This window comes from Paenibacillus sp. F4, from assembly GCF_002894905.1.
Classification (GTDB): Bacteria; Bacillota; Bacilli; order Paenibacillales; family Paenibacillaceae; genus Paenibacillus; species Paenibacillus polymyxa_B.
Genome location: NZ_POVS01000017.1, coordinates 1 through 57671, shown reverse-complemented (window position 1 = coordinate 57671; position 57671 = coordinate 1). Strand labels below are relative to the sequence as shown.

The following is a 57671-nucleotide window of genomic DNA, read 5'->3' as shown; positions in this document are numbered from 1 at the left end:
TTTTTCCAGTAGTATGTCCTGTAGTTGAAAAAGAAAACCCACTCAACTTTTAACGTTGAATGGGTTAACCACGGAGATCAGTGACAATCCTGATCCCCATGGTTTTGTTATATCTACACCGTAAACCGCGAAAGCTGTTCCTTCAAATTCACCGATACTCCTTCCAGCTTATCCGACAAACCTACCAGTTGATTTCCAATATTGGCCTGCTCAGTGCTGAGCGAAGCGACTTCCTGCGAAGTAGCCGAGGATTGCTCAGCCACCGCACTTACATTGGTCATTGCTTCGGACAAAGTGGTCTGCGATTCACTCAGATGATGAATGGAGGCGGTAACCGTTTCCAATCGTAGCGCGAACTCTCCCATTTGCTGCTGCACCGATTGGAAAATGTCCGTTGTTTCCTGCACGGCTCCCATCTGTTCCCGGAACAACGGGTACACCTCAGATAATGCCTGTACCGTTTCATTCATTTCATTGACGATGTTGTTAGTAATGCCTGTAGCCGTACGAATAGCTTGACGTGATTGTTCAGCCAACTGCCGAACCTCATTAGCTACCACCATAAAACCACGCCCCGCTGTCCCCGCTCTGGCCGCTTCAATCGTCGCATTCAGTGATAGAATATTCGTTTGTTTCGCAATATCCTGTAGTACGTCCAGCACCTTAAATACATCCGAAGTTGTCTGCTTCAGTTCATCGACTTTGCCCACCAGAGCATGCGTAGTTTCTTCCGTAACCCGAGTCTTTCCCAATAGATTTTTGAGCTGAATGGTCCCTTTTTCACTGGATTGTTCAACTTCTTGTGCGACCAGACTCATTTCATGATTGGAAGCCATAACCGTATCCATTTGCTGAGATATATTCCCGGTTAACCCGCTGCCACGTTCTGCCTCTGTTGCCAAACTGGAGGCGCCATGAGCAATCTCTTCCGTTGCCGCTGCAATTTCTTTGGCTGAAACGGCTGTCTTCTTCGAGGCATCACCTAGTTCTGTCGCTGTATTCAGAACCTCCTGAGCTGAGGCATTCGTCTGTTGTACCAGCAATGTAATTTGCTCCATCATCATATCAAAGCTTTCTGACAACTGCCCAATTTCATCCTGAGCCTTATAGTTCGTTCGAATTTGCAAGTTGCCTTTGGCGCCTTCGACCATTAAATCCTTCAGATGTGTCAATGGACGAGCCACGAGACGCACGATCCACAGGCCAATGAACAATGCAATGAGTGCAGCCACTGCAGCAAATATCCAGGTTGTGGTTAGAATCCCCTTAGCATCTCTCACCAGCTCAGATACAGGTACTACACCCACGAGAATCCACTTGGAAGTTCCCAGTGTATTATGAACCGTAAGCACATTTTGCTCTTTGCCGTCTGCTTCCTGCTCCATAATTTGATTTCCTTCGATCCCTTCAAGCTTGGAAACGTAATCCAGCTTTGTCTGTCCTCCTGCCAAGTTCTCCTTGTTAGAGCCTACAAACTCACCCTTGTCTGTCACAAGGCTAATCATACTGCCTGAGCCCAAATTAACACCTTTCAACTCGTCCTCCACCGCACTGGCCTTTAAATCCATAACCAGAACGTAAGTCCCTCCCAACCCGGACATACTGTTCATAGAGCGTGCCAAACGAAATGTCTTGCTGCCATTGTCACTCACCTGCGTAGGTAGCCAAACAATTCCCTTGTTTTTCAAAATATCCTTAAACCACGCTTCCTGCCGTACATCCTTTTGTGTTCCGGTGCCCATAGCAGCTAAATTGGTTTCTTCCGGGTACAAATATAATGAATCAATCGCTTTATTCGTAAAAGCAAGGTTCGTTAGCTTCTTATTCACTTCGCCCATAGCAACAAAAGAATCAAAGGAGTTTTTCTCCTTCTTTACAGCCTTTTGCAACTGATCACTTAATTCAGTATCGAAAAATACTTGTGTCGATGTGTCTTGAAAGCGCTCTAGAATAATATCAAGCTTTTCTGAAGTTTGCTGAACGGTCTGCTGATAAGCCGTAGCTGCATTTTGCTCAATCGTACTTTTAGCCTTGTAGTATGAGAGCATCCCCAAGCTGACCACAAATAACATAATTGCCGCAAAAAAGATCAGAAACAACTTCATTCCAACCGAACGTATCGGATTATAGTTTTTGACCAAATGCATGAAATCTTTACTGTACCTTTCCGGCTTAAGTAAACGCTTTAAATTGTGTGTACCTTTACGAGTCACCTTAGCTACCCAGGGGGCAACCTTTGAAGACACCGCAATCATTTGTTCCCCTTTTTCCGTGGTCACTTTACTGTCTTTCAAACCTTGCATTTGATCCGTTTTCTTGGGTTGCCTTTTTGCTGTATTCCCCTCTTTTTTCCGTAAACCCATTCCTCTCACCTACCACCATATAATTAGTTTCTAATTCCACGTCATCCATTATGTATCTATTATCTATATAACTTCTATCGGAACTATTCGACAAGGAATGTAGCTTTCCTTTGAGTACCAACTAAATTTCGTGAAACTTTTTTCCTAGAAAACTATTCAAAAAAAAGCCTCTCCAACCGATAGGAGAGGCTTTTGAATCTTTTCACCTGTGACTTAAGGCTTATTTACTTCTTTTTACGCATCATATCAAAATACGATACGGGTTGATCTACCTTCATTCTAATTCGTTGAAGCGGGTGACGAGCAGCATCCAATTCGTTGCCCTCCTCATCCCAGATCGTTCCGACCGTTTGTTTAAAGAATGTTCCGTTCGGACCGAAAAATTCAATTTCATGACCGGGTTTAAAATGGTTCCGTTGTTGAATGGTTGCGATGCCACTCGCGGCATCGTAGTCCATGACCAGTCCAGCAAAATCATAAGGGACAGCTTTTTCTTCCGGCTCATAAATATGATCCTCATGATCCGGTGTATCGTAGAAAAATCCTGTATTCAGCGGACGATTGGCTGCCTTGTTAATTTCTTCAATCCATTCAGGTTTGAGCACATAATTCTCAGGATCAGCCATATAGGAATCAATCGCTTGACGATAGACATTCACGACCGTAGCCACATAGTGGATGGACTTCATTCGTCCCTCCACTTTAAAGCTGTCTACACCTACATCAATCAGATCAGGGACATTTTCAATCATACACAGATCCTTGGAACCCATAGAAAAGGCATTATCGCTCTCTTCGAACAGTGGAAGCTGGTTAACACCGAGCTGGAACTGTTTCAGTGCATTGCTCTCCTGTGCCTCTTCCTCAGATATCCAAACCTCACCTGGGCGGGCATCCTCAAACAAATCGTATTTCCAGCGGCAAGACTGACAACATCCCCCACGATTGGAATCACGGTCTGTAAAGTGATTGGACAACACGCAGCGGCCGGAAAATGAAGAGCACATCGCACCATGGACGAATGCTTCGATTTCGATGTCCACATGCTTTTTAATTTCTTCGATTTCCTCCAGACTGGTCTCACGCCCCAGTACAACACGCGGTAGTCCTTCGTTTTTCCAAAACTTTACCGCTTGCCAGTTCAGCGTGGACTGCTGTGTACTCAAATGCACTTCCAATCCAGGAACAGCACGCAATGCCACGGATACAATAGCCGGATCAGCGACAATAACGGCATGAATTCCTGCCTCGTATAGATTGCGCAAGTATTCCTCGATTCCGGCAATATCTTCATTGTGGGCATAGATATTGGTGGCCACAAGCACCTTAGCACCGTACTTGTTGGCAAATTCTACACCTTCGCGCATTTCTTCAAAACTGAAATTATCGGCGTTAGAACGCAGACCATATTTTTGTCCACCAATATATACAGCATCCGCGCCATAGTGAACGGCAAACTTCAGCTTCTCCAGATTTCCGGCAGGAGCCAACAGCTCCGGCTTATCCAGACGATTCCGTTTACCTATATATTTTCTCGTTTTAGTTATCGTCCCCATGACGTTCCCCCCTCTGTGAATTCAATTCATTTTAAAATTAATAAACCTGCTCTTTATAGAAAAATCCGAAGGAGAGTTCCCGTTCTGGATCTTGAAGACGGCGAACTTCATCCAGCCAGCTTTCATCATAAGCATAAGCATCCGGGTCAGCTGTATAACTATCTATTGCTTTACGATAAGCACGAACAACCGCCTCGTTGTAAGCCGTAGGTTTCAATAAGCCCTCGATCTTAAAGCTATGCACGCCCGCCTCCATTAGAATATGCAGGTCCTCCATGATGCAAAAATCATCTGAACTCATAATATGTGTCCCATTCATATCCTCGTAGATGGGGAACTTCTCTTCCTTCCGCTCTGCTTCAATCAGAAACAAGCCGCGCCCTCTGCCCAAATCGCCTTCTACATTACGTCCCTGGTGCAGCATATAACTTTGAACAAGCTTACGCTTGGAGTGATAAATATTGGTCATACCATGTACCTGAACCTGTGCTTCTATGTTCAACTTTGGTATCATTTCGGTAATTTCATCCATACTGAGCTCACGAGCCAAAATGACCCGGGAAGCCCCTTTTTCACCCCAATAGTTGGCGGTTGCGAAGTTGGTGGAGATCATCTCACCGTTCCAGAACAGCTTAAGATGCGGAGCATACTCCTTCACGGCCATGAGCACTGCGGGATCATTAAACTCAATGGCATCAATGCCGCATCCAGCTAGGGCCTGCACATATTCGGGAAGGAGCGGCAATAGCTCGTTCGTCATCAAATTCGTCATGGATACATATACCTGTGCCGTATGCTTGCGTGCCTCTTCCACCACTTCACGGATTTGGTCAGGGGTAAAATGTCCCGGCAGCCGCATTCCAAAGCGGTCATCTCCAATAAGTAATGCAGTAGCTCCAGCCTCCAGCATATGGCGGGCATCCTCCGGAGAGCTGGCAGTTGCCAGTAGTTCGGGTTTGTAAGCCATAGGCTCACCTCCTAATTTGTCTTACGGTTACTTACCTGAATGTTATGCAAATGTTCTTTATACGTTTTGGCAAACAAATGTTCATGTGTGCCATCTTTTTTGGTCACATAAAATAAATAATCTGTAGCTTTTGGCTGTAAAGCCGCTATTACTGAGTTTAGACTGGGACTTGCAATCGGCCCTGGCGGAAGTCCCAGATGCAAATACGTATTATAAGGGCTTTCCACAGCCAAATCCTTGTAATACAGCCGTTCTTTTTGCTTGTCCAGCATATATTGAACCGTAGCATCAATTTCCAGCTTCTTACCCTGTTTGAGCCGGTTATAAATGACGCCAGCTACTACAGACCGCTCATCTTCCACAACCACTTCGCGCTCTACGAGAGAAGCAACTGTCAGCAGTTGATGCAGCGTTTCACCCCGCTGTTTCAGCTTCGCATCCAAATCGGAAACAGTTTCCAACCGCTTTTGTGTCTGTTCTAGCATCACCTGTATAATATCTTTGGCCGTACTACCCTTTTTCAGCTCATAGGTTTCCGGGAAAAGATAGCCCTCCAGCGCATAGCGAAGCCCCGCCTGCTTTGGAATGTCCCGCACTAGCGCGACGTCAAAAGCGGACGGATCGTTGGCCAGCTGCAAAAATTGCTGCCGATCTGCCAATCCTTCCTTTTGCAGCTTATCAGCCATCTGTCTAATCGTAAAACCTTCCGGGATTGTAAAACGAATCATTTCCTCTTTGACAACATCTCCGGCCGATAACTTAGTAATCAACTGATCAAAGGTTGCGCCAGGCTGCGCCTCATATTTTCCGGCCTGAAATGCGCTTCCTTGCTGTTTGAATTTCACATAAGCCTTAAACACGAGCGCATTACGTATAAGTCCCTTTTGCTCCAGCGTATCTGCAATAGCCGATGTTCCTGTTCCCTGCACTACCGTAAAAGCAACGGGTTGTGTTTGGGGCTGAACAGGCTGCATGGCATTCCAAATATAGAGGGTTGCCCCTCCTGCTATAATGATAAGCAGTAGAAACAACGTAAACATCCTCGTCCTTCGCTTCACATCCAACAACTCCTTCACAGCCAAAAAGGGCGGACTGGTCCGCCCTTTCAGGTTTGATCTCATCGCTATCCAGACTTACAGTTCTTCCGGCAACGTACATTCGTCGTACAGCTCGGAAATATCTTCCCACTCATCATCATCTTCAATGGTAGTGATGGAGATTTCGCCGTCTGTGGATGAGCTTACATGGTATAGTTCATATTCGCCAACAGCAGCCCCAGGTCTACGCAATACGGCGTACCGTTGCTCACCTACCTTGAACTCTGCTTCCAATTCCATGCGAATCGCATGGCCCTGTTCATCCTGCAGCTCTACATCGCCGTCGAACGTTTCCTTCAAATCAGAGGTCCAACTCAGGTCTTCACGTGAATAGCTCGTCATTTCCTGTCTTCCTCTTCCTCTTCTTCTACAAATGTATTAAAGGTCTCTTCGACGATTTCCCATTCGGCATCGTCTTGGATCACAAACAATTTAATATCATCGCCTTCTTCCTCGTAACGGAAGGCGTACACATCGGACTCATCAGCTTCAGGGTCCACTGGCGCAACCATCATGTACTTCGCTTCGGAACCATCTACCTCAAACTTCATAATGACCTCGAACTCTTCCTCGTTGCCCTCGTCATCGGCAATATAAATAATTTCCGGCTCTTCTTCCATACCCACTTGATTTTCAGCCATTACGAAATCCCCCTCACCTTGTACTGTGTGCGTCCAAATAGTTTTGCAAGATCAGGCTTGCGGCCAGTTTATCTACCACCTGCTTGCGTTTTTTTCGGCTGACGTCGGCCTCCAGAAGCGTACGCTCCGCCGAACGCGTCGTCAGCCGTTCATCCCAAAGGTGAACGGGTAAACCCAGTAACTCCTTGAGTCGGTTCGCAAACTCGATGCAAATCTCACCGCGTGGACCCACGGTTCCGTTCATGTTTTTCGGCAAGCCTACAACAACCTCACCGACCTCATTGTCACGAACCAAATTTGCAATTTTACCGAACTCGCTGTCGTCACCGCGTCGTTCTATGACTTCCAATCCTTGGGCGGTCCAGCCGAAGGCATCACTTACGGCGACCCCAATTCGGCGATCCCCGTAATCCAATCCCATTACTTTCATGCCTGTCTCCTAACGGTGCTTGGCGAGATAGAAACGAACCAACTCTTCAATCAACTCATCGCGCTCTTTTTTACGTACCAGGCTTCTGGCATTATTATGCCGTGGCACATAAGCCGGATCACCGGATAGCAAATAGCCGACGATTTGATTGATCGGATTGTATTCTTTTTCCACCAGCGCATCATATACGGTCAACAAAATCTCCTGAGCAGAAGCTTCCTTCTCATCTGCCTTGACATTAAATTTGACCGTTTTGTCCATGGAATCCATTGTTGACACCTCGCTTCCACAAAACATGTGTACATGTTTATGCCAGCTTATTCTTTTACATCATACCATAAGCAAAGCCCTACAAGGAAATATCTAAGCCCGTTTTTTCCCAAAAATCCGCAAAAATTATCGAACTTTATCCTTGTGAGGCTGCCGACACCAGTTCATACGCACGTTGAAGTGCTTCATCCAGCTTGCTGGCATCCTTACCACCGGCTTGCGCCATGTCAGGTCGTCCGCCACCACCGCCACCGCATACGGCAGCAATTTCTTTCACGAGCTTGCCTGCATGAAGTCCAGCTTTGGTATGCTCTGCCGGAACTGCTACGACAAAATTAACTTTGTCGTCCATTGCAGCGCCGAGCACCAATACAGCAGCCGGAAGCTTCCCTTTCAGTTCATCAGCAATCGCACGCAACGCGTCCATGCTGGAAGCCTGCACGCGTGCAGCCAACAGCTGCACCCCACCTGCTTGCACGACCTGATCGGTCAGCTGGCCCGCCTCAATAACACTCAGCTTGCTTTGCAGCGATTCATTTTCACGACTGAGGTCTTTAATGTGTTGCTGCAAAGATTCGATACGCTTTGGTACCTCAGACAGCTTGGATTTTACAAGCCCAGCCGACACCTTCAACAGCTCTAATTGACCTTCCATATATTCAAAGCCAAAACGTCCGGTCACCGCTTCAATACGACGTACACCTGATCCAATGCCGCTCTCGCTGACAAGCTTGAACAAGCCAATTTGCGAAGTATTGCTGACATGACAGCCACCGCATAGTTCAATGCTGTAATCGCCTACCTTAACGACCCGTACAATATCTCCATACTTTTCACCGAACAGTGCCATTGCTCCGAGAGCCTTGGCTTCATCAATCGGTTTCAGTTCAATATTAACGTCCAGTTGGCTCCAGATGGCACGGTTTACACGCAGTTCGATATCCGCCAGCTCTTCTGGTGTAATGCTTCCAAAATGGGAGAAGTCAAAACGCAGACGCCCAGGCTCTACCAAAGAACCCGCCTGATTGACATGGTCACCCAGCACTTCTTTAAGCGCTTTGTGAAGCAAATGTGTAGCCGTATGGTTTTTCTCAATTTCTCCACGTGAAGCTTGATCTACTTCTGCTTTCACCGTATCGCCAACGTTCAGCTCACCGGCTTCTACAACAACCTGATGCACATGCTGACCTTGTGGCGCCTTAAACAGTCCTTCGACCTTCGCGGTTACCGTACCTCCACGCAGCAAGCCTTGGTCACTGACTTGTCCTCCGCTTTCGGCATAGAAAGGAGTCACATCCAGCACGACCTGACAAGACTGCCCTTCACTAACACTGTCCACCAGTACATCTTCATATACAATCGCCACAATTTTAGACTCAGTTACGAGGTCATTATATCCAACAAATTCACTTTTAACCGCCAGATCGGACAAAGCTCCGCCCTGAATCTTCATGCTGGCGCTGTCCTGATGAGCATCACGGGCACGTTTGCGTTGCTCCTGCATCGCTTCATCAAAGCCTTCACGATCTACTTTTAAGCCCTGCTCGTCCGCATAATCCTCTGTGAGATCGAACGGGAACCCGTACGTATCATACAGTTTGAAAGCATCTGCTCCGCTAATGACATTGCGACCTTCGGCCTTCGCCTGAGCACTGATATCGGACAAAATGGCCAATCCATCTGTCAGTGTTTCATGGAAGCGTTCCTCTTCCGTTTTGATCACTTTGATGATGAAATCACGCTTGTCCACTACCTCAGGGTAATACACACCCATGACATCCCCAACGGTTTCCACCAGCTCAAACATAAATGGACGGTTCATGCCCAGCATTTTTCCATAGCGCACAGCCCGGCGCAGCAAACGGCGAATCACGTAACCCCGTCCTTCATTAGAAGGCAGCACACCGTCACCAATTGCAAAAGCTACGGTACGGACATGGTCAGCAATAACCTTAAGAGCCACGTCACTGTCCACATTTTCATTATATTTTACTCCTGCCATCGCCGCTGTTTTTTGGATTAGTGGCTGGAAGATATCCGTATCAAAGTTGGAATCCACATTTTGCAAAATGGATGCAAAACGCTCCAATCCAGCCCCTGTATCAATATTTTTGTTTGGAAGCGGCGTATAGCTGCCGTCTTTGTTATGGTTGAATTGTGAGAATACGAGGTTCCACACTTCCAGATAACGCTCATTTTCTCCCCCCGGATACATTTCAGGGTCCGTCATGTCACTGCCGTAGGCTTCGCCACGATCATAAAAGATTTCCGTACAAGGTCCACAAGGGCCTTCACCGATATCCCAGAAGTTATCTTCCAATTTGATGATACGTTCGGCAGGAAGTCCAACTTTTTCGTTCCACAGCTTGTACGCTTCCTCATCCTCAGGATACACAGTTACAGCCAGACGTTCCGGATCAAAACCAATCCATTTTGGATCCGTCAGAAACTCCCATGCCCATGTAATGACTTCTTCCTTAAAATAGTCACCAATGGAAAAGTTGCCGAGCATTTCGAAAAAGGTGTGATGGCGGCGCGTTTTACCGACATTCTCAATGTCGTTCGTCCGGATACATTTTTGCGAATTAGCAATACGTGGATTCTCCGGCTTCACACGTCCGTCAAAATAAGGCTTAAGCGGCGCCATACCCGCATTAATCCACAGCAGGGAAGGATCTTTATGTGGAACAAGCGGCGCGCTTGGTTCAATCACATGTCCCTTGCTTTCAAAAAACTCCAGCCATTTGGAGCGGATTTCACTAGCTTTCATATAAGTAGCCTCCTAATTATGGTGTCACTGGTTCCTGGCACTGGCCATAAAAAAACAGAAAAACGCCCCTGAACGGATCAGGGACGATTGTATCGCGGTACCACCCTGGTTAACGCCGTCCCCTCTGTACGAAATGCCCATGCGCAAGCTGCACACCAACATTTGCTTAACGGACGATCGATCGCCTTGTTTTCACTGGTAACGGGAGCATCCCGGCGGGTTCAGCCCGCACTTCGAAATGAGCTTTCCCTACTGGATAAACACATTTAAACATACTCAATTCAGTATATCCGTGTCATTTAGCCGTGTCAACGCGATTTCAGACAAGATACATACGGTGTATGGACAAAATCAGATCGTTTTCCGCTTCACGTAATAAGCAAAAAAATGCTGAAGCCCTACCTTTAATACCGCCATCACGGGAACCGCTAAAATCAAGCCGGTAATTCCCGCAATTTCACCACCCACTAGCAGAGCGAAAATAATGGCTATCGGATGCAGATGCAGCGTTCGTCCTACCACCTGGGGAGAAATGACATTGCTCTCCAACACTTGAATACAAGTGTTAACGACCACGACAAAAAGCACCATTTTGAAGGATATTGTAGAAGCCATGATTACTGCCGGAGCGGCTCCCAAAAAGGGCCCCAAATATGGAACGATGTTAAAAACCGCTACCACTCCTGCCAGCAACAGCGCATAAGGCATGCCAATCAGCATATATCCGAGATAAGCCAGCACTCCAATAATGACGCATACCAGTAACTGTCCCCTGACATAGTTGCCAAGCGCCTGATCAATTTCCTTAAGTACCGTTACAATCGCCTTACGACGAGATCGCGGGAGGTAAGACACAATCGTCCGCTCGAACACATCAAAATCTTTCAAAATATAAAAAATGAGGAACGGTACAATGAATACATTGAACAGCATGTTGATCATCCCGCCGATGTTATCCATAAAGGTAGAAATTCCGGTTGCCATCCGATTCTCTAGTTGGAAAAACCATTGATTCATACCCGTTCGCACCCCTTGGGGCAAAATGCCGCTATCCATATTCGTCATTAATCCCTGTGCATGCATGGTCAGCTCAGGCAGATGCTCATTCAGCTCATCCAGTTGTTCAATGAACATCGGAATCAGGTTCATCAGAATCACAACGAGACTGGCCAAAAATACAGCATAGATGAGCAGCACAGCTACGCTTCGAGGCACCTTGCGACCGCCCAGCATATTGACAACAGGATTAAGTACATAGGAGATGATCATCGCTACCGCAAACGGAGCAATGATTGTTTTCAAAAATTCATACAAATGAAAAAACAAAGGTCGCAGCAGCCAGATAAAATATAGAATGACAAGTCCCAGCAGCGTCCATATTCCGTATCGGAACAGTCTACTTTTCGTTAATTGCTCCATTTCGTGCCTCCTTACCGGACTAGCCTCCTTTAAGTATATGCCTGTACCTCTACTTTAATCCTTCCCGCGAGTTTGGAATGCCCTATAGATCACCATTGTAAAAAAATGATGAAAACGGATGAAAACAATTAACAAAGTCATTCCATCTGACGATATAAGTACAAAGCACTACTTTAAGCTTTCACATTTCTGAAACATCGGGGGTCGTTACATGAACTTAAAAATCAAGCTTATTCTCCTTTTTACTTGTATTGTTATCGTTGCAGCTGGGCCATTGTCGATCATTAGCATGACAAGCGTTAAAAATCAGGCCAACCATGATATCCAAGAGCTTATGAACAGCAAAACCTCCGAAACCGTCAATCAGCTCGACGGATGGATAGGTGGTAACGCCAAAATTATTGAAACATTGGCTGCAGGCCTGGAATCCAGCGATATTTCATCAGATGCCAAAGCCGTATCTCTGAAAGCAGCTTTTCAAAACTATAAAGATCAAAATATTTCCAATATTTACGCAGGCTTTGAAGATGGATCCTACTGGGATGGATCTGGCTGGTTTGAAGCAGGTTATGATCCTCGCGCTCGACCGTGGTACAAGGATGCCAAAACCAAGGGAGAAATGTATTACTCGTCCCCGTACATTGATGCAAATAGTACGAATTTCACCATTTCTATTGCGAAGCCTCTCAAAAATTCGAATGGCTCCGTCACTGGTGTGGTCAGCGAGGATATAATGCTCAACGATATGACAAAAATAATTAAAAGCATAGACCTGAACGGATTGGGCTACGCATTTTTGATTGACCAAAATGGAGCCGTGATCGCGCACCCAGACAACAAGCTGGCTGGTAAAAACCTCAAGGACAATCCCGAGTTGGGTTCATCAACCGCGGCCCTGCTGAGCGCAGCTTCGGGAGAAACAGACTATAGCTATAATGGTAGTGACCGTCAGCTTTATTTTAAAAAGATGCCTAGTACAGGCTGGATTGTAGGGTTGTCTATTTCCAAAGATATTGCTTTTCAAGAGTATTACTCCACTCGTAATACGTTGATTATTACGGTTGCTATCATCTTAGTCGTTGCTATGCTGCTGGCGATCTGGGCGGCAAACAACTTTATTAAGCCGATTCGCAGACTCCAAGTGAATGTCAAACGTATAGCTGAAGGCGATATGACCGCTCGTGTGGATGTTAAGGGTAAAGATGAAATTGCCAGCCTGGGGACAGATTTTAATATCATGTCTGATAATCTCTCTCACCTGTTGCGCAAGGTATCAGATACGGCGGGTGATGTCAGCTCAGCTTCCCATGATATGCATCAGCACGCTAAGGATACTGGAACCATCGCGTCACAAATCTCCAGTGCAGTTCAGGAGCTTGCCCAAGGAGCGAGCGATCAAGCTGAGGCTGTATATTCCGGCTCTGAGAAGCTGACTCACATGACAGGCTCCATCGACCAGATTGGCGAAAGTGTCAAACGGACCCAAACTGCCGTGTTCGAAACAGATTCTGCCGTGCTCGCAGGGTATGAAACAGCAGAACGTCAAGCGAAACTGGCCGCCGAGTCCAGACAAACGACGACTGCGGCAGGAGAAGCCGTAGATTCGCTCGCGCTGAAAACTCAGGATATTGAGCGGCTGGCCGGGGCCATTCACGATATCGCCGCACAAACAAACCTGCTGGCCCTCAATGCATCCATCGAAGCAGCACGGGCCGGGGAACACGGACGAGGTTTTGCCGTCGTCGCGGGAGAAGTGAGAAAGCTGGCTGAGCAAGCGGGCAGTTCCAGTGACAGTATCATGAGTAAGCTGGAAGAAATTAAAATTGCAGGAGTACAAAGCGCGGAGGAAATGAAGAAGGCTCTTGCTGTAACTGTAGAACAGGAGCACGCTGCCATTGCAACGAGACAGGCGTTTGAATCCATTCGTGGCGCTTCTCAGCATATGCTTGCCCAAATTGAGGACGTTACCGCCGCCGCAGATCATCTCCGTGTGAATGCCGGGCATATTTCCGACGTCATTTCCAGCGTTGTCGCTGTTTCTGAACAAAGTGCAGCATCTACAGAGGAAGTGGCTTCCTCTGTGCAAGAACAAGGTCATGCCATGAATAATATTGCCGACCTTTCTGCCAAACTCGATTCTCATGCAGATCTTCTATTGGAAGAGGTCAAACGCTTTAAATTGTAGACTAACTATCTTCACAAAAACGGTATACAAAAGAGAGTGCCCCCAGCCAATATGGCCGTTCGGGGCACCCTCTTCGTTGTTTTTTATCAAGCATTATCCAACCTACTAAGCCGTATGTAGATCACACCTCTTAGTAGCAGCCTGTCCACTTCCTGTGTCAAGCTTAGGAAGAAGCATGAATTTGTGGCAAGTCCTGTTGTGCCATCTCATCTCCAAAGAATAGGTCGTCCAGCGAACTGAGCGTTCCATCCTCTTCCACTTGGTAGACAGACATTTTTTCACCATTCACCTGAAGTTCGATAAAGCATCCCCAGCAATAAAATTGATGGGAGCCGATTTTGCCGATATCTTTGGAATTACAATTCGGACATCTCAATAAACTCACCCTATCCATTAACAGAATATATGGCTTTTTCCAGACGCTGCTCGCTTAACGGGGGAACCATAACGGCATTTTCCCCGATGGACATATCTTCGGTGCAGGGCAGCCATTTCCGCCCTTCTATAATATCCGATACAAAACCATCGCTGATTTCCAAGCCTATTATGTTATTGCCCATTTCCTGGTCAAAATAAACATCCGAGATGTGCCCGAGCATAAGCCCTTCCTCTGTTAGCACGGATAGATCCTTCAGTTTACCGGGTCCAAGCAAGTACGTATGTTGTATATCATGGGCCTCCGTTTTACGGACAGCCTGCTGATTGCGAATCATGATCGCATCCTCACCGTAAGCAACGATGTCATCCCAAGCAACCATTTTCACGTGAGAAGAAAAAAGCCCTTTTCCTTCCAACTCGATCCCTGTGATTCGCCAATCAGCTGTCACCATAAAGTCATGTATTTTGCCAATCTGCTTCCCGTCCTCCACATCGAAAACGGCAAGTCCGATCATATCTTGAAGCTTCATATATAGGGTACCTCCTCATTCTGCAATCCGAACGAAGGTGCGGTCATTTTCCTACATGCCTGTCAGACCTTGCTTCCGTTCATGCAATGAAATGGAAAACCGCCCCTCCCTTCTTATTAAAATGCGGAGAAATCCCTAGTACCTAGTACGCAGCCGCTTCCATATGGTTTCAATTTTCTTGGCCGTGTATTCCATTTCTTCCGTAGTATTACCCAAACCGAAGCTAAACCGAATCGCTGAATGTAAAACATCTTCAGGAAGATCCATCGCTTGCAATACATGCGATAGCTCTAGAGATCCGGAAGTGCAGGCTGATCCGCTTGCTGCTGCGATTCCTTCCATGTCAAGGTTCATCAGCATGGTCTCTGTACCAATGGCCGGAAAGCTAACATTGAGGACATTAGGTAAAGAATGATCAGGATCACCGTTAATTACAAAATTTTGGCTGCCCAGAGTATCTTCCAACCCTTTAAGCAACGTCTGACGAAGAACCGTATCGTGCGCACCACGCTCCTCAATGGAAGCATTAGCAAGAGTCGCAGCTTTAGCCAGACCCGCAATACCAGCGATGTTTTCTGTTCCGGCGCGGCGTTTCTTCTCCTGAAGTCCCCCATGCATTAGCGGCTGAATGCGTGTACCCTGACGGATATATAATGCACCCACCCCTTGCGGTCCGTTAATCTTATGACCCGACACACTCAGTAAGTCAATCGGGAGATTCCGGCAGTCGATGGATATATGACCGAAAGCTTGAACCGCGTCTACATGGAATACAATGCCATGTTCTCTCGCAATCTGCCCTACTTCTGAGATCGGCTGAATGACGCCCACCTCATTGTTGGCATACATCATGCTGATCAAAAAAGTGTCCGGTCGAATGGCAGCCTCGATATCCGCAGGGTTCACGCGTCCAAAACCGTTGACCGGGACATAAGTCACCTCATACCCCGCTTTTTCCAGCTCATCACAAGCATGAAGCACTGCGTGATGTTCAACCGCGGTTGTAATCATATGCCCGGAAGTACGGCCGTCTGCCGTAGCCGTCCCAAACAGGGCCAGATTATCGCTTTCTGTCCCTCCGCTCGTAAATATAATTTCTTCAGGCTTACAGCCCAAAGAGGCCGCAACGGCATCCCGAGCAGCGCTGACGGTGCGCTTGGCATCGCGACCAAAGGCATGAACGCTCGAAGCGTTGCCAAATTGGCCGGTCATGATGTCCATCATAGTCTGCGCAACCTCAGGATGCATAGGAGTCGATGCGGCATGATCCAGATAAATTCTGTTCATGTTAATCCACCTCAAATATAGAACATATAATTGTCCAATTCATCATGTTCTTGGTATGTGATCAAGTCCTTAAGTGTAGTAGAATCCAACACTTCAGCGATGCTGTCACGAATTCGCAGCCACAGCTGACGTTTTGCCGGATCGTCTTCTTCCGTGAAATCGACCGGAGAAATCGGACCTTCCAGTACACGAATGATGTCTCCCGCTGTTACTCCTGCCGGTTCATTCGCCAAAATGTAACCGCCGTAAGCACCACGGATACTTTTTACCAAACCTGCATTACGCAAAGGCGCGATGAGCTGTTCCAGATAATGCTCTGACAGCTGATTTTTTTCGGCAATACTTTTCAAAGAAGTTGGACCTTCGCCAAACCTGGCTGCAAGTTCCATCATAATGGTCAGGCCGTAACGGCCCTTCGTTGATATTTTCAATTGTGCCACCTCACTTATAGTAACAATTCCGTTAAACACGCGGAATAACTGGTGTTGTAAACCTCTCTATTCCGATCCTAACCCTCAGCTTATGTTAACATATTAGGGCAGGTAAAGGGAAACATTACGGTAACAATCTTAAAAAAAGTTGCTTTCGGGCGATTTAGAACAGCTTTAGCCCGTTTTATGTAGCTTTCTTCCATCGTTCGCCGTGTCGTTGGATCGTCCAAACATCGTATCTTATTATCGTTTATGTTACAATAGGTGGGTTCTACAACTATATTGAAAGAATTGGGTGATGACCATGGCTAAAGCCAATCATGAAACCCGTGTCGTCGTCGGGATGTCCGGTGGCGTCGACTCATCCGTTACTGCGCTGCTGCTGAAGGAGCAGGGCTATGACGTAATCGGCATCTTCATGAAAAACTGGGATGACACGGATGAATTTGGCCGTTGTACGGCTGAGGAGGATGCGGAGGATGTGCGCCGTGTCTGCGAACAGATCGACATTCCTTACTATACCGTCAATTTTGAAAAAGAATACTTCGATAAAGTATTCTCCTATTTTCTTGATGAATATAAAGCTGGACGCACACCCAATCCGGATGTCATGTGCAACCGTGAAATTAAATTCGGCGAGTTTCTAAATAAAGCGCTGGATTTGGGTGCAGATTATGTTGCTACTGGACATTATGCACGGGTTGTGGAAGAAGACGGCCACTTTACTTTGCTGCGAGGCGTGGATAACAACAAGGATCAGACTTATTTTCTGAACGCGTTAAGCCAAACACAGTTGTCCCGAGCCATGTTTCCCATCGGTCATCTGCCGAAGCCAGAAGTGCGTAAAATTGCGGAAGCTGCGGGACTGTATACGGCCAAGAAGAAAGACAGCACGGGCGTATGTTTTATCGGCGAACGCAATTTCAAGGAGTTTCTGAGTGGATATCTGCCTGCAAAAGGTGGAGATATGGTGGATATCGCTACTGGTGAAGTCAAAGGACGCCACGATGGTCTGATGTACTATACACTGGGTCAACGACAAGGCTTGGGCATTGGCGGCTCAGGTTCAGGCGAACCGTGGTTCGTAGCGGATAAGGATCTGGAGAAGAATATTCTGTATGTGGTACAAGGTGATCGTCACCACAGCCTGTATTCTACCAGCCTGATTGCAACAGATGTGAACTGGATTGAAGGCGCAGATACTCGTCCGTCCGGCGAATTCCGTTGTACAGCCAAGTTTCGTTATCGCCAACCTGATCAGCAAGTAACTTTACAATGGCTTGCGGATGGAACCGTGCATGTCATATTCGATGTACATCAGAAGGCCATTACGCCTGGACAAGCTGTTGTATTTTATGATGGGGAACGCTGTCTGGGTGGCGGAACCATTGATAAGGTTGAAAAACTTCAGCCTGAAACGGTTTAAATGAATGACCATTTTGCATTGATATAGCAGGAATTAAAAAAGTCGTCTCTCCAGATTTGGAAGGGGCGACTTTTTTATGAAAGATGTTTTTAGTTAATGGATTGTAAAGAATTGATAATTTCTCTTTATGATGTCTGTCATGCTGGACAAACATTTCTTGCAAAAAATTTCCATGGTCTATGCACGTCCCTTTTTTAATCCATTGGTATGTTTCCCATTTTAAAATAGGAACCGTCATATTTAAATAAGAGCGCTACAATGGACTTCTAGCATGAATATTAACTTATTCCCTCTGTAATCCTTTTCGAATTAACTTGAAAGCTCATTAATACATAAGGAACTTTTGATAACATCCTCATTTGGGTATATGATGTAGACAAGATCATACTTCAATTGAAAAGGAGCGTGCCTTTATGTCTGATTCATTAGGAATGCTGACACCGGGTAAAAAAGTTTCTTTGAAAGAATGGGACCCCAAGGATACGAAGAATATCAAAAATAAAGAAGAAATCCGACAGGAAACAGATCAATTGAAGGAACGCTTCACGGAATTACAAAGCAAATTATTTACAGAGAAAAAACAATCCGTTTTGTTTGTATTTCAGGGTATGGATTGCAGTGGCAAAGATGGCGTCATCAAACAGGTATTTTCCAACCTTAACCCTGCGGGGGTGACTGTCCACAGCTTTAAATCACCTACGGCTGAGGAATTAAGTCATGATTTCTTGTGGCGTGCTCATAGCGTTACCCCAGGACGTGGATATATTGCAGCATTTAACCGTTCTTATTATGAGGATGTGCTGATTACACGTGTTCACGGACAGATATCCGATAAGCAGGCCAAACGGAATATTAAGCATATCAAACATTTCGAACAGTTGTTGCTGGATAATGGTGTAAAGGTGGTTAAAATCTTTTTACATATTTCAAAGCAATTTCAGTTAGAAAAGCTGATCGACCGGATTGAAAAACCTCACAAAAACTGGAAACTCGATCCAAGTGATTTGCAGGAACGAAAATTTTGGAAGCAATATACCCAGTATTATGAGGATGTGTTAGAGCTAAGCGCAACCAAACAAGCTCCTTGGTATGTCGTTCCTTCAGACAACCGTTGGTATAGGGATTATACTGTGCTACGGATTGCCGTCCAAACGCTGGAGGAAATGAAGTTGTCTGATCCTGATCCAAGACCTGAACTTGAATCCCTTTTACCTGAATTGTACAAAGAACGAGATAAAAAATAGCTGTAGGTACAGCACTAAGCTTCCAAAACCGTATCACGGCTGAGAATGCCTAGAGTCGGGATTGGAAGCTTTTTATTGCATTTTTACGTGTTATTTCGAAAATGTATAAAGCTTAACTGACTCTGTACCCGATAGCCGCAGCTACAACTCCTACCACGACAGAGGACAGTACATACGTAGCCATACGTCGGTATTCTTTACGCTCCATCAGTTGAAGAGATTCATAGCCGAATGTGGAAAAGGTGGTGTAGCCGCCACAAAAACCTGTTCCTAGCAGCATCCAGAGTGCAGGAGACAAATGGTTTTGCGTAAACTCGCCATAGAGCCAGCCTAGCAGCAATGAACCGCTGATGTTAATGATCCACGTCCCCCACGGGAATACGGTACCGAACCTCTTTCCGGCCCACATGCCAAGCCCGTATCTCGCCAGTGTACCCATAATCCCGCCTGCCGCCGCCCACCAGATCATAAGCGTTCCTCCTTGGGAGTAGCCTGCGTCATTTTTGTACCTAGGCGGATACCTGTCCATGTCAAAAACAGCCCTCCGCCTACGCTAAGCAGCAGGTACAACACAGCCGTCAGCATACGATCATGAACCGTGAGGCGTACAGCATCTACTGCAAAAGTGGAAAAGGTGGTAAAGCCCCCTGTAAAGCCTGTTCCGATGGCAAGTCGCAATCGCGGCTTGATCCGCCATGATCGCAAGGTTACCGTAAAGAACCAACCAAGAAACAGGCAGCCGATCCAATTAATTAGCAGCACACCAAGTGGAAAATCCGCACCCGCCGCAGGCAACAGCGATTGCAGGCCATAACGGGTAGAGGTTCCAAGCGCTCCGCCCGCGGCAACGAATAGCACGTCTTTCATCTTCTTATCCCCTTCTTTGCTCTTGCACGATCATGGTGTAACGTGACGATTTCGTACACACTCTGTATATGAAGTCACACATATATCAAGACTGTGAATCCCGCCAGCGCTGGTTTTGCCTGATTTTGGACTCATTCCCCTGCTCAGTAGCCTGATAGAAGGTTTGGTCTGCTATCGAATCGGGCAAATATTGCTGCTTCACATAATGATTCGGATAATTATGTGGATATTGATAGCCAACATGACCGAGCTTTTCCGAGCCTTTGTAGTGTGCGTCACGCAAATGGAGTGGCACCTCAGCCGATTTAATATCGTCCATAGCCGACATGGCCCGTGAAATCGCCGTATATACGGCATTCGATTTGGGGCTTTCCACAGCGAACAAAATGGCCTGTGCAATGTTCAGTTTGGCCTCGGGCCAGCCGTTATTGCGATAGGCTTCAAGCGCACTCACCGCTTGCACCATTGCCTGTGGGTTCGCCAGGCCAATGTCCTCACTACTCGCCGCGATGAGGCGGCGGATAAAGGTCATCGGGTCCATGCCGAGCTTTTCTACGGCGTACAGGAACCAGAACAGCGCGGCGTCGCTGGAGCCGCGAATGCTTTTGTGAAAGGCCGACAGCACGTCATACTGCGTGGACTCATCTGCCTTGACAATCGGGCGACGGATGGATTCCTCTGCGACTTCCAGTGTCACGTGAATCGTGCCATCTGCCAGCGGAGGTGTCGTGAGCGCCGCCAGTTCCAGCGCGTTCAAAGCGCGGCGGATATCACCGTTCGCCATGGACGCGATGTGAGCCAGTGCAGCTTCATCTACCTGAAGCTGCATGTAGCCGAGCCCTTTGTCCGCATCGCTCAAGGCGCGGCGCATAGCAGCCAGCGAATGCTCCTGCGTTAGCGCTTCAAGCTGGAACAACGTAGAACGGCTCATTAAAGCGCCGTTGACGTAGTGAAAGGGATTTTCAGTCGTGGCGCCAATAAACACGATCGTACCCTTTTCCACCGCAGGCAGCAACGCATCCTGACGTGAACTGTTAAAACGATGTACCTCGTCGAGAAACAAAATGGTTTTTTTTCCATACATCGATTTGTTCGTCTGTGCACGGTCAATGACTTCTCTTACGTCTTTCACAGATGCTTCTACAGCATTCAGACGTACAAAATCGCCTTGCGTGTGTTGCGAGATAATATGTGCCAACGTCGTTTTGCCGCACCCCGGCGGTCCGTACAACAAAATAGAAGAAACCTGATCTGCCTCTATAGCTCTTCGCAACAGCTTACCCGGACCCACAACATGCTCCTGTCCAATATATTCATCCAGCGAAGTCGGACGCAAGCGATCCGCAAGCAACCGATTGCTTGGCGTTGACTCTTGGGAATATGAAAATAAGTCCATTTCATTCACTTCCTTATGGTTTATGAACGAACACTTTCTCTTTTTCTTTGAAAACATACTATATTATGTTCGCTCATACGGTTGAAAATCATGAAAATTCAAGTCACCTTTGATTCTGATACGGTATAAACCGCCTCTTATTCTACCATATCCGTTAACAAGTTGCAGATAGCATGGTCACGGCACGGCTGTAGATCTACAAGTCAGTCGCCTACAAAAAAGAAAGAACAGCCTTAGACGAAAGATAAATTTCGTGGCTGTTCTTCGACTGGCATAACTTCATAATTTCCATCACTAAGATAAACAGTAAACAAAAAGGAATACAACAACTCAGGCGATGCTTTACAACGCTTTTTCTGCTTACTCCGTCTGTGCCTGTACGTAACTAGGAAGTGAGCCATCATGCAATAGCCACAGCTCATGCAGCGCACGGGTACATCCTACATACAGTAGCTTGGCATCCCATGCCCGTTCTCCATAATGCTCATGGTCGGCATCCGCCACAATAACTGCATCGAACTCCAGACCTTTGGATAGGTACACAGGCAGTACCGACAAACCGCCTTCATATTGCTTTTTACCACCGTCAATCAAATTCACATCCAACCCCGCGCTTGTGAAAACCTCATGCAGTTCCACAGCCTCTTTTAAGGTACGAGTCAGCACAGAAACAGTACGATACTCCTTGGAGGACAGCTCTTTTAGAGCGGTGAGCAAACTCTGCTCACGCACGGATGAGTCGTAAGACATCGTGCGCACCGGATCGCCACTACGAAATACCGGAACTGCCGTAATACCGCCGCGAACTCCCTGCTCCAAAATCGTGTTTGCAAATTCTATTATTTCCAAGGTTGATCTATAGCTCCGCGTAAGCGCAAAATACCCTGTATGTTCCGGCGCAAAAAGAGAACTCATTTCCTCCCACGCATGTACACCACGGTATTCATGAATGCCCTGCGATAAATCGCCCAATATCGTAAAGGAATGCCCTTTCACGAACAAATCCAGCAATGCGATATGAAAAGGTGAAAAATCCTGTGCTTCATCAATGACCACATGGTCAAAACGTTGGGATGATTCTACCTCATGAATCAGCACATGAAGATACACTAACGCAGTCAGATCTTCTTCACGGATAATCTGTTTTCGCAGATCCGACTGTGTGGCCTTAAAAATAGCAGGCGGCAGAGAAGCCTTCATCTCCGCAGCCGTATCTGCGGGTAACCCTTTAGCTGCCTGAAAAAGCTGCTTGTAGAGCGTCAGTGCGTCATATTGTGGCCATTTTTTAGCATATGCCTTTTCACGTGCCCCTGCCTTTTTCTTGCGTTCCTTGAGCGCTGCCGCCGAAGGCGACTTTTTCAGCTCCATTTCAATCCAGCGGTGCACTCTTGCCAGCACACGCTCCTTCCGCTTCGCGAGCGGATAAGGCTTATATTCCTCATTGAACCAATTCAAAATCTCAGCTTGCGGTAGCACCGCCCCATCCCATGGTGAAAAATCATCCTCTGGCACGGAAATGGGCTCCAGTCGTTCAACAAAAGCTTGAAGCAGCTCCATAAAATGAACCGAACCCTTGAATCTTCCCGGCGCCTCATCCATGGATTCCTTTCTCAGACTGCCACTCTCAAACCAATAAGATAATGTTTCGGCAGGATCAGCCAAAGGTAAATCCAAACCCAACAAATCCAGCGCCCAGTCTGCAAATGTACTTTGCTGAATATTCCCGACCCCCAGCTCTGGAAGTACATCTGAAATATAGTCAAGGAACATATGGTTTGGTGCGAAAATTACCATTTTGTCGGCCGATACCTGATCCTTGTATTGATACAGCAAAAATGCGAGCCGATGCAGCGCTACCGTCGTCTTGCCACTACCCGCCACCCCCTGAATAACGAGGGCTGTATTTTTGGCCGCACGGATGATCTGATCCTGCTCCGCCTGAATTGTAGATACGATATCCCGTAAACGGTTATCCTTGTTTTCTCCCAAACGATAAACGAGAAACTCATCGGAAACGGCCGGCTCGTCGCTTTCACGATTATACGTATCGGCTACCCGTTCCAGAATTCTTTTACGGATGACCACGTTGCGCTTCAGATACACCAAGCCCTCAATCGTTCCCTCGGGAGCCTCATAGGACGCAGTTTCTTCACCACCTGTAAATGAATAAAACAAGCTGGCAATCGGTGCGCGCCAATCAATCACCAGCGGATACGTTGACGTTTCTTCACGCTCCACTCCAATTTTACCGATATAAAGTGGCTTCCGCTGCCCTCTGCCACGTTCGTCAAAATCCATACGACCAAAATAAGGCTCCTGCGAGCTTTTGGCCAAAGCCTGACGTTTTTCCTCCCGTGCCGATTCTAGCACTTGCTCCGTAAAATCATGCCCGGTGTACACCGGCGTATTGCGAAGCCGTTCCAATCTCCGATCAATTTCCTCCATAGCAAGCGACAGCCTATGCTGTTCTTCTTGATAGGCACTTTGAAACTCATTCTCCATTTCAGTTACCTCCTAAGAATATCAAGTCTCGATTTCTGCATCGCATTCACTTGCTCCGACACAAAAAAAGGAAAGTAAGCGTAACACATTTAACCATAAAAATCCAACCTTATTTCCTAATATGCCTATTTCCCTATCCTTTCACAAAAGTATGCAGCTTTGCGGCACCAGCGAAGCGGGTGATTTGAATCCGAAGAAGCGGAGCGATCGGAAGATCAAATCATACGCGAAGCGACCTCAATGCTCCATACTCCTCTCCCCCATCTCCACAAATTGCTTTTGAGCCAGCTCACGGTACACCTGATGGGACTCTAATAACTCAGTATGAGTTCCTGCACCGGTCACCTTGCCCTTGTCCAACACGATAATTTGGTCGGAGTGAACCACTGTAGACAAACGATGAGCAATGACAATCGTCGTGCGTCCTTCCATCAAGTTCGCTAGGGCTTTCTGTACCTCATGCTCAGATGAGCTGTCCAGACTAGATGTAGCCTCATCGAGCATGAGAATGTCAGGGCTACGAAGAAGCGCACGCGCAATAGCGATCCGTTGACGCTGCCCTCCGGACAGCTTCATTCCCCGTTCTCCCACCTCAGTATTGTAGCCTTGAGGTAGATCCATAATAAATGTATCCGCATACGCCATCGTGGCTGCTCGTCTCACTTCTTCCAAGTCAGCTTCGCGCCCCAAGCCATATGTAATGTTATCTCTGACCGTTCCGGTCATCATTGAGCTTTCCTGCGATACATAACCAATTTTGGAGCGCCAGGAGGAAAGTGTATATGACGATATCGGTTCGTCTCCATAACGAATTTCCCCTGTATCCGGCACATAAAAGCGTTCCAACAATGAAAACAAGGTGGACTTCCCACTTCCACTCGGTCCCACGAATGCTGTCGTCCGGTTAGCCGGGATGACCAAGTTCGCATTATGAAGGACCTCTTCACCTTCGGTATAAGAAAAGGCAACATCACGAAGTATAATATCTCTGCTCTCTTTTGCCGCTTCCTGCTTCAACTCGAGCGGTTCCTCTTCATGATCTAAAATCGTCTGAATCCGTTCAGTAGCCCCAACCACCTTTTGTAGACGTGAATACAGGGTCGTGAATTGTGCCATCGGTGTGACCACCTGAAACAACAGCAAAATAAAAGCCACCAAATCCCCAGCGGTCAGCACACCCGATGCGACACGAACACCACCAACACCCAATATAATGACCAGCACTGCAGTCAGCAAGAAGGTAGAAATGGGACCTACAAGGGCCAGGATACGTGACTCTTGCAAACCGAAGCGGAACATCCGGTAAATACGATCCTCACCGGCCTGGGCCTCTCTGCTTTCGGTTCCGTAGGCCTTCACCAGTCTAATTTCGCCGATAACCTGACTCAACACTGAGGTCAGATCTGCCATCTCATCCTGCTGTTTTTTGGAGATGCGGTACATTTTTCTGCCTACCGGAAATAAAATCAAGGCTGTTAGCGGAACAATGGCCATAATAATGAGCGTCATCACCCAATCCAGATAAAATAACAATGCAATACCACCAATAATTGCGATCACATTAGAAATCAGATTGACTAGATACTCCGTAATTAAGTTCATAATCAGGCTTGTGTCATTGGTGACGCGACTCATCGTATCTCCTGACCGATTCCGATCAAAGTAAGGGATAGGTAGAGATAAGATTTTATGCCATAAGCGTTTGCGCAAATTAGCCACAATCTTATGCCCGGCATAGTTCAACATATAAATAGAAACCGCCGAAGCCACCGCTTGAAGTACAAAAGCGCCAAGCAGACCAACAATGACCATACGGTTTAGTGAAGAAAAGGTCAAGCCATCAATCAACCCTTTGGTCATCATGGGTACGATTAAACCAGCAATGGTCTGAATCAGCGTCAGGATCAGAGCGATGATCAGAATAGCCTTGGGCGGATGCGCACTCGCAATCAATTTGATAAACCGCCCCATGCCAGCCTTATCCGGTCTTTTACCCGGCTTTTCCTTCATCTGGTCCTCCTGCTCATCTTGGTGTGTATGACGTTCTTTTTCCATATGCCATCAACCTCGCTTCCTGTCTGACCATTCTTGTTCAAACAACAACACCCGCGCTCTGCGCGGGTATGAACAGTACAATCTATCTTCGAGTTTACTACACCAGAGAATGAAGCACAAAGTTAGCCACAAACAGTACTGAAATGATATATAATGCGACAGGCACTTCCTTGCCCCGTCCTGCTGCCAGCTTGGCTACAGGGTATGCAATAAAACCAAATGCCATCCCGTCTACAATACTGTAAGTAAAGGGCATCATCACCATGATCAGAAATGCAGGAAACGCTTCAGTAAAATCACTGAAATCCATCTCTCGCACATTTTGCACCATTAGACCCCCAATGATGATCAACACGGGCGCAATGGCACTGTCAGGAATATAAGCCAACAGGGGAATAAAGAAAAACGTCGCTCCGAATAAAATAGCAGTTACCAGCGGTGTCATTCCCGAGCGTCCCCCTGCTGCAATACCAGCCGTCGATTCCGCAGCGGCTACCGCCGGACTGCTACCCAAAATACCGGCAAAGATATTGGTTACAGCCAACACACGCAAGCTGTTTTTAAATAAATCTGGTCTTCCAATCATGTTGGTTTGTGCAGTAATCATACCAATATTCTCGAATAGTACAATGAGTAGGAGCAAAAAGACAGCGATCCAGAAAGCTACCGAGACAATACCTGTAAAGGAAAGCTCTCCAAACAATTGCCCATACTGTCGCACCGTTTCAGAGGTTCGTACCGTGCTTGTAGGCTCTACAGCTCCCAGTATATAAGCAAGCCCAGTTCCTGCCAAAATGCTAATTAGTAAACCTCCCTGAACGTTACGCACAAACAATACAATAGCGAGCAGCAACGTTACACAAGCCGTAATTACCTTGGGATCATTAAAATGGCCAATAGCCACAAAAGTCGTCTGATGAGCAATTACGATGCCGCTTTTTTGCAAGCCGATAAAGGTTAAAAACAAACCAATGCCCACCGTAATTCCGTGCTGTAAATTATGAGGAATCGCTTGGCTAATCAGCTTGTACAATGATGTAAAAGCCACAATGGCGAACAAAATCCCTGTGACGGCAACCACCATCAGCGCTTCCTGCCAGCTCAGCTTCATAGAATGTACAAGCGTATAAGTGAAAAAGGCATTAATCCCCATCCCTGGTACAACGACCATTGGCGATTTCCCACCAAAAGCCATAAGCAGGCAGCCGATCATCGATGTCAGAAGCGTCCCGAGCATCGCCCCTTGGAGGGGAATCCCGGCATCTGCCAAAATAGTTGCATTAACCATAACAATGTATACAACGGAAAAATAAGAAATGGCCCCAGCGGCTAATTCTTTTTTCCAATGATGCTCGGGCTTGAAACCGAGACTTCTGGACCACAGTCCATCCTTCATACCAAAACCCTCCAGCAAGTTGTTCAATCTGTTGCAGTAAGCTGCGCTTTTTCAAAACAAAAAAGAGCTGTAGCAACTGTGACACAAAGGATGTGATGCACAGAACTACAGGTCTTAAAGTGAATACATACTGATTTAAATCTACGAATGCACTGCCATGCTATTTCTGCAACTTACACACCAGCGTGTTCTAACAAATCCTTCACGGCTACACTAACCATGATCAGTCCTGCTACCGGAGGTACAAATGCATTGCTTGCAGGCGGTTGCTTCGCCTTCCGGATTTCAGGTGCGTTTGCAGGTACAATTTTTTTTGTAATTTCTTCACGTGGCTTCATGGGTTCCTCATCGGAGAACACAACTTTGACTCCTTTGGTAATACCTTCCTTGCGCAACTTAGTGCGGATGACACGGGCAATCGGGTCCATTCTCGTCTGGGAAATATCCGCTACTTGAAAACGACTTGGATCCATTTTATTCGCAGCGCCCATACTGGAGATCATCGGAATCCCCCGTTTTAGGCATTCCTTAATCAAATGAATTTTGTAAATAATCGTATCCGAAGCATCCAGCACATAATCCAGTTCGTACTTGAACAGCTCCTCATATGTTTCTTCCGTATAAAACATGTTCAGTGCAATCGCTTCACATTCAGGATTAATCAGCTTCACACGCTCTACCATTAGATCAGCCTTTTTTTGACCTACCGTCGTCGTCAACGCATGAATCTGGCGGTTAATATTGGTGATATCTACAACATCTTTATCAATCAAAATGATACGTCCAACACCCGTGCGCGCCAGCGCTTCCACTGCAATCGAACCGACACCGCCGATACCCAGCACGGCCACCGTGCTATTTTTCATAACCTCTAGACCTTCAGTTCCGATAGCCAGTTCCGTTCGTGAAAATTGATGCAACAATATGGTATATCCTCCCTCACTGATTTGAACTCTATACTTGAACTCCAGCATACAAATCATGAACCCATTATCCATAAAAGGGTAACGGGTTCACGGCATTCTATAATCTATCCACAAGCCATTGGGTGCACTTGCAAAGTCAAACGTTCATCTTAAGCTTTAGGAGTAACAGGTTTCGGGGCAAGACGGATGTGAAGCTGTTCCAATTGAGCTTGATCCACTTCGCTTGGTGCATCCATAAGCAGGTCTGTCGCACTGGCTGTTTTCGGGAATGCAATGGTTTCACGCAGGTTTGTACGACCTGCAAGCAACATCACAAGACGGTCAAAGCCGAAGGCAATGCCACCATGTGGAGGCGTACCATATTCGAACGCATCTAACAGATAGCCGAATTTATCAGTAACTTCTTCCGGCGCCAGGTTGAGAGCTTTGAACATTTTCTCCTGAACATCACGTTTGTAAATCCGCATCGATCCGCCACCCACTTCGTAGCCGTTCAGCACGATATCATAGGCTTGAGCGCGAACTTGACCTGGATCGGTATCCAAGAGGCCAAGATCTTCGTCCTTCGGACGGGTGAACGGATGGTGTTCCGCTACATAACGTTTTTGTTCTTCGTCATAGCCCAGAAGCGGGAAGTCTACGACCCAGGCAAATTTGAATTTGTTATCGTCGATCAGCCCCAAATGACGGCCAATTTTCAGACGAAGCGCGCCCAATACATCAGCAACTACCTTTTTATTATCCGCAGAGAACAGCAACAGATCGCCTTCTTCGGCTCCTGTGCGCTCCTTCAAGGCTTCGATTTCTTCCGGTGTGAAGAATTTAACGATAGGCCCCTTGAATTCGCCTTCTTTCACCTGAATCCAAGCCAAGCCTTTTGCTCCATAACGTGCAGCATAAGGGCCCAGGTCATCAATGTCCTTACGACTCCAAGTACCACATCCTTTGGCATTGAGGACTTTTACCTCGCCACCCTTTTCAATTACGGAAGCAAATACTTTCACACCACTGGTTGCCACGATATCATTAACATTTATCAGCTCAAGACCAAAACGCAGGTCAGGCTTGTCAGAACCATACTTGTCCATTGCCTCTGCATGTGTAATCCGTTGGAACGGTGTTTCCAGTTCTACCCCAACTGTTTCTTTGAACAATTTCACCATAAGACGCTCCATCATTGGCAGCAAGTCATCCTGTTGCATAAAGGAGGTCTCAATATCGACCTGCGTAAATTCAGGCTGGCGGTCAGCACGCAAGTCTTCATCACGGAAACAACGTGCAATTTGGTAGTAGCGCTCCAGGCCACCCACCATCAGCAATTGCTTGTACAGTTGTGGCGATTGCGGCAAGGCGAAAAACTCACCCTCATGCACCCGGCTAGGTACCAGATAATCACGTGCGCCCTCTGGGGAGCTTTTCGTCAAAATTGGTGTTTCCACCTCGACGAACTCTTCTCCGTCCAGGAAGTCACGGAATATTTTTGCTGCTTTGGAGCGCAGTTTCAACGTCTGGTACATTTCCGGACGACGCAGGTCCAAATAACGGTATTTCAAACGCAGAGACTCGTCCACTTCTACACCATTTTCAATGAAGAACGGAGGTGTTTTAGATGCATTCAATACTTCGATTTCAGTGACGCGTACCTCAATTTCACCTGTAGGCAGGTTCGGATTAATGGTTTCTGCATCACGCTTAACAATAGTACCAGTAACCTCAAGCACATATTCACTACGAACACGATCCGCAATTTGCAGTGCGTCACCGGAATATGCCGGATTAAACACGATTTGTACAATTCCGCTACGATCACGAAGGTCTATAAAAAGTACGCCCCCCAAATCACGACGGGTTTGTACCCAACCGTTCAATGTAACTGTTTCTCCGATATGCGCATGAGTCAATGCGCCGCATTGATGACTCCTTTTCATAATACACACTCCTGTTTATGTTTAGTAGTTAAGCTATATGACAACCAGAGGAAGCTCCACCGATTGATGTTACATTATTTTGTTTATCCTAATTCTTCCACCAGCTGATCCAGCTTAACGGTACGCTGCTCGCCGGTTTCCATGTTTTTCAGTGCAATTTCACCTTGAACCAGCTCATCCTCACCCAGAATCGCAGTATACCTTGCTTTAAAGCGATCGGCTGATTTCATCTGCGCCTTCATTTTACGCCCCAAATAATCTCGTTCTGCGGAAAATCCGGCTTGACGCAACTTGAATAGTTGTTTAGTTACTTCCGTTTCTGCTGCTTCTCCCAACGCTACCATATAGATATCTAACGGCTTGGCTTCGTTCAGTTTGACACCTTGATGCTCCAAGATCAGCTGAATTCGCTCCAGTCCAATGCCAAAACCAATGCCCGGCTGATCCGGTCCGCCCAGATCTCCAACCAATCCGTTGTAGCGGCCGCCTCCACCGATCGTGTCTATGGCACCAATTCCTTCGGCTTTGAATTCGAACGCTGTCAACGTATAATAATCCAGCCCCCGTACCAAACGCGGGTTAACTGTATATTCCACGCCCATGGCATCCAAATTTTGCTTCACTTTCTCAAAGTGTGTGCGAGATTCCTCGTCCAAGCTATCCAAAATCGAAGGTGCACCTCCAAATTTGTCCTGGTCATCTTTGCTATCCAGCACTCGTAGCGGATTACGCTCAATGCGTGCTTGGCTCTCCTTGGTCAACGTATCCTTAATTGGCATCAAGAAGTCTACCAGATGCTGCCGATAAGCTGCCCGGCTGGCTGCATTACCGACGGAGTTAATCTCCACCTGTACTCCTTTCAAGCCCAGTTCACGGCAGAATTGATACCCGAAAGCAATAACTTCTGCATCCAACGCAGGATCGACCGCACCAAATGCTTCAATTCCAAATTGGTGAAACTGGCGCTGACGCCCAGCCTGTGGACGCTCATACCGGAACATCGGGCCGATATAATACAGCTTAGTTACATCCGGCTCTCCGTATAGTTTGTTCTCCACATAGGAGCGGACAACCCCTGCTGTTCCTTCCGGACGCAAAGTCATGCTGCGCTTCCCTTTATCCTCAAAAGTATACATTTCTTTTTCCACCACATCCGTCGTTTCACCCACACCTCGAACGAACAAATTCGTTTGTTCGAACATGGGCGTACGAATCTCTCGGTAATTAAAGCGGCGGCTAATCTCACGGGCTTTTTCCTCGACCACTTGCCATTTTTCTACACTGCCCGGCAGCAAATCCTGTGTTCCCGTCGGTTTTTGAAAGGCCATTAACGTATCCCCCCATCGTTGTATTTCGTATTGTGCACTTTCTTCTTGCTCCACTTTCAATATAAAACAAAAAATCCCTCGTCCTGTTAACATTAACAGGGACGAGGGATTGTCGTTTACAAATCACCCGTGGTACCACCCACATTCCGGAGTTTGCCCAGACAACCAGCATAAGAATCACTCATTGCCCGTCAGCATTATACTGACTCCGCTCATACGTATAACGCCCGTAACGCGCAGTACGGCTATTATGCAGGACCATCCACTGTCAGTACAGTTGCAATGCACTTTCAGTAGGGTTTCCTCAATTGTTCGCCGCCTGTTCTCGGGGAGGTCATTCATCCGCTCATCAAGGGAATTTTTACAGCCTGGAAATTCCTCTCTGCGCTTGTGGGTTCGGAGTACTTGGTCCCGTCATCAAATCATTTTTCATTATTTTATGATTTTAATGAACCGCTTCGACAAAGTCAAGACATTCTCCCTATAATCGGACAAATAAGGCTTATAAAAAGAAAATAACCTGCGGAAACGGTCCGCAGGTTCAAAAAGATATATCAAAAGGGGGTCATGCCGTTATTATAAACAACGAATATTAAGGAATGATGTTTCGAATATTACAATTGTATTACAGTCACTCTTTTGTAGCTAAATTTCTCAAGTATCGACAATCTCTTGTGTCGCGCTCTCAGCTTTAATCCAACTGCGACACATATCCACGATTGGAACGTAGCTTATAAATGACCTCATCATAATCGGCATCATTCACCTTTGCTGATAATACATACCGTAATTCATCTTGATCACCGTTAATATACACATCTGTCGCACGGAGCAACCCTCCGTCATGATTTGTTGTTCCACTCCGATCTTCATTCAGATCCCTTTGGGCTGAGCCAGAGTTAATCTGGTCATCCTTCGCATCTGGTAGAATATTCTCGCCATAAGCACCCGCCGCAGGGATTGCCGCACCTGCGGAGCCTCCTGTGCTCACAGAGCCTGTATTGTTATAGGGGACCAGCGGAATTAAAACTCTCGTCTCCCGACCGAGCGCATCATCCAAAGCACCTACTTCCAAATGTTCAGTTCTATAAGCTTGAAGCGAGGCTCTGGCACCCTCAGCTTCATCTTCTGTGCGAAAATAAGCCTGAATCTGTTTTGCCATATCAAATCCTCCTCGTTTGGGAATTGTACTGGCATTAATCTAAGGAAATATTCACGTTCAAATTACAACGCTTTTAATAACTCACGCACAAAGGCAGGCTCATCCTTAGGGGTCCGAGACGTAATAAAGTTACCATCCACAACCGCCTCTCGATCCTCAAAATGAGCACCCGCATTAATCAAGTCATCTTTCAACGGAGGATAAGCAGTAATCGTCCGGCCTTGTAACAAATCAGCACTCGCCAAAATTTGTGGCCCGTGACAGATAGCGCCAATCGTTTTTTTGGCCTCGTTAATTTCAGTCACAAATTTCAGAACATGTGCATCCAATCGCAGATTTTCCGGGGAGGATCCGCCGGGAATAACAACTGCATCATAGTCACTTGATTTCACATCTGCAATGGCTTTTTCAATAGTGTAGCTTGCTTTACCTTGCTTACCGCTCACTTTCTCACCTTGCTTCAGCCCAACAATATCTGCCTCATGTCCAGCCTTTTTTAATTCATCATAAGGTACCTTCATTTCAGAATCTTCAAATTGGTCAGCTAATAAAAATGCAATTTTACTCATTAATGTTCAGATCTCCTTTCCGGTTATCCTCGAAACAAGTTAAAATTAAGTTTGTTTGTCTACCACGATTTGTTATTACCCGCTTGATCTGTTTTTATAACAATCGCAGCGGCGGAAAAGAAAAAGGAGCCTTTCGGCTCCTGCACTAATTCAATGCTACATATTTTATTTTTGACCTCTTTGTGCTACTTTCGGGTAGCACCTCATTAACGCTACATTTAACCCGATGTTACCTGCGTGGCAAAGCCCCGCGTCCCGGCTTGTCGATGGCTGTTGCAACATGCTGTAATAACGTATCAGCATTACGAGTAAGGCTGATTGCCTCCTGCATGCTACCGGGAAAAAGCAGCACAGTGCTTCGAGGCCCGTCCATTTTTGGGGTTTGACGCATAGTTTCGTCTCTCCTGTCACCCTTAGGCTATCCGCCTGGCTAATCACCAATCGGGATGACATTATGGTCCCTCTGAACAGCTATTTTATTCTACACAGATCACGCCATGAACGCATAGTTACGAACGTTCGGTATCCAAAATCAGTGTCACTGGGCCCCAGTTCGTCAATGAGACATCCATCATAGCCCCAAAAATTCCCGTTTCTACCTCCAGACCCTTGGCTCGAAGCTGACTGTTGAAGAAATCATACAGCTTCTCTGCTTCCTCAGGTTTGGCCGCCCCCATAAAGTTGGGCCTTCTTCCTTTACGGCAGTCACCATACAACGTAAATTGAGAGACAGACAAAATGGCTCCACCGACATCCAGAACGCTGTCATTCATTTTACCTTCAGCATCCTCAAATATACGCAATCCCGCTGTTTTATCCGCCAAATAAACGGCATCAGCTGCTGTATCTCCCTGACCAATACCAACCAGCAGCATTAATCCGGTTCCAATCTTGCCGACCACCTTTTGATTCACCGTTACCTGAGCGTCTTTACAGCGCTGAATAATGATCTTCATCGCCTATCCGATATCTCCTTTAAACTTCCCTTTTAAAAGGTGATCACAGCCGTATTACAGTTCTTATAGCAACCATGGGTCTTTCTACCCACGATGTGTTACAAAGGCTATAAACCTATCTGTACGCTTAATAAGGTTATTGCATAATCCGATGCACAGTGTATACATCCTTCACCCGTTTAATCCGTTCGACAACAGAATGCAAATGATCCGTGTTGCGAATGAGAATCGTGATGTGAATCATCGCCATTTTATTTTTATCTGTACGACCTGTAACGGCCGAGAAGCTGGTTTTGTTCTCAGAAATGGCCTGAAGCACTTCATTCAGCAAACCGTTGCGGTCATGCCCGGTAATCTCAATATCGACACTGTAATTGACTTCCGCTGCTTCTTCCCACTCTACTTCAATCACACGCGCCTGGTCTTCGCCCGTACCCGAAGGAATATTCGGGCAATCCGTCCGGTGAACGGATACGCCGCGTCCACGTGTTACATAGCCAATGATGTCATCTCCCGGTACGGGATTACAACATCGTGCAAAACGAACGAGTAAATTATCGACGCCTCTGACGCTGACACCGTTGGTCGGTGTTTTTTTCCGTTCGCCCTGCGGCTTGTACTCCTTGACCTCGGTCGTCAATTCGATCAACCGTGCCTCTTCTTGTTCCTTACGCAGCTTCTCTGTCAAACGTGTACAGACCTGCGCTGCGGTTATACCACCAAAGCCAATCGCAGACAGCATATCTTCGGAATCGTTAAAAGAGAACTTCTGTGCCACTTCCTGAAGCTTGTCGTCGCTCATCCACACCGATGGCTCGATATCACGTTTTCTCAGTTCACGTTCCAGATTTTCGCGGCCTTTTTCAACATTCTCCTCACGCTTTTCTTTCTTGAACCATTGTTTGATTTTACTGCGCGCGTGAGAGGACTGAGCAATTTTGAGCCAATCCTGACTAGGTCCGTAAGAATGCTTGGACGTCATAATTTCGACAATATCACCGGTTTTAAGCCGATAATCCAAAGGTACGATTCTTCCATTTACCTTAGAGCCAATCGTTCGATTGCCAACTTCGGTATGAATACGGAAAGCAAAGTCCAGCGGAACGGATCCGGCTGGCAACTCAATGACCTCTCCCTTAGGAGTAAACACAAACACAAGGTCTGAGAAAAAGTCCATTTTGAGCGATTCCACAAATTCCGACGCATCCTTCGCTTCATTTTGCAGCTCCAGAATTTCTCGAAAAAAGGTGATTTTATCCTCAAAATTAGTGTTGTTTGCTCCGTTGCCTTCTTTATAGGCCCAATGGGCCGCAATCCCGAATTCAGCGGTACGGTGCATATCCACTGTGCGAATTTGCACCTCGGTAGGCTCCCCGTTGGGACCTACTACTGTCGTATGAAGGGATTGATACATATTGGCCTTAGGCATAGCGATATAATCCTTAAACCGCCCCGGCATTGGCTTCCACAACGTATGGATAATCCCCAGTGTGGCGTAACAGTCTTTAATGTTATCCACAATAATTCGAATCGCCAGCAAATCATATATTTCATTGAATTGCTTGTTCTTCGTCGTCATTTTTTTAAACACACTGTAAATATGTTTAGGGCGTCCGGACAGGTCAGCCTGAATACCCATCTCTTCCAGCTTTTCTCTGATACGCTGTATGACATTATCAATAAATTGCTCCCGCTCTGCCCGCTTTTTATGCATCAAATTGGCGATGCGATAATACTGCTGAGGGTTCAGATAGCGTAAAGCAATATCTTCCATTTCCCATTTAATGGCTGAAATACCCAATCGGTTTGCAACCGGACAGAAAATCTCTAGCGTTTCATAAGCGATCCGACGCTGGCTTTCCTCTGACTGATATTTCAAAGTACGCATGTTGTGCAGACGATCTGCTAACTTAATGACAATGACACGAATGTCCTGCGCCATAGCAATAAACATTTTTCGATAATTTTCGTTCTGTTGTTCTTCCTTGGAACGGAACTGGATACGCTCCAGCTTCGTCAGACCATCGACAAGCATCGCGCATGTATCGCCAAAATGCTCGCGAATCTGCGCCAAAGACACCGTCGTATCCTCCACAACGTCATGTAAAAGAGCGGCGATAATGGAGATGGTATCCATCTGCATATTAACGACGATATCAGCAACCGCAAGCGGATGCAGAATATAAGGTTCACCGGACTTACGAGTCTGGCCGGAATGGGCCTGCTCGGCAAAATCATAGGCGTCCCTGATGCGGATAAGATCTGCTTCTCTGGTATAGGCCCCGGCCTTTTTAAGTAATTGCTCTATCCCCATTCTGCTCTATTCCGTGTCCTTTCTATGCAAAATGGAACCCGCCGATCAATGTCGCGCAAAGGTTCCCTTTTAAAAGTGATTTCCTACAATTATGACGGTTAGCACGTCACACGTCAACTATTACAGGTTTGGCATTGTCGCATTATTCTGTCACACATGGTAAGTAAAATCAGGATTGTTGACGAAATGAAACGAATTATATTGAAAAAATTACGAAAAGTAATTAATGTATATAAGAATAATTGAAAGAACTAAGGAGTGAACTGCGTTGCAACGCGAAATACAAGTTAATGAAAAGCTACCTGCAGGACCTGGATTCCTGCTCAGCGTACAGCATTTGTTTGCCATGTTTGGCAGCACTGTGCTGGTGCCGAATATTTTCGGCGTCGATCCCGGCATGATTTTGCTAATGAACGGTATTGGCACATTGTTGTACATATGGATCTGCCGCGGTAAAATTCCCGCCTATCTCGGCTCCAGCTTCGCTTTTATCGCTCCCGTCAGTCTTGTGCTTAAAAACAATCCCGGCGGCAACGGCTATGCTATGGCCCTCGGTGCTTTCATCGTTACAGGTATTATTTTCTGCCTCGTCGCACTGGTAATCAAATATGCCGGAACTCGTTGGCTGGACGTCGTTTTCCCTCCAGCTGTTATGGGCTCCATCGTAGCCTTAATCGGTCTGGAACTGGTTCCGGTTGCAGCAGGCATGGCAGGCATTATCAATGCCGATCCTACTAAAGCCTGGACTCCAGATCCCAAAACGATTACTCTTTCGCTCGTTACACTCGGGGTCACGGTTCTGGGTGCGGTATTGTTTCGCGGGTTTGCCAAAATCATTCATATTCTGATTGGTATCGTAGTGGGCTATGTACTTGCTTATTTTATGGGCATGGTCAATACACAAGCCATTGCAGACGCTCCTTTTTTCGGACATCCTGCAATTACCACTCCAGTTTTTAATACCTCTGCTATGCTGACGATTCTTCCTGTTGCTCTGGTCGTCATCGTAGAGCATATTGGTCACTTGCTTGTGACTAGCAACATCGTCGGACGTGAGCTGTCTAAAGATCCTGGTCTCCATCGCTCTCTGCTAGGTAACGGTATTTCCACCGTCATTTCCGGTTTTGTTGGTTCTACACCTAATACGACTTATGGTGAAAATATTGGTGTCATGGCATTAACTAAAGTGTACTCTGTATGGGTCATTGGCGGAGCGGCTGTCATTGCCATCCTATTGTCCTTCTCAGGCACGTTCTCAGCGATTGTTTCTAATATTCCAGCTCCAGTTATGGGTGGCGTATCCTTACTATTATTCGGTGTCATCGCTGCCTCCGGTCTAAGAATCTTCGTTGAGCAAAAGGTTGATTTCGCCAAGCCAACCAACATGCTGCTTGCGACCATCGTGCTTGTTGTCGGAATCAGCGGTACTACGCTCACTTGGGGCGCTGTAACCTTGAAAGGTATGGCATTGGCTACAATCATCGGCATCATCCTCAGCTTGTTCTTCAAGCTGATTGACGTGCTCGGCTGGTCCAACGATAAATCGCAGGAACCTTTAACCGAGAAAACACCAGATTGATATCTGTTTTTTAACTTTACCGCCGCTCCATGAGGTCACGGATTAATACGCTTGAGCTGTTAAGATAAGCGTGTAAGGATCCGTCTCCCATGGTGTCGGCGTTTTTTATGCACAGCCTTTTTTAAAAAAATAGATACTCCTTCATCCTTCTCCAGAGCACCCATCCACGTTAGTTGCAATATCCGCTTTAACCCTCGATAAGCAACGAGTAGCATTTTTGACTTATTTCCGTATCTAGCTTCTGATTAGTAAAAATAAAAAACTGAAATGAATCCAATATGACCACCTTTGCTCCTTTTTTATTGTTCATAGACATTTCCGAAATTTTTTTATACCTATTTCCAACAAAGAAACAAAATAGTCCGATGGAGCAACTCTTTAGAAAAGAGATGTTCCATCGGACTATTTAGGCGATCCGCACATAATTATTTCCCGGGAAACCCGGGTTTTGAAATACTTAATACGTAATCAGGGTGAATACATCTACATCAGGCAGTTTCGCCCGACCGTTTAGATCAGACAGCTCGATAAGAAAAGCAGCCCCTGCCACATTGCCACCAAGCTGGCGTACCAAGTTCACGGATGTAGCAATGGTTCCACCTGTAGCAAGCAGGTCATCAGCAATCAGAACATTTTGTCCCGGCTCAATAGCATCCTTATGCATCGCCAGCGTATCTTTACCATACTCCAAACCGTATGCCTCCTCAATGGTTTCCCCAGGGAGCTTGCCACTTTTACGGATGGGAATAAAACCAACACCAAGCGCATAAGCCAAAGGAGCACCAACAACGAACCCACGTGCTTCTGGCCCTGCAATCAAATCAATTTTCAAATCCGATACCAGTTCCTTCATATCGTTGATAGCCTTGCGGTACAGTTCACCATTTTTCATCAGGGTCGTAATGTCCTTAAAACTAATCCCTGGTTGTGGAAAATCGGAAATCACCCGAATATATTCTTTGTAGTCCAACTTAGTTCCTCCTACTGTAAACTTCAAATTAGTATATACATTTTACAACATAAATAGCGAAATAGTATCTCAAGACGCACCCTTCATAAGCGACATAATCCAGCTCGTCATCTGGGTAGTGTCCGCATCCAGCAAATACTTCTCCATCTCAGCCATATTATACAATTCCTGATAGCGTGGAGAAGCTGTTAAATCCCGCTTAGGCGGATTAGATACAAATTGGAATTGACCATCTGTACGCGTCATAAACTCAAGCTCTTCGAAGATGTCCAATACTTTGGATAACATGCGTACTGAACAGGAACACTGTCGGCTAAGAGCAGGCAGCATTGCTTTTTCATCAATAGGCTGTGTCCCCATTCGGGAAAGCACAACGTAAATACGCTTGAACAGCTCTCTGTCGGGGCTTACGAGTCGACCGCCACGCTCACTGACCGAATGAAGGAGAAATACATTCTCTACATTCTCAAAGGTAGACCATAAAGCCTGAAACTGATCCGGTGTATCCGGCGGCTCAAGTACGAACAGCGACTTCACAGAGTGCTGTGCATCTCTTTGACCATCACTGGGAATAACGTTGCCGTCTTTATCGTATAACCATAAGGATTCAGCGTCCATGGAGCCCGATGAACGAAGCCTAGATGAAGGATGGATCAATACCGCAACGTCTTTCTTTCTTTCCTCTATGCGTGGATGAAAGATCTTCAGTCCCCGCTCTAATTCGGCAAAAGGGTCCGACACTCCACGATAATCAAAAATTTGCGGCGCTTGCACTCGAATGTCCTGCATCATGAGCTGGAGAGACCTTTTACCGTTCCATTCGTTAATTGACAATTCACCCAGGAGATCTATCTCCGTTTGTTGCTGTAAAAAATCAGCCAAATCGCCACGACGGAAGGCAATCGCGTCCAGCGATAAACCGTTCTGCTCCAGCAGGAGCTTCACATGGTTTTTCTCACGTCCCATTTTACGAGCCTCGCGCAATTGCAGACCCTGTAATACGAATCGTGGAGAAGGATTCCCCATACCAAAAGGCTGAAGCAACTCCAGTTCTTCAACCACTTGTAAAGATACCTCGTCCAGACGACAGACCATATCGGCCTCAGCTACAGGAATGAGATCTTCTGGTGTCAGAATGGAACCCGCATAGCGGTTCAGCTGCTCTTCAAACAATTTCAGATTGTCACGGGACAGCGTCATACCCGCAGCCGAAGGGTGACCACCAAAATGCTCCATAAGCTCATGGCTGTCCGTAAGAGCACTGTAAATATCCAATGCAGGAATAGACCGGGCAGAACCTTTGCACGTGCCTGTCTCAGCATCTATACCAAGAATAATGGTCGGTCGATAATAGCGATCCAATAGCTTGGATGCCACAATTCCGACAACGCCGACATTCCAGCCTTCACCAGCCAACACAATAACTGACGGTAGCTTGCCTCCATTAAGTTTGGATGCCAATTGTTGCTCGGCTTGCTCCACAATACGTTCGACCACCTGTTGACGCTCACGATTGAGCAGGTCCAGCGCATGCGCAAGTTGGTCTGCTTCTTCCTCTTTTTCTGTCGTCAGCAGAGAAACTGCTCGTCCCGCATGATCCAGGCGCCCGCTGGCATTAATCCGCGGAGCCAATGCAAATGCGATGTTGACTGAAGTCACTGTAGATATATCCACGCCCGCTACATGGAGCAACGCACGGATACCCGGAAATGCAGAGTTTCTCATGGATTGAATCCCTCTGCGTACCATCGTCCGATTTTCACCATGTAGTGGCATCAGATCGGCTACCGTGCCGATAGCGGCGATTTCAAACCATTCCTCCGGCACCTCACCCAACAGCGCCTGAGCGAGCTTCAGGGCAACACCAACACCTGCAAGACCTTTAAATGGATACGGGCAACCGGGTAGCTTCGGATTAATCAAAGTATATGCCTCGGGAAGTACAGCAGGCGGCTCATGATGATCCGTCACAATAACATCTATCCCCAAGGAAGTTGCATAAGTAATTTGCTCTACTGCACTAATTCCCGTATCTACCGTAATGACCAGTGTAACTCCCTGCTGATGAGCCCAATCAAGGGCATGGTTATGCAGACCATATCCCTCATTAGAACGATGGGGAATATAAATATCATAAGAAGCCTTCAGAAAACGCATGAGCTGAATCATCAATGATGTACTGGATACGCCGTCCGCATCATAATCGCCATAGATTAATATATGCTCGCCACGTTCCAGAGCCTGGCGAATTCTCGGCACGGCCTCTTTCATACCAAGAAGCAGAAAAGGGTCGTGTACATCGTCCACACTTCCGTACAAAAAGCGGTTTGCTTCCCCGGCGGTAGTGACGCCCCGGTTCACTAAAAGCCGGGACAACAATGGTGAAATCCCCAGTTCTTCTGTCAACAGCTGAGCCGCTTCCAGGTTAGCCTCTGGGGTCTTCCATCTGTACTGCGAATGAAGCAATCCTATTCACCTTTCTTTCATAGTCGTTCTGCCCTATTGAAGCAACGACGACACATCATTATCTGGCAGTTCATGATTGGATTTGTAAGGATACCCAGCTTGATAAGAAATGAACTGCATTTGTACATGGGTCACCTGTGGAAAACGGGCTAACAGTAAATTTTTGGCTCGATCGGCGATTTCCTGCGCTTCCTGTACCGTAATCCGCGGGTTCACACTTATCGTTACATCCACTGTTATGAAATGGCCTGTTTCCTGGGCATGTAAGTGTTCAACCGTTACAATACCATACACCCGTTGAATCGTCTCCATAAAGCGTCGGGAGTCTTCCTCCTGCAAGGGCTGTGCAGGAACCTGGTAAGCGGTATTCATTACCATCAAATATCCTTTGCGCAGCACCAGACAGGCTACCAGCAAAGCTGCGGTTGGATCAAGATATAATAATGCAGGCCATTCCATTGCTTCGCCAGTCATTGCACCGATCATGCCGATCAATGCAATCAACGATGCATACAGCGAGTAACGTTCATGGTTAGCGTACCGATCTGCTTCCGCTTTATGACCATGTTTAATCGAGTAGCGATATTGAAACTGAAATAGCGCTTCTCTCAACACCAACGCAATAAATACGGTAATTAATGCATACAGACCGGGAGCCTGCGGGTCCGAACTGCTTAATGAACGAACCGCCGAGATAGCTAACTGAAGACCGCTCATCAGCACTAAAATAGCCAGCACCACAGATATGACTGTCCGAACTTTTTCACCGTTCCGCAACCGTGCCAGCATTCCGTGCCCTGTAGCACCCTTGGAAAACAGAAGCTCCTGCAAACGGGAAGCACTATCCGCAGCCGTGTGCAGTGCATCCCCCAACAACGCCTTGCTGTTTGCCGCATAACCGACGGTTCCCTTTAGAACAGCCAGCGCGAGATTACCTACAATTCCGCTCAACGCCGCAGTTTCCAATGATCGGCTGCGTTCGCTATTCACAACGTCTCCCCCTCAATCCTGAACTAACCCTTTCCCAATAAAGCTTCATTCTAAAATAACCGAATTTCTTAAAACCAAAAACCATTCACATTTAAGTGTCCACTATTGTGCCTTACTCAAGGTAAATCTCAAAACCTTAGAAAACCGCGCCCAAGCAGACGCGGCTTTCTCTTTAATTTATACTACTGGTATTTGCGTAACTTAAGACTTTGCAGTTTTGACCGCGCCTCCGCCAGCTGTCGGAGATTTTTGTTTTCCTTTCAAAGCCACCCACAGCGGACTGGCAATGAAAATGGAGGAATAAGCACCAAATAACAAACCAATGACCATCGCAAGTGAGAACATACGGATCGATTCGCCGCCAAATATGAACAAACATAAGGAGGCAATAAACACCGTAAACACGGTTGCAAGTGAACGAGTCATTGTCTGCGCAATACTGTGATCAACTACCTGCTCTAAGTCGTCCCTAGACTTCTTCTTCGCAAATCGTAGATTTTCCCGAATACGGTCAAAAATAACGACGGTGTCATTAATGGAGAAACCAACAATCGTCAGAATTGCCGTAATAAAGGTCAAATCCACCTCAAGACGGAAAATCGAGAAAATACTGATAACGAGGAAGGCATCATGCAACAACGAAACGATTGCTGCAATGGCAAACCGCCATTCAAACCGGATCGAAATATAGACTGCGATGGCTACACATGCTAGCAATATCGCCCATATTGCATTCCTCTCCAGTTCTTGCGCCATTTCCGTATCCACTGTATTGACCTCAAAGGAAGCCTTCGGATCCAGCTGTTTGTTAAAAGAAATCTTAAAGTCATTCACTTGCTGATCCGTCAAAACCTGTGAGAAGCGAATGCCGAAACGCTCTTTCCCCGGTGTATAATCCACCTCTTTGCCGATCCCCTGCTTATCCAGCAAAGTTTGAATCTGTTCCTGTGTAACAACTTTAGTCAAATTGACATCCACATTGGAACCGGAACGAAAGTCTACCCCGTAATTCAAGCCAAATATCGACAAACTCAGAATACCAAGCAGTGTGATAATAATCGAGAACGTGTAAAACCACTTGCTCATCTTGATATATTTCAAGTTCCAATTAAAGCGCACTGATATCACTCTCCTTCACACCAAAATACTTTGGCTTCTTCACAGCATCCGCTTTAACCAGCAGATTCAGCAAGAAGCGGGAGAAGAAGATATTCGTCAAAATACTGGTGACAATATCAACGATGAGCACCAGAGCGAATCCTCGAACGGAGCCTGTTCCCAGACCAAACATAACCGCTGCTGCTATAATTGTCGTAACATTGGCATCCATAACGGTACGGAACGAGGCCTTACTACCTGCAATGACAGAAGAACGAATCGTTTTGCCTGACTTGATTTCTTCTTTAATCCGTTCATACGTAATGATATTGGCATCGACCGCCATCCCGATCCCGAGCACAAAGGCGGCGATACCTGGGAGTGTGAGTACGAATCCACCCAAGTAGAAAATCGCAAGCACTACCCAGGTATGAACAATGAGACAGAAACTGGCCACTAATCCCGGTACACGGAACATTGCAATCATAAATACCAGAATAATGATCGAGCCGATCAATCCAGCACGAATCGTCTGATCCAGTGACAATTGACCCAGCGTAGCACCTACACTCTGAGAATATTTTTCCGTCAGTTTGAGTGGAAGTGCACCCAGATTAATCGTATCCGCCAGTTTATTCGCTTCATCACGAGTGTAGCTACCTGTGATTGACGCGCTACCGTCCGTTAATTCCCCACGTACTGTAGGTGCAGACAGCAATTCCTGATCCAGGAAAATAGCTAATTCTTTATTCAGAAGTCGCTTTGTGATTTCTGCAAATTTAGCTTTGTCCTTCACTTTGATACTAATCTCAGGTTGATTCAGCTGGTCATAGCCTACAACAGCGCCATTCTCCACAAAATCATTACCGCGGAGCTCAATTTTGCTGTATTGGCCTGGCTTTTTAGCATCTGCTGCCGTTGCACTGCGGAATGTTAATTCTGCAGGTTTTTTCAGCATGGAGCGGACTTCTGCCTCATTAGTGACACCAGCAAGCCGCACGCGAATACGGTTGCTCCCCTCCGTTGTTACTTCCGGCTCAGTTGTACCAAGCGCGTTTATCCGTCTCTCCAGACTTTGAGCTGTTTGTATAAGAGACTGTCTGGTTACACTCTGCCCGGCTTCCAAAGGCTGGGCTTCATATAAAATTTCAAAGCCTCCCTTTAAATCGAGGCCTAATTTTAAACTGTTCAGCAGGCCCGGGCTTGTCCCGACCATAACACCAGTAGTTATGAGCACGACCACGATGAAACTTAAAATTCTTTTCATTCCGTCCCATGTTCCCCTTTCATTCTCAATATTCCTATTATAGCTACCCCTCAAAAAGCAGTCAATTTGAACGCAAAAAAAGACCCCCTTCTATTCGAAAGTGGAGCCCCGTAATGCGGACATAGTCAAATAGTTCATAAAGCTCGTCGCTTTAAGGGAAAGTATATCGTTAACGAGCTTGTGCAGCGGAGGGATACCCTCCTTTTCATATTTATGGCTGACGCAATTCCACACGTCCTTACTTGTGACATGCTCATAGCCTACGAGAATCAACTCGTCCGCCTTACTTTGACAGAGCATCTCAATTGCGTCATCCCAATCCTGCTCATCCAGCTCTTCCATACCCACGATGGCCGTTCCTCCTCCCAGCGACTACCGGTTCCGCAGATCAGCAATTAGCGGGGTTATTGACTGCTTTGTAGAACATTTCTGCCCTGATCTTGGAAAACCCTTCTTTTCGTCGAAAATAGCCTTAAATCAACAATATATGCATTCATTTCGCTCGTCAATAGCAGAATTCACCACTCTCCCTCTTGTTGTCTAAATCACTTTGTTTCTGAACGGAAAAGCTTGTCATGAACATGGACAGGTCCAGCATATCTTCTAAAGTAATGTATAGACTCAGAATTACATTTTGGGGAAGAGGGAGTTGCGATTGAAAAAGCAGACATTCATCCATGGAGCAATTATTTTATTGGCAGCAGGAATTATCAACCGGATACTAGGTTTTATTCCCCGAATCGCACTCCCGCGTATCATCGGCCCCGAAGGAGTTGGCTTGTACCAACAGGGGTATCCCTTTTTTATCGTTCTGGTGACGCTTATTACAGGGGGTATTCCTCTTGCAGTAGCCAAGCTTGTAGCCGAAGCTGAAACGGCGGGACAACCCGAAATGTCGCGGCGTATTTTACACACCAGCCTGCGCTTCACCATTACACTCAGTCTAATCGCCATGGTGCTCTGTCTTGTGTTCGCGCCTTGGATCACAAGCCATCTCCTGACCGACAGCCGCGTGTATTATACATTCGTGAGCATGAGCCCAATGATTGTCATTGTAGCTGTTTCCTCAGCTTATAGGGGCTATTTTCAGGGAAAGCAAAATATGATTCCTTCCGCCAGCTCCTCCATTGCGGAGACCGTTATGCGCATTTTTTGTGTCATTTGGTTTGCTTACTTGTTACTACCCCATGGGGTAGCCTACGCTGCTGCAGGTGCCATGCTCGGTGCTCTGGCGGGCGAAATCATTGGCATGATTGTGCTGCTATGGCAATACGTGTGTAACCAGCGAAAAGATCGCATTCTTCAGCCGAAGTCGCCTGCTCCCTCCTCTGAGATTCAACCCGAGCAATCATCCGTTTTGTCACGTCTTATGTCTATATCCGTTCCCGTTACTGCTGGAAGGCTTGTCGGTTCCTTATCCTATTTGCTCGAATCTATCTTGTGCATGCGCAGCCTCGCCGTAGCAGGCATTGCAACTGGCGTTGCGACCGCACAATATGGAGCCATGCAGGGCATGGTCATTCCTGTGTTATTATTACCTGGGGTTCTAACCAGTTCGTTAGCAGTTTCACTCGTTCCTTCGTTATCCGAAGCAGCAGCCAAGGGGCATATCACAGCCATTCACAAACGTTTACATCAATCGCTTCGGCTCGCTTTGGTTGCAGGAGCCCCATTTGCCGTTATCATGTATGTATTGGCAGAACCTCTGTGTCTGCTACTCTACAATAATGGCGATATTGCAGGCATGCTTAAGCTCATGGCACCTTTTGCACTTTTTATGTACATTCAGGCCCCGCTTCAGGCAGCACTTCAGGCGTTAGACCGTCCTGGAAGTGCCTTATTAAATACCTTTATCGGAGCCGTTATCAAAATTGTACTGATTGTCTGGCTTGCTTCCCAACCTCAGTATGGTATCTATGGAGCTGTCATCGCCATTTGTATTAACAGTGCTATTGTTACTCTCCTTCATGGCTTCAGTGTCAGCAGACTGCTTCGCTTCCGCGTACGTTTGCTCGATTTCTGGAAGACTGGGATAGGCATGATCATCATGGCAGCAGCAGTATTATATACCTACAGACATCTAACGATGTTCAACCAAATGTGGCTTCAGTTTATTTTTGCTGCAGGCTTGGGAATTATACTGTACCTTTTCCTGATGACCTTGATCAAAATGATTGATTGGGACAACCTTACTCGCATTCCAATCCTGAGAAGATGGTTTAAAGCATAAAAATCTAATCCAAAGATTTTCCATAGGCCGGTGGTGTAATGTACACATCACCTCTATGGTTAACCGAGCATAAAAAAACATCCTTAAAATCTTTGTGTCCCTTCGCTTGAATCTGATTTTTAAGCCAAAAACGGTTCATATCCATCCTTTCCAAATTTCGATCCAGCACCTTGCCATCCATGATTAATGGAATAGGCAGTCCCTCATATCTAAACTTTCCACCGATTTGTGGAGAAGGATGGACTTTATTTACCTGTTGCTCTTTGTTTGTCAAATCTGTTCCGTTTAATTCTTGCTTCATTTTTTCGTGTTCCACTTCATCGTTATCATTCTTACCTATAACCGTTAGCTTACCTGTCGTTTCCAAAATAACATATTCAACTTCGTCCAGACTTTCTATATTTTGTTCACGAAGTTGTAACAGCAAGTCATCTAAATTGTAACGTTGTTTTACCATTTCATCCTTGTTTAATTGTCCATTAGAGTACAATACACTGGGCCTACCATCAAATAGTAAGCGCAGTCGCCGACTTTTCAGACTGAAAAAGGAAATTCCTATTTGCAAAATTAACAGCACTCCTAAAGGAATCAACCCTTCATAAAGTGGACGTTTTATATCCTCCAGGCTGAATACAGCAATTTCTGCAATCATAATGGATATGACGAGATCGAAAACAGACAATTTGCCGATCTCCCTTTTACCCATCAAGCGCATCACCAGATATACAATAAAATACATGAGCAGCGTCCGAAAAATATGAGCAAAAATATCGTGACTCAATATGTTCGCCTCCTCCCCTGTACTTGCAATAAGACATTAGTCGTTCATTGTACACGTATTCTGACCGTTCCTCACTTGGCTCATACAAAAAACCAAAGGCTAAATTATTGAAATAAAGAGAAAGACTGCTTGCGACTTGGTACTAAGCCGGGAGGCTTGGCCATAGAATGATAATAGTTCAAACCTTGGTACAGGAGGAATTATCAATGGAGCTCATTCGCCGCTGGTGTTCGTTTCGTCTGGCCCATCCCATTTTATCCGGCTTATTTTATGCTTTTGCATGGATGCTGCTTGGCGCATTGATTCTTTCACTACTCTTGTGGCTGACACAGATGCAGGAACAGGACTTATCATTGTATACGTACATCGTCCATGCATTCGCCATGCTATCTGGCGGCTTCGTCGCCGGTAAAAGATCCACAAACAAAGGCTGGTATCAAGGCGGTATTACAGGCATCCTGTATGGACTAATCGTTCTTCTGGTCGGTTTTCTGGCATTGGATGCGGGTATGAACGGCAAGGACCTGTTACACTTAGGTTTCGCGTTTGTCATAGGCGCAGGTGGTGGGATGTTTGGCATTAATCTCAACAAGTAATCAAAATGTTTGTATCCATGTAATAAAACAACACAAAAAAACCGAGCCTCCTCAAAGGCTCGGTTTTTGCATAACGGTCACCAGCATTTTACGATTTGGAAACAACTTCCTCAGATGCCGTGTCTTTTGCAATCGCGTTGCTGATTGCACTGCGGTCAAAGGTCAGCTTCGTGACATCATTCACACGCAAAACTACTACATCATCCGTAATCTCCATAATTGTACCGTGAAGACCTCCGATTGTAATTACTTTATCTCCCTTTTTCAAAGCTTGAAGCATCGTTTGACGCTGCTTTTGTTTTTTCTGATTCGGGCGAATCAGCAAGAAATAGAAGATTACAAACATCAGAGCCAGTGGCCAGATCATTTGAAAAAGTCCGCCAGTTCCACCGGGTGCAGCAGCGGCTGTAGCAAAATGAAACATGTTAAATCCCCCTTTCGTATACTCTCCCTAAAACTTAAAAACCTTTATCATTATCATGAAGACCGTACTGCTCAAAAAATTCATCTCGGAAATCAAGCAGCCTGTCATCCATAATCGCTTGTCTGACATTACGCATCAATTGTATTAAGAAATGCAAGTTATGATACGTTGTCAGTCGGAGCCCGAAGGTTTCATCCGCTTTAATCAAATGTCGCAAGTAAGCACGTGAATAATTGCGACAGGTATAACAATCACAAGCAGGATCGAGCGGGCCAAAATCGCTTGCATATTGGGCATTGCGAACGACAAGACGACCTTGGCTGGTCATCGTTGTACCGTTGCGAGCAATTCGGGTTGGAAGTACACAATCGAACATATCCACACCACGGATAGAGCCTTCAATCAAAGCATCAGGCGAACCCACGCCCATCAAATAACGTGGCTTGTTGGTAGGAAGTAGAGGAACCGTATAATCGAGTACTTCATACATCAAATGTTTCGGTTCACCTACGCTCAATCCACCAATAGCATACCCCGGGAAATCCATGGAAGTCAAATCCGCAGCGCTTTGCTTGCGCAGATCTTCATGCATGCCTCCCTGAACAATGGCAAACAGACCTTGATCATGAGGACGCGCGTGTGCCTCTAGACAACGCTCAGCCCAACGGCTGGTGCGTTCCAGTGACTTTTTCACATACTCATATTCAGCCGGAAACGGCGGGCATTCATCGAAGGCCATCATAATATCTGAGCCAAGCGAGTTTTGAATTTCCATCGCCACTTCTGGTGAAAGAAACTTCTTATCTCCATTTAAATGAGAGCGAAAATGAACACCCTCCTCTGAGATCTTGCGCATTTCACTTAAGGAAAACACCTGGAATCCACCGCTGTCCGTTAAAATAGGGCGATCCCAATTCATAAACTTGTGCAGTCCACCCGCTTCACGAATAATATCGTGGCCGGGACGAAGAAACAAATGGTACGTGTTACTCAAAATAATTTGAGCATCCATCGCTTTCAGTTCCTCAGGACTCATCGTTTTAACAGTCGCTTGAGTTCCCACCGGCATAAAGGTTGGTGTCTCAATAACTCCGTGAGGTGTGTGTACACGCCCGAGACGAGCTCCCGATTGCTTGCAGGTTTTAATATGTTCGTATCTTATTGCTGGTGCCATATTTTCTCTACCATCCTTAATTAATAAATGAACATTGCGTCCCCGAAGCTGAAGAACCGATATTGTCGGTCAATCGCCTCATGGTAAGCATGCATAATATTCTCCCTGCCCGCCAGTGCGCTGACCAGCATAACCAAGGTGGATTTAGGCAAATGGAAATTCGTAATCATCGCATCCACCACACGGAATTCGTAGCCTGGATAAATAAAAATCTGTGTCCAGCCACTGCTGGCCTGCAGCACTCCATCTGCGAATGTATTGCCCACCGTCTCCAGCGTTCGGCAACTGGTTGTTCCCACTGCCACGATTCTCCCACCGCGCGCCTTGGTTGCATTAAGTACATCTGCCGTTTCCTGTGATAATGAATAATACTCTTCGTGCATGACATGCTCTTCAATCGTATCCACAGACATCGGTCTGAACGTCCCTAAGCCAACATGAAGTGTGATAAAGGCAACGGTAACGCCCTTCTTTTTAATCTGGTCCAGCAATTCTTCTGTAAAATGCAGCCCTGCCGTTGGAGCCGCAGCCGAACCTTCATGCCGAGCATAAACGGTCTGATAACGCTCGCGGTCATCCAGTTGTTCCTTGATATACGGCGGAAGCGGCATCTGCCCCAGACGGTCCAAGATCTCCTGAAAAATACCGTCATATGAAAATGAAAGTACCCTTCCACCCATATCTCCTTCTTCCTCAATTACTGCTTTCAGTTCATCACCGAAAACAATAACAGCACCCTTTTTCAGCTTTTTACCGGGTTTCACCAATGCTTCCCATCGGTCCCCTTGCAGTTGCTTAAGCAGCAAAACCTCAGCCTTAGCTCCCGTGTCTTCCTTGATGCCAAACAAGCGTGCTGGAATCACTCTCGTATCGTTTAACACCAGCGTATCCCCTGGATGGAGATACTGCACAATATCCGAAAACGTATGATGACCCACTTCACCGTTATTTTTGTTTAACGTCAGTAATCTGGAAGCGCTCCGATCAAGCAAAGGTGTCTGTGCAATTAATGTTTCAGGCAGTTCAAAATCGTAGTCGTTTACATTCATATATTGGTCAGTCCTTAACTATATCCACATTTTTGTAATAGTGTTGCAAAATTTTCTTGTAATCATACCCCTGCTCGGCCAAACCGTTGGCACCCCATTGGGATAAGCCCAAACCATGACCATTTCCTTTACCTGTAAAAATAAAGCTTTGTGTTTTGTCAATGACTCGTGCATGACGATCTTCATTCATGACGATCACCCCGTTACCACTTGAAGTACTGCTGCCAGATGCGGACAGGATTTGAGTGCCTTGTGTACCACTTACATGAGAAGTAGCCCCATCAGCGCCTAATACAGTATAACTTCCGGTACTCGCAATATCAAACAGTGTGCTCGGGAGTCCGCCCATCGCTGAGCGAAACATATCCGGATATTTCACTTTCAAAGGGGATCCGTTCGCTTCAACCTCCAACACTCGCCCTGATGGACCACGTTTGGTGACATCAAGGTGATTAATAGAGGAAGGCACTGTGCCCGTTACTTTCCCTTGCAGGGATTTAGCAAGCTGAGCTGACGTGAAGGGCCCCCGCACCCATGCATAGTCTCCGGACTGAGGCACCTTTTCTAATACAATTATCTCTTCACCCGGCTGCGCCTTAGCTACTGGTGTAACCGTCGATTGGATTTGGGGAATAGGACGCACATTTGTATTTTCCGCAGTGACGGTGATTTTATCTAACCCCGCTTCTGTGACACCCTCCAGTTCCTTAGCATTATCCTCACGAATATACCCTGTCTTGCCACTGGAGAGAAGTACATGATACCATTCCTGTGCTCCTTTTTGCGCCGAAGTATCCCCCGAGCTGTCTACGCTGGCAAAGGCTTCGCCACCACTGTTCCACACCTCGGAAGCATCTGCTGTCACACCGCCCGCATTAGATGAAAATACAGCTTCGACCACTTTGCCGCCACTTTTAATGACTTCACCAGCTGTTGCATCTACAGCCTCATTGACATTGGCATGTTCCGAGCTCTTACCGTTGTAAGCCTGGCTTAACGTGCCATCTACTACATTGCCGATCTGAAACCGATTGCCTTGGGCAAGCGCGTAGCTACGAGCCGCTACCGCTTGAGCCTTGAGAGCTTCATCTGGCCATGAGGAATAGACCTCTGCTCCTACCACGGAATACAAATACTGCTCCAAAGGAACTTCGTTCACAAGTGCCAGCTGGCCTGACGTCATGCCAATCTCCATCTCGCCGCGATATGTACGCTGTGATCTTTCCATCACTTGTATTCCATTATTACCGCCGTTGACAATTACCTTGCTATTATCAGAACCACTTAACATGTAATGAGACATCACCTGCGAGCCGGTCGTGACTCCTGCTTCCTGTCTTATAATGAGGCCGGTTTGAGTAGCATTAACTTTAGACAGCGTGAGTCTCGGCTGCTTGCTCTCCAGCTCTGTTTTCAAAGCCGACAGCTTGCTGTCATTACTTTCTTCTCCAACCCATACAGCATACTGGCCTCTTGATTGAATCACAGTAAAAGCATCAAAGCCTGCCGCAGCAATTGTCGTTCGAACGAGATTAGCTTCCTGCTCGCTTCCGTAGCTTCCGGTGGACCAATGCTTGTTTCCCTTAACCTCGGCCTGCGCTCCGGTTGCGGAGGAAATCCGCTGTACAGCAGCCTGCGCAGACTGCTCACTAGCATATATTCCCGCGTACACTTGATACACAGAGCTACCATTTTTTGAACCGATAAAAACCGTAGGTTTATCATTAGTCTTTTGCAGGGCTTGGGCCGCTTTTATCGCCGCTGCTTCATTTCCTTCAAGTACCTTCACCCGATAGCTGTCTACACTAAAACGAGCCGTACTGTCTGGCAGTCCCATCCAAGTTTGAAAACTGCCCCCACTGTTCTGTCCAACACTCAGACCTCCTGATGATTTCAAGGTTACAGCGGGGACTGTCGCTTTATATTTGCTACCTAGATCCGCAAAAATCACTACACGAATATCCTCTTGGGCGGTAGCAGCGTGAACGCCCGAAGACCAAGGTATGCACACTGTAGCTAATACCATAATCGCTGCTGCTCGTTTGGCCCGGCCCATCCACGCACCGAAAATACTTTTTCGGTTAAATGCTTCTCCACTCATTTCTGGCTCCCCCAATCTAGCTGTCTAGCACTTATATTGCGTAATTTATCGGGATCTCGACCCTTGTCTATCCCTTTAAATACATCGGCGGAATAAACCAAAATATGAACCCGCTCGAATCTTACTTACACTCTCACTTCCCTCAATCATCCGTCAGCCGATATCGTATCAACCATACTTGCGTGTAACCATGCAATGATTTTTTGAAAAGTACATCATGTTTCCTAATCACCGTGGATCCGTTGGCATGGGGATTCCAAGGTGGGCATATGCCGCCGGGGTCACCGTTCGTCCCCGAGGTGTTCTTTGTAAAAGGCCAATTTGTAACAAATAGGGCTCGTACACATCCTCAATTGTCTGGCTTTCCTCACCAATGGTTGCAGCAATTGTGTCCAATCCTACAGGCCCGCCCCGGAATGAATGAATCATGGCCTTAAGCATTTTATGATCAATTTCATCCAGCCCGAGTGGATCTATTTGAAGTCTCTTTAGCGCCTCTGCAGCCAACTCAGAATGAATAATACCGTCTCCGGCAACCTGGGCAAAATCACGCACCCTTTTTAACAGTCGGTTAGCAATACGCGGGGTCCCCCGTGAACGCAATGCGATTTCCTCCGCCGCATCCCCAACAATCTCAATCTCCATAATATCCGCGTTCCTGGACACGATGTATGCCAGCTCGTCTGTCGTATAAAACTCCAAACGACTAATAACACCAAACCGGTCACGCAATGGCGCAGAGAGCAGCCCAGCGCGCGTAGTAGCCCCTATAAGGGTAAAGGGTGGCAAATCCAGACGGACCGAACGTGCACTCGGGCCTTTACCAATCATAATGTCCAGCGCAAAATCCTCCATCGCCGGATACATGACTTCTTCCACCGTACGATGAAGGCGATGAATCTCATCAATGAACAAAACATCACCCTCTTGAAGGTTGGTCAGCAATGCTGCCAAATCTCCCGGCCTTTCAATTGCAGGACCTGAAGTCGTACGCAGATTAACCCCCAACTCATTGGCGATAATGTTAGCAAGAGTTGTTTTACCCAACCCAGGCGGTCCGTACAACAGTACATGGTCCAACGCTTCTTTACGCATTTTGGCCGCTTCAATATATACTTTCAGATTTTCCTTAACCTGATTTTGCCCGATATATTCATTTAGATAACGGGGGCGAAGGCTTAGCTCCGCCGTCTGGTCTTCCATCATCAAATTGGCGGAAATAATCCGGTCATCCATGTTCCATCGCTCCTCTTTTCACCAGACATTTGTTAACGGACATCATCGTCCTATCCGGCAAACAACAGTTGCAAAGCCCGCTTCATCAAAATATCGGCAGATTCATCAGGTTTCGCATCTTTCTTCATTCTGCTCCATACCTTATCCAACTCAGCATCAGTGTAACCCAGCGCCTTGAGCGCCTCACGGGCCTCGCCCCAATATGAACCTTCGCCTTCTTCTACGACAGGCTCAGCAAACAATCCGGTTGCCATCCCCAACGAGCCAATACTGTCCAGCTTGTCTTTCAAATCCAGAATCATACGTTGTGCCGTCTTTTTACCGATCCCCGGTAACTTGGTGAGAAATGTGATATTCTCCTGATAAATCGCCGTTACCACATGAGCAGGCGTACCGCCTCCTAAAATACCAAGCGCAACACGCGGTCCAATACCAGATACATCAATCAGTTTACGGAACAGTTGCTGCTCCTCACGGGTCGCAAAACCGAACAGTAAAATAGCATCTTCCCTTACATGATGGTGAATGTAAATAACCACTGGACCTTCAGTTTTGGCGAACGCGTAAGGATTCGGACAAAATACCCGGTACCCTACACCCTGCACATCTAAAACGACATATTCATTTTCCAAATGGGCCACAGAACCACGCAAGAAATCTATCATTTTCTCAATACCTCATTTAATTTTGAATTTAGTCCATAGGAGTGCGCATGACAAATAGCCACCGCCAATGCATCCGCTACATCGTCCGGTTTGGGCACAGCTTGAAGCTTTAGAAACATTCTAACCATTTCTTGTACCTGTTTCTTCTCAGCCTTACCATACCCTACAATAGCCTGCTTTACCTGCATCGGCGTGTATTCACCTATAGGCAAATTACGTTGTTTTGCAGCCAGCACCAGCACCCCACGTGCCTGACTTACAGACATAGCGGTTGTAACATTGCGATTAAAAAAGAGCTTTTCCAGTGCTACTGCATCAGGCTTATATTTATCTATTAATTGCAACATGCCTTCATACACATGAAGCAGCCTTTCTTCTTCCGGTGTATGAGCCTCCGTCTGGATACAGCCATACTGCACAGGAACTACTTTACTGCCAATCTTGTCTACAAACCCGAAGCCCACGATAGCAATACCCGGATCAATTCCTAAAAAACGCAAAAAAATCTCTCCCCTATCGCTCAAACATGGCGTAACTAAACAATAGCCAGCGTTATCCTGAATATAATCATGGCCAAATACCATATAAAGCGAACATATGTGTCATTCTTTCATTATAACAAAACTTTGTATCTAATAGAGGAAAAAATTTAAACGTGAGTAAAAACATAAAAAGAGACGCTTCAAGCCTCACCTCGTGGGTAAAGCCTAACGTCTCCGTAGTTGTAATCAATAGTGCTGCTTTAATACCCTTTGTGTTCTCTCCACGGCAAAGTCACTAAAAGTGGAGATTACACTGTTATACTCATTTATATCCTGTACACGGATTCCCTGCTGAAGTTGTTTATACACCCCTTCTGGCAAAGCCGTCTCCATGGAGCCCACGTCCAATTGAAAAAAAGTGCGGATAACTTTTTCCTTTTTAGGCAGCCCTTCAAACAATGTAAGCTGGCCGTCAGTGCTCAAACCCATGTAGCCGCGCTCTTTGCATGACTCCGATAAGTCTTCCACCCTGCGCTCCAGCCACACCTCTCCTTTGGTATTAAGTCGTCCCTTCCAATCGGGATGTTGCTTCAGTAAGTTCTCTAGTTGCTGTGAACTTAGCGTTCCCAAGGAAAGTGTTTCCGTACCACACACGTAGGTGGTTAACAGACGGGTCTTCCTGCTTATACCGGAAGCACGAATACTTTGCAATAGCTGCATCTGTGAGGAGTGATCTTCAGTTGGGCTCAGATATGAAGCCTCATCCATGCCCTCCTCTGCCATGACGGTAGTAGCGAGTGGCTGTGACAACATGGCCTGCATATAATTCGAAAACAGAATACCCAACCCTGCCAGCAAACAAGCCGCACCAAAAATGCTACAGGCCCACACTGTTCTTCTCCACTGTTTCCAGCGCCGTTTCATCTGTTTTTTCCAACTTAATCGCTTCACAGTAATCCCTTCCGTCCCACTTTTTGTGTTAGTGTGACCTGGCGATTACTGATTTATACAAAAAGATATGAATATAACAAAAAAGCCGCTGCTTCCAGCGACTTTCCTTTTGAATCGGGATGACACGATTTGAACATGCGACCCCCTGGTCCCAAACCAGGTGCTCTACCAAGCTGAGCTACATCCCGAAATAGATGCCGGTGAGAGGACTCGAACCTCCACGGTTTCCCTCACGATTTTGAGTCGCGCGCGTCTGCCAATTCCGCCACACCGGCTTATGAAGTTAATGGCGCGCCCTGAGAGATTCGAACTCCCGGCCTTTTGATTCGTAGTCAAACGCTCTATCCAGCTGAGCTAAGGGCGCAAATATGGAGCGGACGACGGGAATCGAACCCGCGACCCTCGCCTTGGCAAGGCGATGCTCTACCGCTGAGCCACGTCCGCAATATCATTATATCCATGACATATAAGTGCATGAATGGTGAGCCATGAAGGACTCGAACCTTCGACACCCTGATTAAAAGTCAGGTGCTCTACCAACTGAGCTAATGGCTCCCAACAGGGTAATATAACTTTGTAAAAATGGCGGAACTGACGGGATTCGAACCCGCGATCTCCTGCGTGACAGGCAGGCATGTTAGGCCTCTACACCACAGTTCCATAGCAATTTACATTCAAAAGTTAATTGGTTGCGGGGGCAGGATTTGAACCTGCGGCCTTCGGGTTATGAGCCCGACGAGCTACCGAACTGCTCCACCCCGCGATAATATGAGGGACTGCTATTTAAGTAAATGGTGGAGGCTGAGGGGCTCGAACCCCCGACCCTCTGCTTGTAAGGCAGATGCTCTCCCAGCTGAGCTAAGCCTCCATATTACTTATGACCCGTAGGGGATTCGAACCCCTGTTACCTCCGTGAAAGGGAGGTGTCTTAACCCCTTGACCAACGGGCCATGCAATAAAATAATTCTGGCGGAGAGAGAGGGATTCGAACCCTCGAGACGCTTTTGGCGCCTACACGATTTCCAATCGTGCTCCTTCGGCCAACTCGGACACCTCTCCATATGGCTCCCCGAACAGGACTCGAACCTGTGACAACTCGATTAACAGTCGAGTGCTCTACCAACTGAGCTATCAGGGAATAATAATCATAAAGCTCTGCTTGGCGACGTCCTACTCTCCCAGGACCCTGCGGTCCAAGTACCATCGGCGCTGGAGGGCT

49 protein-coding genes and 11 tRNA genes are annotated in these 57671 nt (G+C 46.6%); 6 read left to right on the top strand and 54 right to left on the bottom strand.

The window, feature by feature from the left end; genetic code table 11:
* Nucleotides 1-113: 113 nt before the first annotated feature.
* The 10 genes from C1T21_RS18945 to C1T21_RS18900 form a co-directional block, all read right to left on the bottom strand.
* On the bottom strand, nucleotides 114-2363 hold the full coding sequence (locus C1T21_RS18945; RefSeq protein ID WP_103049325.1) for a methyl-accepting chemotaxis protein: 2250 nt from the start codon (nucleotides 2361-2363) through the stop codon (nucleotides 114-116).
* Between the two features lie 224 nt (nucleotides 2364-2587).
* Complete coding sequence (locus tag C1T21_RS18940) at nucleotides 2588-3919, bottom strand: peptidase U32 family protein (protein ID WP_013311519.1); 1332 nt, start codon at nucleotides 3917-3919, stop codon at nucleotides 2588-2590.
* Nucleotides 3920-3956: 37 nt separating this feature from the next.
* Nucleotides 3957-4886: a peptidase U32 family protein gene (locus C1T21_RS18935; RefSeq protein WP_103049324.1), complete on the bottom strand. Its 930-nt coding sequence runs from the start codon at nucleotides 4884-4886 to the stop codon at nucleotides 3957-3959.
* 11 nt (nucleotides 4887-4897) lie between these two features.
* Nucleotides 4898-5926 carry an endolytic transglycosylase MltG gene (gene mltG, locus C1T21_RS18930; RefSeq protein ID WP_103049323.1) on the bottom strand — a complete coding sequence of 343 codons (1029 nt, stop codon included), beginning with the start codon at nucleotides 5924-5926 and terminating at the stop codon, nucleotides 4898-4900.
* Nucleotides 5927-6019: 93 nt separating this feature from the next.
* Nucleotides 6020-6325 carry a DUF1292 domain-containing protein gene (locus C1T21_RS18925; RefSeq protein WP_103049322.1) on the bottom strand — a complete coding sequence of 102 codons (306 nt, stop codon included), beginning with the start codon at nucleotides 6323-6325 and terminating at the stop codon, nucleotides 6020-6022.
* Nucleotides 6322-6624, bottom strand: a complete 303-nt coding sequence (locus C1T21_RS18920; RefSeq protein WP_103049321.1) for a DUF1292 domain-containing protein — start codon at nucleotides 6622-6624, stop codon at nucleotides 6322-6324. The genes C1T21_RS18925 and C1T21_RS18920 overlap by 4 nt, the downstream gene beginning before the upstream one ends.
* A gap of 13 nt (nucleotides 6625-6637) precedes the next feature.
* Nucleotides 6638-7054: a Holliday junction resolvase RuvX gene (gene ruvX, locus C1T21_RS18915; protein ID WP_014282932.1), complete on the bottom strand. Its 417-nt coding sequence runs from the start codon at nucleotides 7052-7054 to the stop codon at nucleotides 6638-6640.
* 9 nt (nucleotides 7055-7063) lie between these two features.
* On the bottom strand, nucleotides 7064-7324 hold the full coding sequence (locus C1T21_RS18910) for an IreB family regulatory phosphoprotein (RefSeq protein ID WP_007431624.1): 261 nt from the start codon (nucleotides 7322-7324) through the stop codon (nucleotides 7064-7066).
* 136 nt (nucleotides 7325-7460) lie between these two features.
* On the bottom strand, nucleotides 7461-10094 hold the full coding sequence (gene alaS, locus C1T21_RS18905; RefSeq protein ID WP_103049320.1) for an alanine--tRNA ligase: 2634 nt from the start codon (nucleotides 10092-10094) through the stop codon (nucleotides 7461-7463).
* A 351-nt stretch (nucleotides 10095-10445) separates the two neighbouring features.
* Nucleotides 10446-11513, bottom strand: coding sequence for an AI-2E family transporter (locus C1T21_RS18900; protein WP_103049319.1), 1068 nt, complete (start codon nucleotides 11511-11513; stop codon nucleotides 10446-10448).
* A gap of 211 nt (nucleotides 11514-11724) precedes the next feature.
* Between C1T21_RS18900 and C1T21_RS18895 the strand changes: the two genes are divergently transcribed.
* On the top strand, nucleotides 11725-13698 hold the full coding sequence (locus tag C1T21_RS18895) for a methyl-accepting chemotaxis protein (protein WP_103049318.1): 1974 nt from the start codon (nucleotides 11725-11727) through the stop codon (nucleotides 13696-13698).
* A gap of 163 nt (nucleotides 13699-13861) precedes the next feature.
* Here C1T21_RS18895 and C1T21_RS18890 read toward each other — a convergent pair whose 3' ends face one another.
* From C1T21_RS18890 to cymR, 4 genes are all read right to left on the bottom strand, one after another.
* Nucleotides 13862-14074 carry a hypothetical protein gene (locus C1T21_RS18890; protein ID WP_013311529.1) on the bottom strand — a complete coding sequence of 71 codons (213 nt, stop codon included), beginning with the start codon at nucleotides 14072-14074 and terminating at the stop codon, nucleotides 13862-13864.
* 10 nt (nucleotides 14075-14084) lie between these two features.
* A complete protein-coding gene (locus tag C1T21_RS18885) occupies nucleotides 14085-14606 on the bottom strand; it encodes a PRC-barrel domain-containing protein (RefSeq protein ID WP_013311530.1) in 522 nt (173 codons plus the stop codon).
* A 135-nt stretch (nucleotides 14607-14741) separates the two neighbouring features.
* On the bottom strand, nucleotides 14742-15893 hold the full coding sequence (locus C1T21_RS18880; protein WP_103049317.1) for a cysteine desulfurase family protein: 1152 nt from the start codon (nucleotides 15891-15893) through the stop codon (nucleotides 14742-14744).
* 11 nt (nucleotides 15894-15904) lie between these two features.
* Nucleotides 15905-16324: a cysteine metabolism transcriptional regulator CymR gene (cymR, locus tag C1T21_RS18875; RefSeq protein ID WP_013311532.1), complete on the bottom strand. Its 420-nt coding sequence runs from the start codon at nucleotides 16322-16324 to the stop codon at nucleotides 15905-15907.
* Nucleotides 16325-16628: 304 nt separating this feature from the next.
* Here cymR and mnmA point away from each other — a divergent pair, with 304 nt between their 5' ends.
* Nucleotides 16629-17750 (top strand): tRNA 2-thiouridine(34) synthase MnmA, encoded by a 1122-nt coding sequence (gene mnmA / locus C1T21_RS18870; protein ID WP_167686416.1) that lies wholly within the window; start codon nucleotides 16629-16631, stop codon nucleotides 17748-17750.
* Nucleotides 17751-18163: 413 nt separating this feature from the next.
* Complete coding sequence (locus tag C1T21_RS18860; RefSeq protein ID WP_025723903.1) at nucleotides 18164-18994, top strand: PPK2 family polyphosphate kinase; 831 nt, start codon at nucleotides 18164-18166, stop codon at nucleotides 18992-18994.
* 112 nt (nucleotides 18995-19106) lie between these two features.
* Here the strand turns inward: C1T21_RS18860 and crcB (C1T21_RS18855) are convergent, their stop codons facing one another.
* The 14 genes from crcB (C1T21_RS18855) to C1T21_RS18795 all read right to left on the bottom strand — a co-directional run bounded on the left by crcB (C1T21_RS18855) (nucleotide 19107) and on the right by C1T21_RS18795 (nucleotide 36393).
* Nucleotides 19107-19463, bottom strand: a complete 357-nt coding sequence (gene crcB, locus C1T21_RS18855) for a fluoride efflux transporter CrcB (RefSeq protein WP_025723904.1) — start codon at nucleotides 19461-19463, stop codon at nucleotides 19107-19109.
* The gene (gene crcB, locus C1T21_RS18850) at nucleotides 19460-19861 is read right to left on the bottom strand and encodes a fluoride efflux transporter CrcB (RefSeq protein WP_103049315.1); all 402 of its coding nucleotides are present in this window, start codon (nucleotides 19859-19861) and stop codon (nucleotides 19460-19462) included. Before crcB (C1T21_RS18850) ends, crcB (C1T21_RS18855) begins: the two co-directional genes overlap by 4 nt.
* Nucleotides 19862-19946: 85 nt before the next feature.
* A complete protein-coding gene (locus tag C1T21_RS18845) occupies nucleotides 19947-21257 on the bottom strand; it encodes a replication-associated recombination protein A (RefSeq protein ID WP_023989915.1) in 1311 nt (436 codons plus the stop codon).
* A 360-nt stretch (nucleotides 21258-21617) separates the two neighbouring features.
* Nucleotides 21618-23759, bottom strand: coding sequence for a HelD family protein (locus C1T21_RS18840; protein WP_103049314.1), 2142 nt, complete (start codon nucleotides 23757-23759; stop codon nucleotides 21618-21620).
* A gap of 237 nt (nucleotides 23760-23996) precedes the next feature.
* Nucleotides 23997-25814: an ABC transporter ATP-binding protein gene (locus tag C1T21_RS18835; RefSeq protein WP_103049313.1), complete on the bottom strand. Its 1818-nt coding sequence runs from the start codon at nucleotides 25812-25814 to the stop codon at nucleotides 23997-23999.
* A gap of 97 nt (nucleotides 25815-25911) precedes the next feature.
* Nucleotides 25912-27210: an NCS2 family permease gene (locus C1T21_RS18830; protein WP_103049312.1), complete on the bottom strand. Its 1299-nt coding sequence runs from the start codon at nucleotides 27208-27210 to the stop codon at nucleotides 25912-25914.
* Nucleotides 27211-27383: 173 nt separating this feature from the next.
* The gene (locus tag C1T21_RS18825) at nucleotides 27384-28133 is read right to left on the bottom strand and encodes a tRNA threonylcarbamoyladenosine dehydratase (RefSeq protein WP_013311554.1); all 750 of its coding nucleotides are present in this window, start codon (nucleotides 28131-28133) and stop codon (nucleotides 27384-27386) included.
* Between the two features lie 152 nt (nucleotides 28134-28285).
* A complete protein-coding gene (gene aspS / locus C1T21_RS18820; RefSeq protein ID WP_103049311.1) occupies nucleotides 28286-30064 on the bottom strand; it encodes an aspartate--tRNA ligase in 1779 nt (592 codons plus the stop codon).
* Nucleotides 30065-30147: 83 nt separating this feature from the next.
* Entirely contained in the window at nucleotides 30148-31392 is a 1245-nt protein-coding gene (hisS, locus tag C1T21_RS18815; RefSeq protein WP_023989920.1) for a histidine--tRNA ligase, read from the bottom strand.
* 691 nt (nucleotides 31393-32083) lie between these two features.
* Nucleotides 32084-32554 carry a hypothetical protein gene (locus tag C1T21_RS18810; RefSeq protein ID WP_103049310.1) on the bottom strand — a complete coding sequence of 157 codons (471 nt, stop codon included), beginning with the start codon at nucleotides 32552-32554 and terminating at the stop codon, nucleotides 32084-32086.
* A 62-nt stretch (nucleotides 32555-32616) separates the two neighbouring features.
* Complete coding sequence (locus C1T21_RS18805; protein ID WP_103049309.1) at nucleotides 32617-33123, bottom strand: type 1 glutamine amidotransferase domain-containing protein; 507 nt, start codon at nucleotides 33121-33123, stop codon at nucleotides 32617-32619.
* Nucleotides 33124-33352: 229 nt separating this feature from the next.
* The gene (locus C1T21_RS27420; RefSeq protein WP_180984621.1) at nucleotides 33353-33514 is read right to left on the bottom strand and encodes a hypothetical protein; all 162 of its coding nucleotides are present in this window, start codon (nucleotides 33512-33514) and stop codon (nucleotides 33353-33355) included.
* 118 nt (nucleotides 33515-33632) lie between these two features.
* Nucleotides 33633-34079: a D-aminoacyl-tRNA deacylase gene (gene dtd, locus C1T21_RS18800; RefSeq protein WP_023989923.1), complete on the bottom strand. Its 447-nt coding sequence runs from the start codon at nucleotides 34077-34079 to the stop codon at nucleotides 33633-33635.
* Between the two features lie 136 nt (nucleotides 34080-34215).
* Nucleotides 34216-36393 carry a RelA/SpoT family protein gene (locus C1T21_RS18795; protein ID WP_025720225.1) on the bottom strand — a complete coding sequence of 726 codons (2178 nt, stop codon included), beginning with the start codon at nucleotides 36391-36393 and terminating at the stop codon, nucleotides 34216-34218.
* A gap of 268 nt (nucleotides 36394-36661) precedes the next feature.
* On the opposite strand from C1T21_RS18795, the gene uraA reads away from it, so the two are divergent.
* Nucleotides 36662-37972: a uracil permease gene (uraA, locus tag C1T21_RS18790; RefSeq protein WP_061829372.1), complete on the top strand. Its 1311-nt coding sequence runs from the start codon at nucleotides 36662-36664 to the stop codon at nucleotides 37970-37972.
* A 457-nt stretch (nucleotides 37973-38429) separates the two neighbouring features.
* On the opposite strand, the gene C1T21_RS18785 is transcribed toward uraA, so the two are convergent.
* The 6 genes from C1T21_RS18785 to C1T21_RS18760 all read right to left on the bottom strand — a co-directional run bounded on the left by C1T21_RS18785 (nucleotide 38430) and on the right by C1T21_RS18760 (nucleotide 45111).
* Nucleotides 38430-38942, bottom strand: coding sequence for an adenine phosphoribosyltransferase (locus C1T21_RS18785; RefSeq protein ID WP_023989926.1), 513 nt, complete (start codon nucleotides 38940-38942; stop codon nucleotides 38430-38432).
* A 69-nt stretch (nucleotides 38943-39011) separates the two neighbouring features.
* Nucleotides 39012-41408 (bottom strand): single-stranded-DNA-specific exonuclease RecJ, encoded by a 2397-nt coding sequence (gene recJ, locus C1T21_RS18780; protein ID WP_103049308.1) that lies wholly within the window; start codon nucleotides 41406-41408, stop codon nucleotides 39012-39014.
* A 33-nt stretch (nucleotides 41409-41441) separates the two neighbouring features.
* The gene (locus C1T21_RS18775; RefSeq protein WP_013311567.1) at nucleotides 41442-42398 is read right to left on the bottom strand and encodes a cation diffusion facilitator family transporter; all 957 of its coding nucleotides are present in this window, start codon (nucleotides 42396-42398) and stop codon (nucleotides 41442-41444) included.
* A 201-nt stretch (nucleotides 42399-42599) separates the two neighbouring features.
* Nucleotides 42600-43517 carry a protein translocase subunit SecF gene (gene secF / locus C1T21_RS18770; protein WP_013311568.1) on the bottom strand — a complete coding sequence of 306 codons (918 nt, stop codon included), beginning with the start codon at nucleotides 43515-43517 and terminating at the stop codon, nucleotides 42600-42602.
* Nucleotides 43507-44763, bottom strand: coding sequence for a protein translocase subunit SecD (secD, locus tag C1T21_RS18765; protein ID WP_103049307.1), 1257 nt, complete (start codon nucleotides 44761-44763; stop codon nucleotides 43507-43509). The genes secF and secD overlap by 11 nt, the downstream gene beginning before the upstream one ends.
* A gap of 90 nt (nucleotides 44764-44853) precedes the next feature.
* Nucleotides 44854-45111, bottom strand: coding sequence for a post-transcriptional regulator (locus C1T21_RS18760; protein WP_013311570.1), 258 nt, complete (start codon nucleotides 45109-45111; stop codon nucleotides 44854-44856).
* A gap of 307 nt (nucleotides 45112-45418) precedes the next feature.
* Between C1T21_RS18760 and spoVB the strand changes: the two genes are divergently transcribed.
* Nucleotides 45419-46993 (top strand): stage V sporulation protein B, encoded by a 1575-nt coding sequence (spoVB, locus tag C1T21_RS18755; RefSeq protein WP_103049306.1) that lies wholly within the window; start codon nucleotides 45419-45421, stop codon nucleotides 46991-46993.
* Nucleotides 46994-46997: 4 nt separating this feature from the next.
* On the opposite strand, the gene C1T21_RS18750 is transcribed toward spoVB, so the two are convergent.
* The gene (locus tag C1T21_RS18750) at nucleotides 46998-47774 is read right to left on the bottom strand and encodes a YetF domain-containing protein (RefSeq protein WP_103049305.1); all 777 of its coding nucleotides are present in this window, start codon (nucleotides 47772-47774) and stop codon (nucleotides 46998-47000) included.
* Nucleotides 47775-47980: 206 nt separating this feature from the next.
* Between C1T21_RS18750 and C1T21_RS18745 the strand changes: the two genes are divergently transcribed.
* Nucleotides 47981-48370, top strand: coding sequence for a TIGR04086 family membrane protein (locus tag C1T21_RS18745; protein WP_061829378.1), 390 nt, complete (start codon nucleotides 47981-47983; stop codon nucleotides 48368-48370).
* 88 nt (nucleotides 48371-48458) lie between these two features.
* Here C1T21_RS18745 and yajC read toward each other — a convergent pair whose 3' ends face one another.
* The 19 genes from yajC to C1T21_RS18650 all read right to left on the bottom strand — a co-directional run bounded on the left by yajC (nucleotide 48459) and on the right by C1T21_RS18650 (nucleotide 57590).
* A complete protein-coding gene (gene yajC / locus C1T21_RS18740) occupies nucleotides 48459-48794 on the bottom strand; it encodes a preprotein translocase subunit YajC (RefSeq protein ID WP_061829379.1) in 336 nt (111 codons plus the stop codon).
* Between the two features lie 34 nt (nucleotides 48795-48828).
* The gene (gene tgt, locus C1T21_RS18735) at nucleotides 48829-49968 is read right to left on the bottom strand and encodes a tRNA guanosine(34) transglycosylase Tgt (RefSeq protein WP_039275028.1); all 1140 of its coding nucleotides are present in this window, start codon (nucleotides 49966-49968) and stop codon (nucleotides 48829-48831) included.
* A 20-nt stretch (nucleotides 49969-49988) separates the two neighbouring features.
* Nucleotides 49989-51017 carry a tRNA preQ1(34) S-adenosylmethionine ribosyltransferase-isomerase QueA gene (gene queA, locus C1T21_RS18730; RefSeq protein WP_103049304.1) on the bottom strand — a complete coding sequence of 343 codons (1029 nt, stop codon included), beginning with the start codon at nucleotides 51015-51017 and terminating at the stop codon, nucleotides 49989-49991.
* Between the two features lie 7 nt (nucleotides 51018-51024).
* Complete coding sequence (locus C1T21_RS18725; RefSeq protein WP_103049303.1) at nucleotides 51025-53118, bottom strand: SpoIID/LytB domain-containing protein; 2094 nt, start codon at nucleotides 53116-53118, stop codon at nucleotides 51025-51027.
* Between the two features lie 228 nt (nucleotides 53119-53346).
* Complete coding sequence (gene ruvB / locus C1T21_RS18720; protein WP_013372650.1) at nucleotides 53347-54354, bottom strand: Holliday junction branch migration DNA helicase RuvB; 1008 nt, start codon at nucleotides 54352-54354, stop codon at nucleotides 53347-53349.
* Between the two features lie 50 nt (nucleotides 54355-54404).
* Complete coding sequence (gene ruvA / locus C1T21_RS18715; protein ID WP_103049302.1) at nucleotides 54405-55019, bottom strand: Holliday junction branch migration protein RuvA; 615 nt, start codon at nucleotides 55017-55019, stop codon at nucleotides 54405-54407.
* Nucleotides 55016-55519, bottom strand: coding sequence for a crossover junction endodeoxyribonuclease RuvC (ruvC, locus tag C1T21_RS18710; protein WP_025716926.1), 504 nt, complete (start codon nucleotides 55517-55519; stop codon nucleotides 55016-55018). Before ruvC ends, ruvA begins: the two co-directional genes overlap by 4 nt.
* A gap of 228 nt (nucleotides 55520-55747) precedes the next feature.
* A complete protein-coding gene (locus tag C1T21_RS18705) occupies nucleotides 55748-56452 on the bottom strand; it encodes a BofC C-terminal domain-containing protein (protein WP_103049301.1) in 705 nt (234 codons plus the stop codon).
* A 114-nt stretch (nucleotides 56453-56566) separates the two neighbouring features.
* Nucleotides 56567-56640, bottom strand: a tRNA-Pro gene (locus C1T21_RS18700).
* Nucleotides 56641-56647: 7 nt separating this feature from the next.
* Nucleotides 56648-56727, bottom strand: a tRNA-Leu gene (locus tag C1T21_RS18695).
* Between the two features lie 12 nt (nucleotides 56728-56739).
* Nucleotides 56740-56816 (bottom strand) — tRNA-Arg (locus C1T21_RS18690).
* A 5-nt stretch (nucleotides 56817-56821) separates the two neighbouring features.
* A tRNA-Gly gene (locus C1T21_RS18685) sits at nucleotides 56822-56896 on the bottom strand.
* Between the two features lie 35 nt (nucleotides 56897-56931).
* Nucleotides 56932-57007 (bottom strand) — tRNA-Lys (locus C1T21_RS18680).
* A gap of 28 nt (nucleotides 57008-57035) precedes the next feature.
* A tRNA-Asp gene (locus C1T21_RS18675) sits at nucleotides 57036-57112 on the bottom strand.
* Nucleotides 57113-57138: 26 nt separating this feature from the next.
* A tRNA-Met gene (locus C1T21_RS18670) sits at nucleotides 57139-57215 on the bottom strand.
* 29 nt (nucleotides 57216-57244) lie between these two features.
* Nucleotides 57245-57320: transfer RNA gene (locus tag C1T21_RS18665), tRNA-Val, on the bottom strand.
* 10 nt (nucleotides 57321-57330) lie between these two features.
* Nucleotides 57331-57402: transfer RNA gene (locus C1T21_RS18660), tRNA-Glu, on the bottom strand.
* Nucleotides 57403-57419: 17 nt separating this feature from the next.
* Nucleotides 57420-57511 (bottom strand) — tRNA-Ser (locus C1T21_RS18655).
* Between the two features lie 3 nt (nucleotides 57512-57514).
* A tRNA-Asn gene (locus C1T21_RS18650) sits at nucleotides 57515-57590 on the bottom strand.
* Nucleotides 57591-57671 lie beyond the last annotated feature (81 nt).

What these genes read in the sequence shown, in the direction of transcription:
- C1T21_RS18945 (WP_103049325.1), bottom strand. Translation starts at nt 2,363, where the DNA reads ATGGGTTTACGGAAAAAAGAGGGGAATACAGCAAAAAGGCAACCCAAG.
- C1T21_RS18940 (WP_013311519.1), bottom strand. Translation starts at nt 3,919, where the DNA reads ATGGGGACGATAACTAAAACGAGAAAATATATAGGTAAACGGAATCGT.
- C1T21_RS18935 (WP_103049324.1), bottom strand. Translation starts at nt 4,886, where the DNA reads ATGGCTTACAAACCCGAACTACTGGCAACTGCCAGCTCTCCGGAGGAT.
- mltG (WP_103049323.1), bottom strand. Translation starts at nt 5,926, where the DNA reads ATGTTTACGTTGTTTCTACTGCTTATCATTATAGCAGGAGGGGCAACC.
- C1T21_RS18925 (WP_103049322.1), bottom strand. Translation starts at nt 6,325, where the DNA reads ATGACGAGCTATTCACGTGAAGACCTGAGTTGGACCTCTGATTTGAAG.
- C1T21_RS18920 (WP_103049321.1), bottom strand. Translation starts at nt 6,624, where the DNA reads ATGGCTGAAAATCAAGTGGGTATGGAAGAAGAGCCGGAAATTATTTAT.
- ruvX (WP_014282932.1), bottom strand. Translation starts at nt 7,054, where the DNA reads ATGAAAGTAATGGGATTGGATTACGGGGATCGCCGAATTGGGGTCGCC.
- C1T21_RS18910 (WP_007431624.1), bottom strand. Translation starts at nt 7,324, where the DNA reads ATGGATTCCATGGACAAAACGGTCAAATTTAATGTCAAGGCAGATGAG.
- alaS (WP_103049320.1), bottom strand. Translation starts at nt 10,094, where the DNA reads ATGAAAGCTAGTGAAATCCGCTCCAAATGGCTGGAGTTTTTTGAAAGC.
- C1T21_RS18900 (WP_103049319.1), bottom strand. Translation starts at nt 11,513, where the DNA reads ATGGAGCAATTAACGAAAAGTAGACTGTTCCGATACGGAATATGGACG.
- C1T21_RS18895 (WP_103049318.1), top strand. Translation starts at nt 11,725, where the DNA reads ATGAACTTAAAAATCAAGCTTATTCTCCTTTTTACTTGTATTGTTATC.
- C1T21_RS18885 (WP_013311530.1), bottom strand. Translation starts at nt 14,606, where the DNA reads ATGAAGCTTCAAGATATGATCGGACTTGCCGTTTTCGATGTGGAGGAC.
- C1T21_RS18880 (WP_103049317.1), bottom strand. Translation starts at nt 15,893, where the DNA reads ATGAACAGAATTTATCTGGATCATGCCGCATCGACTCCTATGCATCCT.
- mnmA (WP_167686416.1), top strand. Translation starts at nt 16,629, where the DNA reads ATGGCTAAAGCCAATCATGAAACCCGTGTCGTCGTCGGGATGTCCGGT.
- C1T21_RS18860 (WP_025723903.1), top strand. Translation starts at nt 18,164, where the DNA reads ATGTCTGATTCATTAGGAATGCTGACACCGGGTAAAAAAGTTTCTTTG.
- crcB (WP_025723904.1), bottom strand. Translation starts at nt 19,463, where the DNA reads ATGATCTGGTGGGCGGCGGCAGGCGGGATTATGGGTACACTGGCGAGA.
- crcB (WP_103049315.1), bottom strand. Translation starts at nt 19,861, where the DNA reads ATGAAAGACGTGCTATTCGTTGCCGCGGGCGGAGCGCTTGGAACCTCT.
- C1T21_RS18845 (WP_023989915.1), bottom strand. Translation starts at nt 21,257, where the DNA reads ATGGACTTATTTTCATATTCCCAAGAGTCAACGCCAAGCAATCGGTTG.
- C1T21_RS18840 (WP_103049314.1), bottom strand. Translation starts at nt 23,759, where the DNA reads ATGGAGAATGAGTTTCAAAGTGCCTATCAAGAAGAACAGCATAGGCTG.
- C1T21_RS18835 (WP_103049313.1), bottom strand. Translation starts at nt 25,814, where the DNA reads ATGGAAAAAGAACGTCATACACACCAAGATGAGCAGGAGGACCAGATG.
- C1T21_RS18830 (WP_103049312.1), bottom strand. Translation starts at nt 27,210, where the DNA reads ATGAAGGATGGACTGTGGTCCAGAAGTCTCGGTTTCAAGCCCGAGCAT.
- aspS (WP_103049311.1), bottom strand. Translation starts at nt 30,064, where the DNA reads ATGAAAAGGAGTCATCAATGCGGCGCATTGACTCATGCGCATATCGGA.
- hisS (WP_023989920.1), bottom strand. Translation starts at nt 31,392, where the DNA reads ATGGCCTTTCAAAAACCGACGGGAACACAGGATTTGCTGCCGGGCAGT.
- C1T21_RS18810 (WP_103049310.1), bottom strand. Translation starts at nt 32,554, where the DNA reads ATGGCAAAACAGATTCAGGCTTATTTTCGCACAGAAGATGAAGCTGAG.
- C1T21_RS18805 (WP_103049309.1), bottom strand. Translation starts at nt 33,123, where the DNA reads ATGAGTAAAATTGCATTTTTATTAGCTGACCAATTTGAAGATTCTGAA.
- C1T21_RS27420 (WP_180984621.1), bottom strand. Translation starts at nt 33,514, where the DNA reads ATGCGTCAAACCCCAAAAATGGACGGGCCTCGAAGCACTGTGCTGCTT.
- dtd (WP_023989923.1), bottom strand. Translation starts at nt 34,079, where the DNA reads ATGAAGATCATTATTCAGCGCTGTAAAGACGCTCAGGTAACGGTGAAT.
- C1T21_RS18795 (WP_025720225.1), bottom strand. Translation starts at nt 36,393, where the DNA reads ATGGGGATAGAGCAATTACTTAAAAAGGCCGGGGCCTATACCAGAGAA.
- secD (WP_103049307.1), bottom strand. Translation starts at nt 44,763, where the DNA reads ATGAAAAGAATTTTAAGTTTCATCGTGGTCGTGCTCATAACTACTGGT.
- C1T21_RS18745 (WP_061829378.1), top strand. Translation starts at nt 47,981, where the DNA reads ATGGAGCTCATTCGCCGCTGGTGTTCGTTTCGTCTGGCCCATCCCATT.
- yajC (WP_061829379.1), bottom strand. Translation starts at nt 48,794, where the DNA reads ATGTTTCATTTTGCTACAGCCGCTGCTGCACCCGGTGGAACTGGCGGA.
- tgt (WP_039275028.1), bottom strand. Translation starts at nt 49,968, where the DNA reads ATGGCACCAGCAATAAGATACGAACATATTAAAACCTGCAAGCAATCG.
- queA (WP_103049304.1), bottom strand. Translation starts at nt 51,017, where the DNA reads ATGAATGTAAACGACTACGATTTTGAACTGCCTGAAACATTAATTGCA.
- C1T21_RS18725 (WP_103049303.1), bottom strand. Translation starts at nt 53,118, where the DNA reads ATGAGTGGAGAAGCATTTAACCGAAAAAGTATTTTCGGTGCGTGGATG.
- ruvB (WP_013372650.1), bottom strand. Translation starts at nt 54,354, where the DNA reads ATGGATGACCGGATTATTTCCGCCAATTTGATGATGGAAGACCAGACG.
- ruvA (WP_103049302.1), bottom strand. Translation starts at nt 55,019, where the DNA reads ATGATAGATTTCTTGCGTGGTTCTGTGGCCCATTTGGAAAATGAATAT.